The sequence below is a fragment of the Coprococcus intestinalis genome (assembly GCF_023656595.1).
In the GTDB taxonomy this organism is placed as follows: Bacteria; Bacillota; Clostridia; order Lachnospirales; family Lachnospiraceae; genus Coprococcus_A; species Coprococcus_A intestinihominis.
Window position 1 is genome coordinate 1 of sequence record NZ_JAMOKJ010000017.1, and the last position, 57671, is coordinate 57671.

The 57671-nt window shown below is 45.1% G+C and carries 55 protein-coding genes and 1 riboswitch (1 of these 56 running past the window's edge); of the genes, 48 read left to right on the forward strand and 7 right to left on the reverse strand.

Annotation, left to right across the window (positions count from 1 at the left end; all coding sequences use genetic code 11):
• The first annotated feature begins 229 nt into the window (after positions 1–229).
• From NBH03_RS12425 to NBH03_RS12475, 12 genes are all read left to right on the forward strand, one after another.
• Positions 230–622: an MFS transporter gene (locus tag NBH03_RS12425; RefSeq protein WP_250799772.1), complete on the forward strand. Its 393-nt coding sequence runs from the start codon at positions 230–232 to the stop codon at positions 620–622.
• Between the two features lie 19 nt (positions 623–641).
• Entirely contained in the window at positions 642–1403 is a 762-nt protein-coding gene (gene aroD / locus NBH03_RS12430) for a type I 3-dehydroquinate dehydratase (RefSeq protein ID WP_250799773.1), read from the forward strand.
• 260 nt (positions 1404–1663) lie between these two features.
• Entirely contained in the window at positions 1664–2110 is a 447-nt protein-coding gene (locus NBH03_RS12435; protein WP_215632183.1) for a helix-turn-helix domain-containing protein, read from the forward strand.
• Positions 2111–2342: 232 nt separating this feature from the next.
• Positions 2343–4100 (forward strand): ABC transporter ATP-binding protein, encoded by a 1758-nt coding sequence (locus NBH03_RS12440; RefSeq protein ID WP_250799774.1) that lies wholly within the window; start codon positions 2343–2345, stop codon positions 4098–4100.
• Entirely contained in the window at positions 4100–5917 is a 1818-nt protein-coding gene (locus tag NBH03_RS12445) for an ABC transporter ATP-binding protein (RefSeq protein ID WP_250799775.1), read from the forward strand. Before NBH03_RS12440 ends, NBH03_RS12445 begins: the two co-directional genes overlap by 1 nt.
• 27 nt (positions 5918–5944) lie before the next feature.
• Positions 5945–6544, forward strand: coding sequence for a cytidylate kinase-like family protein (locus tag NBH03_RS12450; RefSeq protein ID WP_250799776.1), 600 nt, complete (start codon positions 5945–5947; stop codon positions 6542–6544).
• A 155-nt stretch (positions 6545–6699) separates the two neighbouring features.
• A riboswitch (ZMP/ZTP riboswitch) is annotated at positions 6700–6781 on the forward strand.
• Positions 6782–6880: 99 nt separating this feature from the next.
• Positions 6881–7534, forward strand: coding sequence for a formate/nitrite transporter family protein (locus tag NBH03_RS12455; protein ID WP_503587312.1), 654 nt, complete (start codon positions 6881–6883; stop codon positions 7532–7534).
• Between the two features lie 105 nt (positions 7535–7639).
• Positions 7640–7765: a hypothetical protein gene (locus tag NBH03_RS15905; protein ID WP_256167847.1), complete on the forward strand. Its 126-nt coding sequence runs from the start codon at positions 7640–7642 to the stop codon at positions 7763–7765.
• Between the two features lie 364 nt (positions 7766–8129).
• On the forward strand, positions 8130–8720 hold the full coding sequence (locus NBH03_RS12460; protein WP_250799778.1) for an SOS response-associated peptidase: 591 nt from the start codon (positions 8130–8132) through the stop codon (positions 8718–8720).
• A gap of 34 nt (positions 8721–8754) precedes the next feature.
• On the forward strand, positions 8755–9210 hold the full coding sequence (locus NBH03_RS12465; protein ID WP_250799779.1) for a YaiI/YqxD family protein: 456 nt from the start codon (positions 8755–8757) through the stop codon (positions 9208–9210).
• Positions 9211–9469: 259 nt separating this feature from the next.
• Complete coding sequence (gene argF / locus NBH03_RS12470) at positions 9470–10453, forward strand: ornithine carbamoyltransferase (RefSeq protein WP_015515066.1); 984 nt, start codon at positions 9470–9472, stop codon at positions 10451–10453.
• Positions 10440–11369 (forward strand): MBL fold metallo-hydrolase, encoded by a 930-nt coding sequence (locus NBH03_RS12475; RefSeq protein ID WP_250799780.1) that lies wholly within the window; start codon positions 10440–10442, stop codon positions 11367–11369. The genes argF and NBH03_RS12475 overlap by 14 nt, the downstream gene beginning before the upstream one ends.
• A gap of 132 nt (positions 11370–11501) precedes the next feature.
• Here the strand turns inward: NBH03_RS12475 and NBH03_RS12480 are convergent, their stop codons facing one another.
• Entirely contained in the window at positions 11502–11927 is a 426-nt protein-coding gene (locus tag NBH03_RS12480; RefSeq protein WP_015515068.1) for an aspartate carbamoyltransferase regulatory subunit, read from the reverse strand.
• Between the two features lie 4 nt (positions 11928–11931).
• Complete coding sequence (pyrB, locus tag NBH03_RS12485) at positions 11932–12855, reverse strand: aspartate carbamoyltransferase (protein WP_215690880.1); 924 nt, start codon at positions 12853–12855, stop codon at positions 11932–11934.
• 244 nt (positions 12856–13099) lie between these two features.
• Here pyrB and NBH03_RS12490 point away from each other — a divergent pair, with 244 nt between their 5' ends.
• The 5 genes from NBH03_RS12490 to NBH03_RS12510 all read left to right on the forward strand — a co-directional run bounded on the left by NBH03_RS12490 (position 13100) and on the right by NBH03_RS12510 (position 19223).
• The gene (locus NBH03_RS12490; RefSeq protein WP_250799801.1) at positions 13100–14329 is read left to right on the forward strand and encodes a 6-phosphofructokinase; all 1230 of its coding nucleotides are present in this window, start codon (positions 13100–13102) and stop codon (positions 14327–14329) included.
• 72 nt (positions 14330–14401) lie between these two features.
• A complete protein-coding gene (ade, locus tag NBH03_RS12495; protein WP_250799781.1) occupies positions 14402–16135 on the forward strand; it encodes an adenine deaminase in 1734 nt (577 codons plus the stop codon).
• Positions 16136–16282: 147 nt separating this feature from the next.
• Entirely contained in the window at positions 16283–17338 is a 1056-nt protein-coding gene (locus tag NBH03_RS12500) for an ABC transporter substrate-binding protein (protein ID WP_250799782.1), read from the forward strand.
• A 171-nt stretch (positions 17339–17509) separates the two neighbouring features.
• Positions 17510–18436, forward strand: a complete 927-nt coding sequence (locus NBH03_RS12505; RefSeq protein ID WP_015515072.1) for an ABC transporter permease — start codon at positions 17510–17512, stop codon at positions 18434–18436.
• A complete protein-coding gene (locus tag NBH03_RS12510; RefSeq protein ID WP_015515073.1) occupies positions 18429–19223 on the forward strand; it encodes an ABC transporter ATP-binding protein in 795 nt (264 codons plus the stop codon). The genes NBH03_RS12505 and NBH03_RS12510 overlap by 8 nt, the downstream gene beginning before the upstream one ends.
• 152 nt (positions 19224–19375) lie before the next feature.
• Here the strand turns inward: NBH03_RS12510 and NBH03_RS12515 are convergent, their stop codons facing one another.
• The 3 genes from NBH03_RS12515 to NBH03_RS12525 form a co-directional block, all read right to left on the reverse strand.
• Positions 19376–19756, reverse strand: coding sequence for a RidA family protein (locus NBH03_RS12515; protein ID WP_015515074.1), 381 nt, complete (start codon positions 19754–19756; stop codon positions 19376–19378).
• Positions 19757–20020: 264 nt separating this feature from the next.
• Positions 20021–21118 carry an Ldh family oxidoreductase gene (locus NBH03_RS12520; RefSeq protein WP_015515075.1) on the reverse strand — a complete coding sequence of 366 codons (1098 nt, stop codon included), beginning with the start codon at positions 21116–21118 and terminating at the stop codon, positions 20021–20023.
• A 158-nt stretch (positions 21119–21276) separates the two neighbouring features.
• Positions 21277–22170: a DegV family protein gene (locus NBH03_RS12525; RefSeq protein ID WP_015515076.1), complete on the reverse strand. Its 894-nt coding sequence runs from the start codon at positions 22168–22170 to the stop codon at positions 21277–21279.
• 505 nt (positions 22171–22675) lie between these two features.
• Here NBH03_RS12525 and thiS point away from each other — a divergent pair.
• The 8 genes from thiS to NBH03_RS12560 all read left to right on the forward strand — a co-directional run bounded on the left by thiS (position 22676) and on the right by NBH03_RS12560 (position 28838).
• Positions 22676–22873, forward strand: coding sequence for a sulfur carrier protein ThiS (thiS, locus tag NBH03_RS12530; protein WP_250799783.1), 198 nt, complete (start codon positions 22676–22678; stop codon positions 22871–22873).
• Between the two features lies 1 nt (position 22874).
• On the forward strand, positions 22875–23714 hold the full coding sequence (gene thiF, locus NBH03_RS12535; protein WP_250799784.1) for a thiamine biosynthesis protein ThiF: 840 nt from the start codon (positions 22875–22877) through the stop codon (positions 23712–23714).
• Positions 23715–23902: 188 nt separating this feature from the next.
• A complete protein-coding gene (locus tag NBH03_RS15915) occupies positions 23903–24028 on the forward strand; it encodes a hypothetical protein (protein ID WP_284703461.1) in 126 nt (41 codons plus the stop codon).
• Positions 24018–24791 (forward strand): thiazole synthase, encoded by a 774-nt coding sequence (locus tag NBH03_RS12540; protein WP_117527678.1) that lies wholly within the window; start codon positions 24018–24020, stop codon positions 24789–24791. Before NBH03_RS15915 ends, NBH03_RS12540 begins: the two co-directional genes overlap by 11 nt.
• A 13-nt stretch (positions 24792–24804) precedes the next feature.
• Positions 24805–26061 carry a 2-iminoacetate synthase ThiH gene (gene thiH / locus NBH03_RS12545; protein WP_015515078.1) on the forward strand — a complete coding sequence of 419 codons (1257 nt, stop codon included), beginning with the start codon at positions 24805–24807 and terminating at the stop codon, positions 26059–26061.
• A 16-nt stretch (positions 26062–26077) separates the two neighbouring features.
• Positions 26078–26635 carry a thiamine phosphate synthase gene (locus NBH03_RS12550; RefSeq protein ID WP_242991760.1) on the forward strand — a complete coding sequence of 186 codons (558 nt, stop codon included), beginning with the start codon at positions 26078–26080 and terminating at the stop codon, positions 26633–26635.
• Positions 26636–26844: 209 nt separating this feature from the next.
• Positions 26845–28368, forward strand: a complete 1524-nt coding sequence (locus NBH03_RS12555) for a Y-family DNA polymerase (protein ID WP_250799785.1) — start codon at positions 26845–26847, stop codon at positions 28366–28368.
• Positions 28368–28838 carry a hypothetical protein gene (locus NBH03_RS12560; protein WP_181967469.1) on the forward strand — a complete coding sequence of 157 codons (471 nt, stop codon included), beginning with the start codon at positions 28368–28370 and terminating at the stop codon, positions 28836–28838. Before NBH03_RS12555 ends, NBH03_RS12560 begins: the two co-directional genes overlap by 1 nt.
• Positions 28839–28904: 66 nt before the next feature.
• Here NBH03_RS12560 and NBH03_RS12565 read toward each other — a convergent pair whose 3' ends face one another.
• Entirely contained in the window at positions 28905–29636 is a 732-nt protein-coding gene (locus tag NBH03_RS12565) for an ATP-binding protein (protein ID WP_015515082.1), read from the reverse strand.
• 236 nt (positions 29637–29872) lie between these two features.
• On the opposite strand from NBH03_RS12565, the gene trpS reads away from it, so the two are divergent.
• Complete coding sequence (trpS, locus tag NBH03_RS12570) at positions 29873–30955, forward strand: tryptophan--tRNA ligase (protein ID WP_015515083.1); 1083 nt, start codon at positions 29873–29875, stop codon at positions 30953–30955.
• 131 nt (positions 30956–31086) lie between these two features.
• Here trpS and NBH03_RS12575 read toward each other — a convergent pair whose 3' ends face one another.
• On the reverse strand, positions 31087–32412 hold the full coding sequence (locus NBH03_RS12575) for a hypothetical protein (protein WP_215690869.1): 1326 nt from the start codon (positions 32410–32412) through the stop codon (positions 31087–31089).
• 216 nt (positions 32413–32628) lie between these two features.
• Here NBH03_RS12575 and NBH03_RS12580 point away from each other — a divergent pair, with 216 nt between their 5' ends.
• The 22 genes from NBH03_RS12580 to NBH03_RS12685 all read left to right on the forward strand — a co-directional run.
• Positions 32629–33513, forward strand: a complete 885-nt coding sequence (locus NBH03_RS12580) for a serine O-acetyltransferase (protein WP_250799786.1) — start codon at positions 32629–32631, stop codon at positions 33511–33513.
• A 118-nt stretch (positions 33514–33631) separates the two neighbouring features.
• Entirely contained in the window at positions 33632–34063 is a 432-nt protein-coding gene (locus tag NBH03_RS12585; protein WP_227082042.1) for an RrF2 family transcriptional regulator, read from the forward strand.
• Positions 34064–34151: 88 nt separating this feature from the next.
• Entirely contained in the window at positions 34152–34796 is a 645-nt protein-coding gene (locus NBH03_RS12590) for a type I phosphoribosyltransferase (protein WP_015515090.1), read from the forward strand.
• A 68-nt stretch (positions 34797–34864) separates the two neighbouring features.
• A complete protein-coding gene (gene pyrH / locus NBH03_RS12595) occupies positions 34865–35572 on the forward strand; it encodes a UMP kinase (RefSeq protein WP_117528809.1) in 708 nt (235 codons plus the stop codon).
• 23 nt (positions 35573–35595) lie between these two features.
• Positions 35596–36153 (forward strand): ribosome recycling factor, encoded by a 558-nt coding sequence (gene frr / locus NBH03_RS12600; RefSeq protein ID WP_015515092.1) that lies wholly within the window; start codon positions 35596–35598, stop codon positions 36151–36153.
• 168 nt (positions 36154–36321) lie between these two features.
• Positions 36322–37038 carry an undecaprenyl pyrophosphate synthase gene (gene uppS, locus NBH03_RS12605; protein WP_250799787.1) on the forward strand — a complete coding sequence of 239 codons (717 nt, stop codon included), beginning with the start codon at positions 36322–36324 and terminating at the stop codon, positions 37036–37038.
• Position 37039: 1 nt separating this feature from the next.
• Complete coding sequence (locus NBH03_RS12610; RefSeq protein WP_250799788.1) at positions 37040–37843, forward strand: phosphatidate cytidylyltransferase; 804 nt, start codon at positions 37040–37042, stop codon at positions 37841–37843.
• Between the two features lie 31 nt (positions 37844–37874).
• A complete protein-coding gene (locus NBH03_RS12615) occupies positions 37875–39020 on the forward strand; it encodes a 1-deoxy-D-xylulose-5-phosphate reductoisomerase (protein WP_250799789.1) in 1146 nt (381 codons plus the stop codon).
• Between the two features lies 1 nt (position 39021).
• A complete protein-coding gene (gene rseP, locus NBH03_RS12620) occupies positions 39022–40056 on the forward strand; it encodes an RIP metalloprotease RseP (protein WP_250799790.1) in 1035 nt (344 codons plus the stop codon).
• Positions 40057–40073: 17 nt separating this feature from the next.
• A complete protein-coding gene (gene ispG / locus NBH03_RS12625) occupies positions 40074–41135 on the forward strand; it encodes a flavodoxin-dependent (E)-4-hydroxy-3-methylbut-2-enyl-diphosphate synthase (protein ID WP_015515094.1) in 1062 nt (353 codons plus the stop codon).
• A 14-nt stretch (positions 41136–41149) separates the two neighbouring features.
• The gene (locus NBH03_RS12630; protein WP_331476139.1) at positions 41150–45541 is read left to right on the forward strand and encodes a PolC-type DNA polymerase III; all 4392 of its coding nucleotides are present in this window, start codon (positions 41150–41152) and stop codon (positions 45539–45541) included.
• Between the two features lie 14 nt (positions 45542–45555).
• Positions 45556–47649, forward strand: coding sequence for an LTA synthase family protein (locus NBH03_RS12635; RefSeq protein ID WP_250799791.1), 2094 nt, complete (start codon positions 45556–45558; stop codon positions 47647–47649).
• A gap of 138 nt (positions 47650–47787) precedes the next feature.
• Positions 47788–48252 carry a ribosome maturation factor RimP gene (gene rimP, locus NBH03_RS12640; RefSeq protein ID WP_250799792.1) on the forward strand — a complete coding sequence of 155 codons (465 nt, stop codon included), beginning with the start codon at positions 47788–47790 and terminating at the stop codon, positions 48250–48252.
• Positions 48253–48283: 31 nt separating this feature from the next.
• Complete coding sequence (gene nusA, locus NBH03_RS12645) at positions 48284–49330, forward strand: transcription termination factor NusA (RefSeq protein WP_015515096.1); 1047 nt, start codon at positions 48284–48286, stop codon at positions 49328–49330.
• A 12-nt stretch (positions 49331–49342) separates the two neighbouring features.
• The gene (gene rnpM / locus NBH03_RS12650) at positions 49343–49609 is read left to right on the forward strand and encodes an RNase P modulator RnpM (protein ID WP_015515097.1); all 267 of its coding nucleotides are present in this window, start codon (positions 49343–49345) and stop codon (positions 49607–49609) included.
• Positions 49596–49913, forward strand: a complete 318-nt coding sequence (locus tag NBH03_RS12655; RefSeq protein ID WP_117528802.1) for a L7Ae/L30e/S12e/Gadd45 family ribosomal protein — start codon at positions 49596–49598, stop codon at positions 49911–49913. The genes rnpM and NBH03_RS12655 overlap by 14 nt, the downstream gene beginning before the upstream one ends.
• A 26-nt stretch (positions 49914–49939) precedes the next feature.
• Positions 49940–52753: a translation initiation factor IF-2 gene (infB, locus tag NBH03_RS12660; RefSeq protein WP_250799793.1), complete on the forward strand. Its 2814-nt coding sequence runs from the start codon at positions 49940–49942 to the stop codon at positions 52751–52753.
• Positions 52754–52763: 10 nt separating this feature from the next.
• On the forward strand, positions 52764–53156 hold the full coding sequence (rbfA, locus tag NBH03_RS12665; RefSeq protein ID WP_015515098.1) for a 30S ribosome-binding factor RbfA: 393 nt from the start codon (positions 52764–52766) through the stop codon (positions 53154–53156).
• Entirely contained in the window at positions 53149–54120 is a 972-nt protein-coding gene (locus NBH03_RS12670) for a DHH family phosphoesterase (RefSeq protein WP_250799794.1), read from the forward strand. The genes rbfA and NBH03_RS12670 overlap by 8 nt, the downstream gene beginning before the upstream one ends.
• Complete coding sequence (truB, locus tag NBH03_RS12675) at positions 54105–55025, forward strand: tRNA pseudouridine(55) synthase TruB (protein ID WP_250799795.1); 921 nt, start codon at positions 54105–54107, stop codon at positions 55023–55025. The genes NBH03_RS12670 and truB overlap by 16 nt, the downstream gene beginning before the upstream one ends.
• 14 nt (positions 55026–55039) lie before the next feature.
• A complete protein-coding gene (locus NBH03_RS12680) occupies positions 55040–55972 on the forward strand; it encodes a bifunctional riboflavin kinase/FAD synthetase (protein WP_250799796.1) in 933 nt (310 codons plus the stop codon).
• A 413-nt stretch (positions 55973–56385) separates the two neighbouring features.
• Positions 56386–57671: the 5' portion of a putative DNA modification/repair radical SAM protein gene (locus tag NBH03_RS12685; RefSeq protein WP_250799797.1), read on the forward strand. 64 nt of this gene lie beyond the right edge of the window; only the first 1286 of its 1350 coding nucleotides appear in the window; the start codon lies at positions 56386–56388; its stop codon lies beyond the right edge, outside the window.

The following is a 57671-nucleotide window of genomic DNA, read 5'->3' on the forward strand; positions in this document are numbered from 1 at the left end:
GAGCCATGTTTATATAAAGAATTATAAAGTAAAAATAGGAAGAATTAAATTCCACATTTGAAAGCAGGGTGATTTGCAGGATTAAATTCCACAGAGGGGTGGAATTTAACTTTGCAATTGAGTCCTTTGTCTGATAAGCTGGGAAGAAGAATTTCAGTGTTGATTGGTGCAGCATCCTATGTTATCTTTTTTATAGGCATCGCATTTTCACCGAATATTCAGGTGGCCTATGTGGCAGCAGTCCTTGGCGGAGTTCAAACAGGTCCGTTTCCTGGTGATCTACCCGGCGATTTCCGTTGTCATGTTGGTTCTGGTTTACCTGGTGAAAACACCGATGATCTGCTTCGTGGGAGCATTTGTGATCGGTTATGCAACTGCAGGCGGTGTCCTTCAGATGGCAACAGCAACAGTGAATGATCTGTTCCCGAATATCAAGGGGATCATTACCAGTCTGGTCATGATCGCATCCAGTCTGTGCAACTATACAATTTTAAGTGCGGCAGCGAAAATATCATCCATGCAGGTGATCATGATGAACATTGTTATTACCGTTATCGGCGTGCTGCTGGCAGTTTTTGTCAATGTGAGATACGGAAGTCTTTTAGCGAAGACAGAACAATAAAAAAGAGGAGTCTGAGAGTATGAAAGCAGTAGAAGTTAGAAATATTAAAATCGGCGAAGGTATTCCGAAAATCTGTGTGCCAATCGTCGGTGTGACAAAAGAAGACATTATCAATGAAGCTAAAACATTTGAAAATATTCCGGTAGATGTTGTTGAGTGGCGTGTAGACTGGTTTGAAAATGTTTTTGATATTGAAAAAGTGAAGGATGTGCTGACAGACCTTCGCCAGGTTTTAACAGATACACCGATTCTTTTTACTTTCCGTACATCCAAAGAGGGCGGCGAAAAGGCCATTGAAGCAGCAGATTATGCAAAACTGAACAAGGAAATCGCAGCGACAGGCAATGTGGACCTGGTGGATGTGGAAGCCTTTACAGGGGATGAAGTGGTGAAAGAGATTATTGAAGCAGCCCATGCCTGCGGCGTCAAAGTTGTTGCTTCCAACCATGATTTTGACAAGACACCGGATAAGGATGATATCGTTGGCCGTCTTCGCAAAATGCAGGATCTTGGCGCAGACATTCCAAAGATTGCGGTGATGCCTCAGAGCAAACTGGATGTACTGACACTGCTTTCTGCAACAGAAGAGATGAACAGACTGTATGCGGACAGACCGATCATTACGATGTCTATGGCAGGTACAGGTGTGATCAGCCGTCTTTGCGGTGAAGTATTCGGTTCTGCACTGACATTTGGTGCAGCAGGCAAAGCCTCTGCTCCGGGACAGATGGGTGTGAACGACCTGAATACTGTATTAAATCTGCTTCACAAGAGTCTGTAAGTCTGCTTCACAGCGAATCAACAGGCTGTATTGAACAATTAACAGGCTGCACAGCCGGTTTATGATGTCATTGGGGCGCAGGTTGACAAAGATATTGTCACAGTGTATCTGTCAGATTAAAAATTCTCCCGACAAAAGTTTGAAAAAACCATCGGAAACGGTGTATAATATAACAGATCATAAATACTCACTGCCTTTTAATACAGATCAGACGATGAGTGTATTTTAAATCAGTGAAAATCAGACAGAGGGGAAGTATTATGGAAGAACAGTTAAACATGATGCGCCGCGGCAGACAGTTCAAACAGCTAATGAACAAGAAGATGGACGGCATCATTCGGGAATATGATGTGAAGCGGGTGGAAATCGAGATTCTGCGTTTTCTGGCTATGTCCGGTGAGCGGAATACGGCAGCAGATATTCATCGTTATCTTGATTTGAATAAAGGGCAGATTTCAAAGACCCTGGAACATCTGTGTACCATGCATTATCTGGAGAGCATGCCAGATAAGAAGGACAGGCGTTATATGCATTATATATTGTCAGAGGAGGCAAAAGAGCTGGTGAGGCGCATCAATGCTATATGGGATGATATGCATCAGCAGATCATGTCCGGTATTCAGGCAGAGGATAGAGCGATTTTCAATAAAGTATTAAAGCATGCAATGGCGAATATGGAGAGAATGATTGATGAGGCATCTGTATAATCCGGAAAAGAAAAAATCTAAAAAAAATATAAAAAGCCTTGACATATTCTTTATTCGTACTATAATAGTTTAAAAATAAACGGTTTAATATCAAACAGTTTATGGTGATAAAATACTTCAGCAGCACTGAAGTATTTTTATTCATTTAAATCTGGCACTCTGGTTAGATGAGTGCTGATAATGAATACGTTTTAATAGAAATATGCAATGACATCAAAGGAGAAGTGCAGTAATGATCAAATTATTAAAGAAATTGACAAAGAAAGATATGGCACTGGCTGGACTTGCCTTTCTTTTGATTCTGGCACAGGTTTATCTGAACCTGACCATGCCGGATTATATGTCCGACATGACAGTGCTTGTTCAGACAGAGGGAAGTGCCATGGCAGATATACTTGCAGCGGGAGGCAAGATGCTGCTCTGTGCGGTGGGCTCACTTTTGACGGCAGCCTGTATTGCTGTCTGCGCGGCAAAGATTTCAGCAAATTTTTCAGCCAACCTGCGAGGACAGGTATTTAACAGAGTGCAGTCATTTTCAATGGAAGAGATCGGACGTTTTTCAACATCCAGTCTGATCACACGTTCAACCAATGATATTACCCAGGTTCAGATGGTATTGGTGTTGGGATTGGAAGTTTTTCTGAAGGCACCAGTGACAGCTGTGTGGGCCATCTGTAAGATTGCCGGAAAGAGCTGGCAGTGGACGGCGACAACAGGCATCGCAGTTATTATACTGCTGTGCATTGTCGGAACCTGTGTTATGGTGGCAATGCCGAAGTTCAGAAAGCTGCAGATTCTAACAGATAACATCAACCGGGTGACGCGTGAGAATCTGACAGGGCTTCGTGTTGTCCGTGCCTATAATGCGGAGAATTATCAGGAGACCAAGTTTGAAAAGGCCAATGATGAACTGAAGCGTACACAGCTTTTTGCCAACAGAACCATGACGATTCTGATGCCGGGTATCATGCTTGTCATGAATGGTCTGACACTGGCGGTTTACTGGGTAGGTGCTTATCTGATCAATGATGCGGGTATGCAGGATAAGCTGACATTATTCTCGGATATGATTGTCTTTTCACAGTATGCGATGCAGGTTGTGATGGCTTTCATGATGCTGGTTATGATCTTTGTGCTGGTACCCCGTGCATCCGTTGCTGCAAAGCGTATCAATGAGGTACTGGATACAGAACCGGCCATTGAGGATGGTGCGAAGACAGAAGCCAAGGCGGGTATGACCGGTGAAGTAGAGTTTCGTCATGTCAGCTTCAAATATCCGGATGCAGAGAAGAATGTGCTGGAAGACATTACATTTACAGCTCATAAGGGAGATACGGTGGCTTTCATCGGTTCTACCGGCTGTGGTAAGAGTACGGTTATCAACCTGATTCCGAGATTTTATGATGCAACGGAAGGTGAAGTGCTGGTTGACGGCATGAATGTGAAAGAATATACCCAGGAAGCATTGAGAAACAGAATCGGTTATGTATCCCAGAAGGCGATTCTCTTCTCCGGCACGGTTGCAGGCAATGTGGCTTATGGTGAAAACGGCGGCAAGCCTGAGGACAGAGAAGACATTATCGATGCTGTCCATACAGCTCAGGCGGATGAATTTGTAGAGAAACTGCCGGATACCTATGATGGTTTTGTAGCCCAGGGCGGTTCGAATCTCTCCGGCGGTCAGAAACAGCGTCTTTCTATTGCCAGAGCTATTTGCCGTCATCCGGAGATTATGATCTTCGATGATTCCTTCTCGGCACTGGATTATAAGACCGACCGAATTTTAAGAAAGGCACTGGATGAAAAGTGCGGTGATACAACCCGATTGATCGTTGCACAGAGAATCGGCACTATCCGCGATGCAGACAAGATCATTGTTCTGGATGAAGGCAGGATCGCAGGAATGGGTACCCATGATGAACTGATGAAGAATTGTGAAGTTTATCGTCAGATTGCTTTCTCTCAGCTTTCAAAGGAGGAACTGGCATAATGGAAAATAGAAATAACAGAGGTGGGATGCGGGGCCCTGGCATGGGCAGACGTCCTGCAGAGAAATCAAAAGATTTTAAAGGAACATGGATGAAGATCATCCGTTATTGCAAACGTTATCTGGCAGTGATCGTTGTTGCTCTGATCTGTGCCGTGGCCGGTACGATTCTGACAATCCTCGGTCCGGATAAATTGTCAGATTTGACAAAGGTGATTACAGAGGGCATAGCGACAGGTATTGATATGGAACGTGTCAAGTCCATCGGTCTGACATTGGTGGCTTTTTATGTGGGCAGTGCGATTTTGTCTTTTGGACAGCAGTTCATTATGGCCACGGTCACACAAAATGTGACAAAGCAGCTGCGAAGCGATATTTCGGTCAAGATCAATCGTCTGCCGATGGCCTATTACAATAAGACATCTACAGGTGATGTGCTTTCAAGAGTCACCAATGATGTGGATATGATTTCTCAGTCTATGAACCAGAGTATCGGCAACCTGGTGTCAGCGGTAGCCTTGTTCTTTGGGTCTTTAATCATGATGTTTAAGACCAATGTGATCATGACGCTGACAGCAGTGATCGCAACTATGATCGGTTTCGGACTGATGTCACTGATCACAAGTCATTCACAGAAATATTTCTCAAGGCAGCAGGCAAATCTCGGTGCATTAAATGGTCATATTGAAGAGATTTATTCCGGACATACAGTTGTCAAAGCCTATAACGGTGAAAAAAATGCCAAAAAAGTATTTGATGAACTGAATAATAACCTGAGAGACAGCGCTTTTAAGGCACAGAGCCTTTCCGGTCTGATGCAGCCTTTGATGGCCTTTATCGGCAATTTTGGTTATGTGGCTGTCTGTGTGATGGGTGCTGTGCTGACAATGAAAGGCTATATCGGATTTGAAGTCATTGTTGCATTTATGATGTATATCCGTTTGTTTACCCAGCCCCTTGCGCAGATCGCACAGGCAACTCAGTCCCTGCAGTCTGCGGCAGCAGCCGGTGAGCGTGTATTTGCTTTCCTTGGGGCAGAGGAAATGTCCGATGAAAGCGATAAAACAGAGAAGCTTGGCAAAGCAGAAGGTTATGTGGATTTTGAGCATGTCAAATTCGGCTATGAAGACACAGACAAGATCATTATTCATGATTTTTCAGCCAAGGCAAAACCGGGACAGAAGATCGCGATTGTCGGTCCGACAGGTGCCGGCAAGACGACACTGGTGAATCTGCTGATGCGTTTCCATGAGATCCAGAGCGGCGATATCAAGATCGACGGTATTTCCACCCGGGATATGAAGCGTGAAGAAGTACGTTCCCAGTTCTGTATGGTGCTTCAGGATACATGGCTTTTTGAGGGCACAGTCAGAGAAAACCTGGTGTACAATACAGAGAATGTTTCAGAAGAGAAGATAGAGGCAGCATGTAAAGCCGTAGGCCTGGATCACTTTATCCGAACACTGCCGCATGGCTATGATACGATCCTTAATGATCAGGTGAGTCTGTCACAGGGGCAGAAACAGCAGCTGACCATCGCCAGAGCCATGATTGCGGATAAACCAATGCTGATTCTTGATGAAGCCACAAGTTCCGTGGATACAAGAACTGAGCTTCAGATTCAGAAAGCCATGGATGCGTTGATGCAGAATCGTACATCTTTCGTGATTGCTCATCGTTTGTCCACGATTAAAAATGCCGACCTGATCCTTGTACTGAAGGACGGCGATATTATCGAAAGCGGCAATCATGAGGAACTGCTGGCAAAAGGCGGTTTCTATGCGGATCTGTACAACAGCCAGTTTGATCAGGCGTCATAAGGCAGCATAAGAAGGAAGGCGAGTCGGATGAAGTACCAGTATATAACAATAGAAAGAGAATTTGGCAGCGGCGGCACCAGAATTGGTGAGTTGCTGGCAAAAGAATGCAAAATGCCATGTTACGGCAGAGAAATTCTTGAGTGTGTTGCCAGGAAATATGATATTTCCGTGGAACAGATTGAACAGTATGAGGAGGGCGTGACCAACAGCTTTCTCTATACGGTGTTTGTAATGAGCAAAGCCCAGTCAGGGGATATGAACATGCTTTCGGATGAAGGCAAGGTTTATCTGGCAGAGCAGGCTGCTATTCAAAGTCTGGCACAGAATGGTTCTGCAGTATTTATGGGACACTGTGCCAGTGAAGCTTTAAAAGACCGCAAAGGTGTGGTGAAAGTATTCATTCATGCGGATGATGCTTTCAAGCAGAAGAGAATCCAGGAGGATTACCAGATTTCTCCAAATCGGATGGAGTTTCTCCGCAAGAAATATGACAAAAAGAGAGCCAACTATTACAGAGCCAATACCATGAAGCGATGGGATGATTACCGCAATTATGATATCGTGCTGAATTCCGGAAAATTGGGAATAGAGGGCTGTGTGAAAGTGCTGAAAGGCCTGCTGGTTTAATTGTTATACGGATGATTAATTGGACTATGGCTGGAAATTTCGAAAGAATGCTGAATTTACGGAACTGCCATGTCAATGTAATTAAACATCAATGTCCGTTATGCGTAAAAAGCAGAAAATGACTTGACAACCGGGTGAAGTTTCAGTATGATAAAGTCAGTTTATACGACTGACGGAAGTGGAATTGACCACAGGAAGTATGAATGGATTTGAATGCCGACCGTCTGGGCAGTGATGCTCAGCGGCCGGCTTTTTTTACGCGAGCAACGAGCTAAAGTCCGTGCTTGTAGGCGGAGTGGCATGAAGTCCTGGGGCAGTTGACGATTTCAGTTGAATTTGGTTGACACCGGAGCATTACAGAAATTCAATGAGAATTTGGAGGTACAGAGTATGAGAAAGTATGTGAGATTATTTGCCCTGGCTGTGCTGGCGGGTGCTGCCATCGGAATAGGCGGTATTGTGTTTTTATCTTTGGAAAATAAGATTGTGGGGGCGTTGATGTTTACGGCGGGGCTGTATTCTATCTGTGTGCATGGTCTGAACCTGTTCACGGGTAAAGTCGGCTATGCGGTGGAACAGCCAAAATCCTATATCATTGATCTGGTCATTATCTGGGTGGGTAATCTGGCCGGTGCATGGCTGGCGGCCATGGGGGTGCTTGGCAGTAGGATTAACGGCATTTCCGAAAAGGCTCAGAGTATGTGTCAGATCAAAGTGGATGACAGTCTCATCAGTCTGTTTATCCTTGGTATTTTCTGCGGTGCACTGATGTACATTGCAGTGGAAGGCTATAAACAGACAAAAAATCCATTGATTTTGTTCGTTTGTGTGGCAGGATTCATTCTTTGCGGATTCGAGCATTGCATTGCGGATATGTTCTATGTGTCAGTGGCGCAGATGTGGTCCACAAGAGCATTTCTGTGCGTGGTTGTGATCAGCCTTGGAAATGCAGTGGGCGGGATGCTGATTCCAGCGTGTAAGAAGATATAAGCCGCTATGTAATTTATGAGTGACTGATAAATTAGATAATTACTTTTAACAGAATCACCTTCAGACTATAATGGAGTCATAGTTTGAAGGTGATTTTTGGTTGTCATGGGCGTTTACCTGGCAAAACCGATTGCTGATACCATTGCCGTGTGCACAACGGCATCGATGTTTTATGTTTATTATCGGAAACTGAAAGCAGCAGATTTGGCTGAGAAAGAAAATATTGTATAGATAGAGTCGGAAGTGGTTGAGGAGAAAACAATACAGGAAGAGAAAAGAATTTTAAATGTATTACGGATTTTGGTGGATAAACTAAGGACGTTGTTCAGAATTTGAAATATTTGAGGGGATGAGTCAGGCTTGGGTGAAATAAATTGACTTCATTCTCTGGCTTGCTTATAATATAAATTAAATAACTGACAAAAATAGATGAAGCAGAACGTATAATGGATATGAATTTTAGGTTAAGAGGGAAGTGAGTAAATTGTTAGATCAATTTCTCAATAGAATTGTAAAGCAGATTGAGGAATATAGCGGAAAGAATTGGCTGGATGAATGTGCAGAATAATTAGATTTAGATAAGGAAGTAACCAATATGTGCGGCAGATATTATATTGATACTAATTGGCTGGATGAAATTGGTAATGTGGTACATAGTTTTGACATAGACTGGAAAATCTGTAAAGAACAGTTTCAAGGCGATATCTTGCCAACAAACACAGCACCGATTATAGAGAAAACTGAGCATGGCTTGCAGCTGTCACTTTGTAAATGGGGATTCCCCCTGCAAAAGGGAAAAAATCTGGTCATTAATGCAAGAGCAGAAACAGTTCTGGACAAGCCCTCTTTCAGTAATGGTATTTGGTATCATCGGATTGTGATTCCGGCCAGTGGATTCTATGAATGGAATCGTTTAAGAGAAAAGAACACATTTACCAGATCAGATGCGTCGGTACTATATTTAGCCGGTTTCTGTGACTGGTTTGACAATGAGCGGAGATTTGTGATTCTGACCACTGCGGCGAATGAATCAATGCTCAAAGTCCATGATCGAATGCCGTTGATTTTGGAGAAAGAACAGCTGGAAGATTGGTTTGATAATGAAAAGATGCAGGTCATTCTGCGTCAGGAACCGGTGATGCTGAAGAGACAGGCCGAATATGAGCAGCTGAGTTTATTTTCATAAAATGTTAATTTAGAGGAAAAGGGGCAAAAAAGTAATGCAGATATTTGTTGATGCGGATGCATGCCCGGTGGTTGCTATTGTAGAGAAAGTTGCAAAAATGCATGCAGTGCCGGTAACATTGCTGTGTGATACGAATCACGTATTATCATCTGGTTACAGCAAAGTTATTGTTGTCGGAGCCGGAGCGGATGCGGTGGATTATAAGCTGATCAGTATCTGCCGAAAGGGAGATATTGTTGTATCTCAGGATTATGGTGTGGCAGCAATGGCATTGGGAAAAGGAGCGTATGCCATTCATCAATCCGGTAAATGGTACACCAATGACAACATTGATCAGATGTTGATGGAACGCCATTTGAACAAAAAAGCCAGAAGAAGTACGCATAAGAGCCACATGAAAGGACCAAGGAAGATAACACCAGAGGATGATGAGCGGTTTGCACAGTCCTTTGAGAAAATGGTTTTGATGGCACAGAAAAATGAAGATTGAAGGACATGGACAGCGAATAGCCCGGATAGAAACGATTAATTATGCATATGTATTGCATAAAACATGCCTAAATCAATTAAAATATGTATAATTTTACAAAATCAATGAATAACACTTGCATAATTCAAAAAATGAGTGTATACTTATACACAGTTTCGATTTTGAGCCGTTCTTTGTTAATAGGATGGCTTAGCTGATCAGATAAAATGCGATAAGTTAAAACTAAGAAGTTATACTAGAAAGATAAAGAGGTATTGTTATGGATTTAAAAGGACGTCATTTATTAAAGTTACTTGATTTTACACCGGAAGAGATTTTATATTTAGTTGATCATGCAGATGAATTGAAGGCAAAGAAGAAACAGGGAATTCCGACTTTGAATCACCCTGGAAAGAATATTGCTCTGATTTTTGAGAAGAACAGTACAAGAACAAGATGTTCTTTTGAAGTGGCTGCCAATGATCTTGGTATGCATACCACTTTCCTTGATCCGTCCGCTTCACAGATTGGCAAGAAGGAAAGCATTGCCGACACAGCACGTGTACTTGGACGTATTTATGATGGTATTGAGTACCGTGGTTTTGACCAGTCCATCGTGGATGATTTGGCGAAGTATGCCGGTGTACCGGTCTGGAACGGTCTGACCAATCAGTTCCATCCGACACAGGTGCTGGCTGATATTATGACAATTCGTGAGAAGTTCGGATACCTGAAAGGTATCAAGATGACATACATGGGCGATGCCCGTTACAACATGGGCAATTCCCTGATGGTAGTTTGTGCGAAAATGGGTATGCATTTTACAGCATGTACATGCAAGGAATACTTCCCGGATGCTGATATTGTGGCACAGTGTGAAGCGATTGCCAAGGAGACAGGCGGCAGTATTACACTGACAGAGGATGTAGAAGCAGGTACAAAGGGTGCAGATGTTATCTATACAGATGTCTGGGTATCTATGGGTGAACCGGATGAAGTCTGGGCAAAACGTATCAAAGAATTATCTCCATATCAGGTGAATAAGAAAGTAATGGAGAATGCAGGAGAGAAAGCCATCTTCATGCATTGCCTGCCGGCGTTCCATGATCTTAAGACAACTATCGGCAAGGAGATCGGTGAGAAGTTTGGTATCAGTGAGATGGAAGTGACAGATGAAGTCTTCGAGTCTGCACAGTCTGTTGTTTTTGATGAGGCTGAGAATCGTATGCATACGATCAAAGCAGTTATGGATGCAACATTATAAGATGAAATGGCATGAACTGACGGAAAAAACAGGATATGTATCCATCGGCAATGCCTTTGTTCCGGGATATTTTTTGACAGAGAATGAATTGGTCCTGATTGATTCGGGACCAATTCAATCAAAACGTTTAATGGAGCTGTTGGATGAGCGGCACTGGCGTGTTCGGGCCGTTATTCATACCCATGTACATATTGACCATGTGGCGAATGATTTATTACTGTTGGAAAAGTTCCCGGATATTCTTTTTTATACATCAAAGGATGAAGCCGATGCGATTGCATCGCCTGAAGATATGATGCGCTCAATGGGATTTGATACGGCTGCCCATGCGAAAGAGGCGCAGGCTGTGTATTATCCGGAGAAACTTCATATCATAGGTGTAGACATGAAGCGGCCGGAAATTATGATTGATGGAGAGATCTTTGAATTGATTTCGCTGGAAGGTCATTCAGTGGGCCATGTGGGGGTTGTAACACCGGATGGTATCTGCTGTCTTGGTGATGCCATTGTCTCAGAGGATGTTTTGAACGTTTCGAAGCTTCCTTATATGGCAAATGTACAGAAGTCTCTGGCTTCTATGGAGAAGGTAAGGTCATTGAATTATGAGATCTATGTGATTGCCCATCAGTCCGTTGAGAAGAAAGCCTCCATGGACAAAATTGTCACAGACAATATTGCCAAAGAACACCAGTTGTCCAGAATAGCGCTGGAAGTTCTGACGAGACCGATGACCAGAGAGAAAGTGCTGGCGAAATATATGAAAACACTACATATTAATCAGCGGGAAGGGTTAAGCATGGTGATTATTGCTCACAGTGCTTGGACACGCTATATCGATCTGATGGCTCAGGGCAGAATTGTGTATCGAGAGGGTTTGCTGTTTAGAAAAGATGAATTAGACACAGCGCAAACATAAGATGCGTATATTGGAATGCTGATAGAGAGAGTGACCGGATGATACAAAGATCGGATAAGCAGAAAGATAAAGGACACACTGTCCAAAACGATGATGAATCGATACAGTGTGTCCTTTTATGTTTATGTGCGATTATTTTGTATATTTTTCTTCACAGTACTTACATCTGTAAGTGGCTGTTTCTGGATCTGTCAGAAGGAAAACATTCGGCAGTTCCTGTTCGATGGATGTAATACATCTTGGGTTTTTGCAGTGAATAACATTTGTCAGTTTCTTTGGCAGATGAAGCGTCTTCTTCTCGGAAATCTTGCCGTTGGTGATGATGTTCACGGTAATCTTGTGATTCAGGAAACCGATGACATCGAGATCGATACTGTCAAGGCCGCCTGCAATCTTGATGATATCTTTCTTGCCCATTTTTTTGCTGCTGGCATTCTTGATAATCGCAACCTGGCTGTCCAGTTTGCCGAGATTCAGATACTTGTAGATTTCCATGCTCATACCGGCAGGAATATGGTCTAAAACGATACCGTTGTCTAATCCACTGATATTTAACATATAATTATACCTCCACTTTGATTTCAAGTAATGTCAGGATGAGTGCCATACGGATGTACATACCGTACTGAGCCTGTTTGAAGTAAGCTGCTCTCGGATCGTCATCCACTTCAACAGAAATCTCATTGACACGAGGCAGTGGATGAAGAACCAGCATGTCTTCCTTAGCAAGGGCCATTTTGGCTTTATCAAGGATATAGCAGTCTTTCATACGGATATAATCATCTTCATTGAAGAAGCGTTCACGCTGAACACGTGTCATGTAGAGAATATCCAGTTCGCTAATGGCATCATCAAGACTCTGAACTTCTGTATACGGAATATTCTTCTGCTTCAGCATCTCAAGGATGTATTCAGGTACACGCAGTTCTGGAGGGGAAATGAGGAGAAAACGAATGCCTTCATAGCGGGATAAGGCTTCGATTAAGGAATGAACTGTACGACCAAACTTCAGGTCACCGCAGAGACCAATTGTCAGATTATTCAGATGACCTTTTAAGGAACGAATCGTCAGAAGGTCTGTCATTGTCTGAGTCGGATGCTGATGACCGCCGTCACCGGCATTGATCACAGGAATCTTGGCTTTCATGGATGCAACCATTGGAGCACCTTCTTTTGGATGACGCATTGCACAGATATCTGCGTAGCAGCCGATCATACGGATTGTATCAGAAACACTTTCACCCTTTGAAGCAGAGCTGGAAGCAGCGGAAGAAAATCCCAGAACATGACCGCCCAAGTGATACATGGCACCTTCAAAGCTCAGTCGTGTACGTGTACTTGGTTCATAGAAACAAGTAGCAAGAGTCTTTCCTTCACAGGCATGGGCATATTTGGCAGGATTGTGTTCAATATCTGCGGCTAAGTCCATTAACTGATCCAATTCTTCCACAGAAAAGTCCATTGGGTTTAATAAATGACGTGGCATAAAGTCCCTCCTCAATATATATTAAAAATTAAATTTAGTTATCATACCTATTATACCTGTTTATAGCAGGAAGTCAAATTAAATCTACATAAAATTTACCAGATTTTGTAGAATAATTAGGGGGAGGTGTCAGAAAATTGACAAGGTCAGGTGATAAATGTTATGATACAGAAAAATTAACATGTTATTTATTGTGATTTAAACAGAAAAATTCTATTTATTTTTGGAGGAACAGAAAATGAAGATGATGAAAAATGCAATCGTTGCCCAATCCGGTGGTCCGACAACGGCTATTAATGCCAGTCTTGCAGGTGTGATCAAAGGCTGTCTTGAGAGTCATGAAATTGATGTTCTTTATGGCGCATTAAATGGTGTCGAGGGGCTGATGGATGAACGACTTGTGAATCTTACTGATATTTTTGATCATAATGAAGAGAATCTGAATGTGCTGAAGCTGACACCGGCCATGTATCTTGGTTCTTGCCGCAGAAAATTGAAAGATGTCGATCAGGATTCAAGTGAATATGACATTATTATCAATATTTTCCGCAAATATCATATTCATTATTTCTTCTATATAGGAGGTAATGATTCTATGGATACGGTAGGCAAGATGAGCCGGTATGTGAAGGAACACCAGATGGATGTGAAAGTTATCGGCATTCCGAAGACCATTGATAATGATCTGGTGGTGACTGACCATACGCCGGGATTTGGTTCTGCCGCACGTTATGTGGCAGCATCTGTTCTTGAAATGGCCCATGATACCTATATTTATAATACAAAAAGTGTTCTCATTGCGGAGATTATGGGAAGAGATGCAGGATGGCTGACGGCAGCCAGTGTGCTGGCAAGAAACAGTTACAGCCGGGCACCGCATCTGATCTACCTGCCGGAGCATCCTTTTTCAAAGGAACAGTTTATAGAAGATATCAAAGCGCAGTTTAAGCAGCGAGAGCATATCGTTATTGCTGTTTCAGAGGGACTTCGGGATGCTGATGGGCATTACATCAGTGCAGAAACAGCTGCGGTGGATGCTTTTGGTCATGCCACATTAAGCGGTACCGGCAAATGTCTTGAGGGACTGGTAGCAGAGACATTCGGATGCAAAGTCCGCTCAGTAGAGATTAATGTGCTGCAGAGATGTGCTGCCCACATGGCGTCGGCCACAGATATCGAGGAGAGCTGGCAGCTGGGGTTAAAAGGGGTTGCTCTGGCACTGGAAGGCAAAAGCGGTGAGATGTCCATTGTCTGCAGAATTTCTGATGAACCGTATCAGGTTATTTATGATGGGGCAGATGTGCAGCAGATTGCCAATGCAGAGAAGAAGATCCCGACAGCGTGGATCAATGAAGCGGGCAATGATGTGACAGAGGAGATGGTGCGTTACCTGAGACCGCTGATTCACGGAAGCGTTGCTGTGCCGGAGCAAGACAGTATGCCGCACTATCTGTTTTTGGGAGAAGCGCTTTAAAACATTTTTGGTCAGGGAAGATTTTGGTGTCGATTCACGATACATGATCAATCAATTGCAGGGGGTGTTTGGATGTCATCAAGGGAAAGTTATACCAGTGTGATCAACAGAAAAGCAGCTGCTAAACAGCAGTTGATGAATGTGGCTATGGGCCGGGAGAGAGCAGATCTTGTCTTGAAAAATGCTGTTTATGTCAATGTGTTCACCAATGAACTTTCACAGGGGGATATTGCAGTCAAAAACGGTGTCATTGCAGGAATTGGGCATTATGATGGTGTAGAGGAACTTGATATGCAGGGCAAAATTGTGGCACCGGGGTTGATTGATGCGCATATCCATCTGGAAAGCAGTCTGGTGGCTCCGTCAGAGTTTGTCAAGGCTGTTTTGCCTCATGGCACTGCAACGGTGATCACGGATCCACATGAAATTGCCAATGTTCTGGGAACAGACGGTATTGACTATATGATCCAGGCGACGGAGGGCCTGCCGGTTGAAGTGCGGTTTATGCTGCCGTCCTGTGTTCCGGCAACACCCCTTGATGAATCTGGGGCAAGACTGGATTATCAGGCTATCGATCCTTTTTATGATTATGACAGAGTTCAGGGACTGGCGGAGATGATGAACTATACAGGTGTGATCCAGGGGGATACAGAAGTCCTTCAGAAAATCGCAGCTGCACACAAGTATCATTGCAGGATCGATGGTCATGCGCCGGGACTTTCAGGCAAGGAACTGAATGCTTATGTGGCCTCCGGGGTTTATTCGGATCACGAATGTTCATCCATGGAGGAAGCCCTGGAAAAACTCAGCAGAGGGCAGTATATCATGATCCGTGAGGGAACGGCAGCAAGAAATCTGAGAGCTCTTGCCGGACTTCTGGTGCCGCAGTACTATGAGCATTGTATGTTCTGTACAGATGACAAGCATCCGAATGATCTGCTGCATGTTGGACATATGGATGCCATTATCCGTGAGGCAGTCCAAAAATATAAAGTGGATCCGATCATTGCTATTAAGGCGGCTACCCATCATCCGGCCAGATATTTTCATCTGGCGAGCCGAGGTGCGATTGTGCCGGGATATCAGGCGGATTTTGCTGTGTTTGACAATCTTCAGGATCTGCATGTGGAGATGACAGTGATTAAGGGACATGTGTGGTATCATGACGGACAGCTTGAAGATGTTCCGGTTCCGGAGGTGGATGCATGGCTTTCGGATAAAGCACACCATACATTTAATCTTGACAGATTAACGTCGGATAGTTTTGAGGACCATCGGCCGAGGGGCGTCATCGGCATGGTGCCGGGAGAAATTGTGACAACAGATGCCGGCTATGCGTCGGCGGTTGACATATCGAAGGATATCCTGAAAATTGCTGTCATTGAGCGGCATCGTCATACCGGCCATATCGGCATTGGTTATCTGAAAGGCTATGGACTGAAAAAAGGCGCTGTGGCCACATCGATTTCACATGATTCCCATAATATTATTGTTGTAGGCAGCAACGATGCGGATATGGCTGCTGCCGCTAACCGGATTATTGAGAATAACGGCGGGATCGCTGTCGTGAAGAATGGTCAGATTCTGGGAGAAGTTGTTCTGAAAATTGCCGGGCTTATGAGCGACAAATCGCTGACGGAAGTGAATGATGCCCTTGAGAATGCCAGGAAACAGGCGGCTGTGCTTGGGGTATCGGAAGGTATTGATCCGTTTATGACCCTGTCTTTTATGTCATTGCCGGTGATTCCGAAATTGCGGCTCACAACCCGGGGGATTATTGATGTTGCAAGACAGCAATATATCTGATATCTCTTGAATTTTTCACTTTAAAGCATTAATAGGGTTGATTTTTGAACTTTAAAGTACTATAATGTATGCATGAAGTCTGTATAAATTTGATCGAAATAATTCAATAATACGGACAATGTGTACAATTTGAGGAGGTATATCATTATGAAAAAGATGAAGAAAGTGCTGGCAGTAGCATTATCTTTAGTTATGGCAGGCAGCCTGGCTGCATGCGGCAGCTCATCCACAGAGACAAAGGCACCTGAGACAGGCGCTTCTGAAACAGCAGCAGAATCCACAGCAGAGAGCGGTTCTGAGGCGGCCAGTGAGGTTTCAACAGACGGCAAGGTGTATAACATCGGTATCTGCCAGTTGATTCAGCATGATGCACTGGATGCAGCAACAAAAGGTTTTGAAGATGCATTGACAGAGGTATTTGGTGACAATGTGAAATTTGATGAACAGAATGCTCAGGGTGATTCTGCAACATGTGCAACGATTATCAATGGCTTTGTTTCAAACAATGATGATTTAATTTTGGCGAATGCAACAGCAGCTCTTCAGGCCGCAGCAGCCGGAACAGACACTATCCCGATCCTCGGTACATCTGTTACAGATTACGGCGTAGCCCTTGATATTGATAACTTTGACGGTACAGTCGGCGGCAATATTTCCGGTACAGCAGACCTTGCGCCATTAGATGGTCAGGCTGATATGCTTCATGAGTTATTCCCTGATGCCAAGAAGATTGGTCTGTTATATTGCTCAGCAGAAGCTAACTCTAAGTTCCAGGTTGATACAATCAAGGGATATCTTGAGAAACTTGGTTATACATGTGAATACTATGCATTCTCAGATTCTAACGATCTTTCATCTGTATGTACATCCGCTGCCAATGACAGTGATGTGATTTATGTACCAACAGACAACACAGTTGCCAACAATACAGAGATCGTCAACAACATCTGTACACCGGCAGGCGTTCCGATTGTTGCAGGTGAAGAGGGTATCTGCAAAGGATGTGGTGTTGCAACACTTTCTATCAGCTACTATGATCTTGGTGTAGCAACAGGTAAGATGGCAGCTAAGGTTCTTCAGGGTGAAGATATCTCTACAATGCCAATTGAATATGCACCAACATTTACAAAAGAATACGTTGCAAGCCGCTGCGAAGCATATGGTATTACAGTACCTGATGATTATGTAGCACTTGAGGAATAATCATACATAGGAATATAACAAGATAAATAGGGGCTGCGCACAGTATATAAGAAGCTTTCGGGCGGTATATTCTGCGGCGGCCCCATCTTGTGTGTTATGCATGCGGTATGATCTGGTATCATTGTGAGCATGGATACAGTCAACTAGATAAACAGCAAGGAGGAATCAGCCATGAATATAATGGCATTGATCAGCGCACTGCCGGGTGCAGCTGCCCAGGGACTGATCTGGGGAATTATGGCAATCGGTGTTTATATTACTTTCAGAACACTGGATATTGCCGATTTGACGGTAGATGGCACTATGTGTACAGGCGGTGCTGTCTGCATTATGATGATGATGAATGGACACAACGTATGGGTAGCGATGCTGGCGGCATTTATCGCAGGTATGCTGGCAGGTCTTGCAACAGGCTTTTTCCATACCTTTATGGGAATTCCGGCAATTCTTTCCGGTATTCTGACCCAGCTGGCACTTTGGTCAGTGAACCTGAAGATCATGGGCAAGTCCAACCAGGCACTGAATGTGGATAAGTACAATTTGCTTGTTTCTCTTCGCTACATCAAAGGTGTTCCGATTTTTAAGAATACCATTGTGATCGTTGCGATTATGATTGTTGTACTGATTGCCATTCTCTACTGGTTCTTCGGTACAGAGCTTGGATGTTCAATTCGTGCAACAGGCTGCAACAGCAATATGGCACGGGCTCAGGGAATCAATACGAATTTTAATAAAGTACTTGGCCTGATGATCTCCAATGGCCTTGTAGCACTTTCCAGCGCCCTGCTGGCTCAGTATCAGGGATTTGCGGATATCAATATGGGACGTGGTGCTATCGTTATCGGTCTGGCGGCCGTTATTATCGGCGAAGCGATTTTCGGACGTATTTTCCGCAACTTTGCCCTGACACTGTTAAGCGTCGGTTTTGGTGCTGTTATCTACTATCTGGTTCTTCAGGTTGTTATCTGGCTTGGTGTTGATACAGACCTTTTGAAGATGTTCTCCGCAATTGTTGTTGCAATTTTCCTTGCAATCCCGTATTGGAAGAGCAGATATTTTGCAAAACCGGTAAGAAGAGGAGGCAGCGCAGATGCTTGAGATTAAGAATATTTATAAGACATTTAACGCCGGCACAGTGAATGAGAAGAGAGCCCTTAATGGCCTTTCCCTGAATCTTGAAGACGGTGATTTCGTAACAGTCATCGGCGGCAATGGCGCCGGCAAATCCACCATGCTCAATGCCATCGCAGGTGTATGGCCGGTGGATGAAGGGCAGATCATTATTGATGGTGTGGACGTGACAAAACTTTCCGAACACAAGAGAGCCAAATATCTGGGAAGAGTTTTCCAGGATCCGATGACCGGTACGGCAGCTACCATGGGTATTGAAGAGAACCTGGCATTGGCACAGCGCCGCGGTCAGTCAAGAACGCTGAAGATTGGAATTACCAAGAAAGAGCGTGAAGAATACAAAGAACTGCTGAAGATCCTTGGCCTTGGACTTGAGAATCGTCTGACATCAAAGGTGGGGTTGTTATCCGGTGGTCAGAGACAGGCACTGACTCTTTTGATGGCAACATTGAAAAAACCGAAGCTTTTGCTTCTGGATGAACATACAGCAGCCCTTGATCCGAAGACAGCAGCCAAAGTCCTTGAGACAACGGATATGATCGTTAACAGGGATCATCTGACAACCATCATGATCACCCATAACATGAAAGACGCCATCGCTCACGGCAATCGTTTGATCATGCTTATGGACGGCAAGATCATCCTGGACATCAAAGGCGAAGAGAAAAAGAAACTCACCGTCGAAGATCTGCTGCATCAGTTCGAAAAAGCCAGCGGCGAAGAATTCGCCAACGACAGAGCACTGCTCAGCTAAGCAATGTGGTTGAAAAGAAAATTAAGAAATCTGTGCGATGACGGCTGCTTTTGATACGGCCATGGCACAGACCAACTATAAAAGAAATACCTCCGGAAACAGTGGGCGCTGAGCCCGTTTCCGGAGGTATTTCTTTTATAGTTGGTCGTCAATTAGTCAACAACAGCAATTGCGCCGATTTCAACAAGGGCATCCTTAGGAAGTCTTGCAACTTCTACAGCAGCTCTTGCAGGGCATTTCTCTGTGAAGAATTCTGCGTATACAGCGTTCATGTCAGCAAACATGTTCATATCTTTCATGAAAACATCAACACGAACAACATGATCAAGATCTGTACCTGCTTCAGCAAGGATGTTCTTGATGTTTGTCAGAGACTGACGTGTCTGTTCCTGGATTGTATCGCCTGCGAAAGCGCCTGTAGCAGGATCAACCGGGAGCTGACCGGAAACGTAGATAGCGCCGCCTGCCTTGATAGCCTGTGAATATGGTCCGATCGCTGCTGGTGCATTAGATGTGTGAATTACTTCTTTCATAATAAAAAGCCTCCTTGAAATCATGTAAAAATAATATCTCACGTAATTGCTCATATGTTCATAACGCTGATTGCAGCACATTGATAAAATGGCTTTGAACAATTACTAAAATTTATATATTCATCATACCATAAAACAGACAAAAAGCAAGATAATATCTAAAAAATATTTAGTACAACTAAAAGATTTTTGATACTATCTTGCTTTTATACAGTCATCTGTTTGGTTCAGTCTTCTGATCGGATAAAACGGATGAGAAGAGGCTTATCCGTTATAAATATCTCCGAAGTAGCTGTTAAAATCGGCACCGACATATTCGCTCAGATCCTTCATCTCAGCCAGTGTCTTGACGTCAACATCCAGACCATTCTTCATACGGTCTGCTGTCGCAAGGATTTCCTTTTCACCATGGGTATAGATGCGTTCTTTGCCGTCTGCCTTTGGAGATTCGCGCAGTTCTGTCAGGAAATCGGACAGGTGCTGTTTGATGGCTTCGGCATCTCCGAATGCAGCAGGATCAATGGCAATAAAACCATGGCATGTGCCGCCCTTGCCGTTCTGGATACTGTGGTTGGATGTCAGCCCCATAGAAAGGATGGAGCAGAAGATTTCGCAGAGCATGGCATAACCATAACCTTTGTGGCTGCCTGTCAGTTCTTCTGCGCCGCCCAGAGGCATAATACCGCCGCCGGCTTTCTTGTCGATGTTGGTAAGAACTTCTGCAGCGTTTGTGCAAGGATGGCCGTTGGCATCCAGACCCCAGCAGTCAGGAATTGGCTTCTCGGCTTTTCGGTACATCTCGAACTTACCGCGGGTGACGACACTTGTAGATGCATCGAAGAAGAACGGATATGGTTCAGCCGGCATGGAAATAGCAATTGGGTTTGTGCCCAGCATGGCTTTCTTGCCGAATGTCGGAACAACGATGGCTTCTGAGTTTGTAAAGGCCATACCAATGAGCCCCTGATCGCAGGCCATCTTGGCATAATAACCGGCGATACCGAAGTGGTTGGAATCTCTGACGGTGACAATAGCCATACCGATCTCTTTGGCTTTCTTAATAGCCAGATCCATGGCAAAATGACCAATCAACTGTCCCATACCATCATGACCGTCTACGACGGCTGAAACAGGTGTTTCAAAAACGATTTCAGGTTTGGCGTGAACTTTGATCATGCCGCTGGCAATACCTTTGTGGTAGCGGACAAGTCGTTGCGCGCCATGGGATTCAATCCCGTAAACATCTGAGAGTAATAAAACATCGGAAATAATACGGCTTTCTTCTTTTGTGAAACCGAATCTCTGGAAAACATCCATACAGAATGCATCCATTACATCATACTGAATTTTAACGTGTGCCATATCCGGACCTCCTAAATGATTTTTATCAATTTAAAACGTTAGTTATAAAAAGTTTAGCATAAATCCAACGATTTCTCAATGGATAAAGCGTATCTATTTCAGTAATTTTAAAATCATTTAAAAGTTTGTTGATGGAACTTGAAGTGAGAGGCGTTTGGCTAGCAGGATTTCTCGCACAGTCCAAAACCAATCGGATGAGGGCCTGTATGCACGCCGATGGTGGCACCAATCTGTCCGATTTCGACCGTTGGTTCAAAGCCCGGCCATTTCTTCTTCATGTGTTCAATCACATCTTTGCGGAGATCTTCGCCTTCTTTGATGTTGTAGCCGTAACCAACCATATAAATATAACGGTCCGGATCATTACCGTTTTCTTCGATGTGAGCAAATAACTTCTCCATGGCCTTTTTGCGGGACTGAACACGGCCTCTGGCAAGGCCGGATGGAAAGAGTTCGCCTTGGGTCATAAGGATCATTGGACGTAGATTCAGAATATTGGCGGAGATGCCTGCCAACTTGCCGACACGTCCGCCGTGAACAAGGTAATCCATATTTTCAACAGTAAAGAAAATACGGCATGTGTCTTTGATTTCATCGGCGCGTTTGATCAGGGCATCATAATCGGCACCGGAGCGTTGGAAACGTACGATTTCCTGAATCATCAGACCCTGCATCAGGGTGGCAAGGGTTGTATCCATGATTGTTACACGGATACCCGGATAATTTTCCTGAATCATGTTGCCTGCATTGCGGGCGGAATTATAGGAACCACTGAATTTGGCACTTAAGGTAAAGCAGATGATATCAATGCCCTGTTTGGCATATTTTTCAAAAACATCATAATAATCCTGAACTGTCGGCAGCGAGGTCTTTGGGAAAATCTTTGGATTATCCACCATAAACTGATAAAAATCACGGACATCCAGTTCTTCGATCTCTTTTAAATAATGTTCGCCGTCCATGGTCACATAATAAGGCACAACATCCACGCCGAATCTGGTGGCACGTTCACTGCCCATATCCCACGAACCGTCTGTAATAATCTGGTACATAAAAAATCTCCTAAAATCTTGCGAAATCCATTTAGGCTTTATGAAATATATAAAATTATTCGTTCATAAGCAGGCACACTCGCGTTGTCACTTCTTGGCAGCGGTACATAAGGTGAGAATTTCGCATGTAATTTATTTTCATCAAATATAAAAAAGTTATTTATTCAGAGAGTATTATAACGCGAAGCAATATTTTTATCAAAATGAAATGAGAAAATAGGCTACAGTTTCGGGATTTTGTATAGTAAATTTTGGGGTTGACAGATGGTTAAAAAACGTTATAATTAAGTCAGAGTGCAAAAGTTCATTTGGTTTATGACTGTTATGTGAATGGTTATGAATTTTGATGTTTAGCCGCATGAAGGGGTACACCACCACGGGTGTAGTTCTTTGTGCGGCTTTTTTTACGCGGGTAATGAGCCAAAGTTCATGCTTGCATGGAACCTTAGCAAATACTGAGAACGTCAAAATTGGTGCACGTTTGTGACGAGGGGAGGGGTTCGTAGTGATTAAGGTCAATGGTGAAATGCTGGAAATTGCAGAGGGTACAACGGTTGCAGCTTTTTTAAAGGAACACGGGTACCCGGACAAGATGACTGCGGTTGAGTGCAATGGCGCAATTATTCCGAGAAGTATATGGGAAGAAGCCATTTTGAAGGATGGCGATACAGTTGAGGTTGTCCGATTTGTAGGAGGCGGTTGATGTGGCAGAGATTATTTTAAACGGGCAATCTGTGAAGACAGAAGCGGCAGATATGGAAGATTTGAAGCGACAGACGTATGCTTCGGAAGGCCTGTCAGAGGATATTCAGAGACATTGTGTATGGATTGTTGAAGGCTTTCAGACGGATGAGAATCTGTCTTTGAAGGACGGAATGACCATCAATTGGATACAGAAAGGCAAGATGCCGGATCGTGAAGAGATGGAGAGTATGCTCTGTGCAAGACATACGCCCCATGTCTATGAAAAGGCGAAGAAGGCAAGGGTGGCAATCGCAGGTCTTGGTGGCCTGGGGTCGAATATTGCAATCATGCTGGCAAGAACCGGTATCGGTCATCTGCATCTGATTGATTTTGACATTGTGGAGCCGAGCAATCTGAACCGTCAGCAGTATATGGTGGAACATCTGGGCATGTACAAGACAGAAGCTTTAAAGGATGAACTGCAGCGAATGAATCCGTATATCGAGGTACAGATTGACACAGCGCGTATTACGGAAGAAAATTGCCGGGATTTTTTTAAAAATGACGACATCATCTGTGAGGCCTTTGATAAGCCAGATGTGAAAGCAATGCTGACAGAACAGATTCTATGTTATTATCCGGAGAAGACATTGATCTGCGGTTCCGGAATGGCAGGCTATGGCTCATCTAACACAATCAAGACGCGCAAGATCAATGATCATTTTTATATTTGCGGGGATGGCGTCAGCGGCGCCATGCCGGGCAGAGGACTGATGGCGCCGAGAGTGACCATCTGTGCGGCACACGAAGCCAATATGGTTCTGCGCTGCGTCCTTGGTCTGGATGCCGATGAGATATAGAAGGATACGGCCGGTACAGTCGAATGAAGATAAGATATAGAAATATAAAAATCCAATTGTTAGGTACCTTATATAATTAGAAAATTAGTTAGGTACCTAACAACTGAAAAAATAAAAAACAATTGCAATCAATTGTCAATGGAAATAGTGACAGAGAACAGCTGAGCTTTAGAAAAGCGAAAGCAAAAGTGAAAGTAAAAGCAGAAGTAAAAGTAAGAGCAAAAGTAAATGCAGAAGCGAAAATAAAAGCAGAAGTAAAAATAAAAGCAGAAGCAAAAATAAAAATGAAAGTAGGGAACAACTATGCAGAATAAAGATACATGGACATTGGGAGGTCATACATTTACGTCAAGATTTATTCTCGGTTCAGGCAAATACAACCTGAATCTGATCCGTGCAGCTGTAGAAGATGCCGGCGCAGAGATTATTACACTGGCACTTCGTCGTGTCAATACTCGTAAAGAAGAGAATATTCTGGATTATATTCCGGAAGGGGTTACACTGCTGCCGAACACTTCCGGTGCGCGAAATGCCGAAGAGGCTGTTCGTTTGGCAAGACTGGCACGTGAAATGGGATGCGGTGATTTTGTCAAAGTAGAAATCATGCATGATTCCAAATACCTTCTGCCGGATAATTATGAAACAATTAAGGCTACAGAGATTCTGGCTAAGGAAGGTTTCATTGTTATGCCTTATATGTATCCGGACCTGAATGCAGCCAGAGATATGGTGAATGCCGGTGCGGCCTGCATTATGCCGTTGGCTTCTCCAATCGGTTCCAACAAGGGCCTTGCAACAAAGGAATTTATTCAGATCCTGATCGATGAAATTGATCTTCCGATTATTGTGGATGCCGGTATCGGTCGTCCGTCACAGGCATGTGAAGCCATGGAAATGGGCGCAGCAGCGATCATGGCCAATACAGCTATTGCAACTGCAGGCGATATCCCGGCTATGGCTGGCGCTTTCAAGAACGCCATCGCAGCAGGTCGTGCCGCTTATCTTTCAGGTCTTGGACGTGTCCTTCACAGAGGCGCCTCTGCATCTGATCCTCTGACAGGATTTTTACATGACTAAGGGGGCGCTTGAAATGGGAAATGAAGAATACATCATTCAGTGGGATGATATGACTCCTGAAGCAAAGGCAAAAAAAGAACGATTGGAACAGGATCCTTCTTTCAGAACAGACCATATGGCTTATATGGAAGGCATGGATCAGATTTCAACAGATATCAGGGATAAGGTCATGAGCCAGGTGGAGAGCTATGATGAGAAAGTGTATACAGCTGCGGATGTGCAGGCTGCACTGGCTCATGACGTCTGTTCCATCGAGGATTTCAAGGCACTGCTTTCACCGGCGGCACAGCCATTTCTGGAACAGATGGCAGAAAAAGCTGCTGTGGAGCGCCGCAACCATTTCGGAAACAGTGTGTATCTTTTCACACCGCTTTATATTGCCAATTACTGTGAAAATTATTGCGTTTACTGTGGTTTTAACTGTTATAACCATATTCACCGCAAGAAATTGAACATGCAGGAAATCGAGCATGAAATGAAAGTCATTGCAGATTCCGGTATTGAGGAAATCCTGATGCTGACAGGCGAGAGCAGACATATGAGTGATGTGAAATACATCGGTGAGGCCTGCAAACTGGCCAGCAAGTATTTCAGAAATGTAGGTCTTGAGATTTATCCGGTCAATGTGGATGAATATAAGTACCTTCATGAATGCGGTGCGGATTATATCACTGTTTTCCAGGAAACCTATAACCCGGACAAATACGAAACGCTGCATCTGATGGGCCATAAGCGTGTATGGCCGTATCGTTTTGAAGCTCAGGAAAGAGCTTTAATGGGCGGTATGCGCGGTGTCGGATTCTCAGCTTTACTGGGGCTGGATGATTTCAGAAAGGATGCCCTGGCAACAGCGCTGCATGTATATTATCTGCAGCGAAAATATCCGCATGCTGAGATGTCTTTGTCCTGCCCGAGACTGCGTCCGATCATTAATAATGACAAGATCAATCCGAAGGATGTCCATGAGACACAGTTGTGTCAGATTCTCTGTGCGTATCGTATTTTCCTGCCATATGCGGGTATTACAGTCTCTTCAAGAGAGGTGGCAAGATTCCGTGATCACATCATCCGTTTTGCGGCAACCAAAATTTCAGCAGGTGTCAGCACCGGTATCGGTGACCATGAGGAAAAATATACCGGCAAGGAGAATGAAGCTGAGAGCGGTGATGAGCAGTTTGAAATTGCGGATAACCGCAGCCTTCAGGAAATCTATGATGCCATCAAGGATCAGGGGCTTCAGCCTGTGCTGAATGAATACATCTATGTCTAGCCGCAGTTATGCTCATATGATGGCAGTAACAAATCGCCATCTATGTGACAGAGATTTTCTGGAACAGATAGAATTTCTGGCATCCACAGATATCGATGCCATCATTCTTCGAGAAAAAGATATGACACCAGATGAATATGAGCATCTGGCAAAGGATGTGCTGATGATATGTCATGAGCATCATAAGAAATGTATTCTGCATTCATTTGCGGAAGTGGCTGCAAAGCTGAATTGTGAGAATATCCACCTGCCGCTGCCTGTTTTGATGGAGCTGTCGGAAAAAGATGCGTTAGAGGGCTTTAAGCATATCGGTACATCTGTACACTCTGTGGAAGATGCTTTGGCAGCTGAAAAGGCAGGAGCTACCTGTCTGACAGCCGGGCACATTTTTGATACTGACTGCAAAAAAGGATTGCCGGGAAGAGGACTGACATTTCTTGAAAATGTCTGTCACAGGACGAAGCTTCCGGTTTATGCCATCGGCGGCATTACACCGGAAAATCTGGAAGTGGTGAGACATGCAGGGGCTGTTGGCGGATGTATGATGTCATTGTCTATGAAGATCAGAGAATAGAAGTTAGTTGTATCGTGCCATTGATTATCTGGGGTGTCATATGGCTAAAAAACAAGGCTGCCGTTTTCATGATAAAATACATGAAGCGGCAGCTTTCTTTCTGCCCTTATATTGTTATTTGTTTGGTGAAATGGTAAAATCAGAATAAGATTGAAGTATAAAGGTCGGTGAATTTAAGCAAACCATCCGGGGGAAAGGAGGCAGCAGTCATGCAGAAAAAAACATATATCGCCATTGATCTGAAATCTTTTTATGCATCTGTGGAGTGCGTTGAGCGTGGCAAGGATCCAATGACAACATGCCTGGTGGTGGCTGATCCCAGTCGAACAGAGAAGACAATCTGTCTGGCAGTGTCTCCGGCACTGAAAGCTTACGGTATTTCGGGAAGAGCGCGATTGTTTGAGGTGGTACAGAGAGTCAGAGAAGTGAATGCCGCCCGTCGCAGACAGGCTTCGGGGTATGAACTGACAGGCAGCAGCAGTGATGCCAATGTACTCAAATATTCTTCCAACATGGCACTGGATTATATTATTGCGCCGCCTCAGATGGCCCACTATATGGAAGTCTCCACGCAGATTTATCAGGTGTATCTGAAATATTTTGCGCCGGAGGATATGCATGTCTATTCAATAGATGAGGTGATGATCGATGCCACGCAGTATCTGGCGCTTTATCAGATGACGGCCAGAGAACTGGCCATGAAAGTCATTCTTGATGTTCTGGTGACAACAGGAATCACGGCTACCGCGGGAATCGGTACGAATCTTTATCTGTGTAAGGTGGCCATGGATATTGGGGCTAAGCATACAAAGGCGGATGTTAATGGCGTGCGGATTGCGGAACTGAATGAGCGGAGTTATCGGGAGATGCTCTGGAACCACCGTCCTTTGACGGATTTCTGGCGCGTGGGACGGGGCTATGCCAGAAAGCTGGAGGAAGTGGGCATTTATACCATGGGAGATATTGCCAGATGTTCCATGGGCGGACCGGATGATTATTACAATGAAGATTTGCTGTATCGTCTTTTTGGTGTGAATGCGGAACTTTTGATCGATCACGCCTGGGGATGGGAACCTTGTACCATGGCGGCGATCAAGGCCTATAAACCGAGAAGCAGTAGCCTTGGCTCCGGTCAGGTGCTACAGTGTCCATATGTATTTGACCAGGCACGGTTGGTGGTCCGGGAGATGACAGATATGCTTGTCCTTGATCTGGTAGAGAAGCGACTGATGACGGACCAGCTTGTACTGACCGTGGGATATGATATTGATAATCTGACAAATCCTGAAATTGCAAAAGCATACAGAGGTGCGGTGACAACCGATCGTTATGGCAGAAAAATGCCGAAACATGCCCATGGGACGGTCAACTTAAAAGGAGCCTCTTCTTCCTCAAAAGTGATCCTGGAGGCGGTGATGGATCTTTTTGACCGGATTGTTAATCCGAAGCTGCTTGTCCGGAGGATTTATGTCACAGCGAATCATGTGGCGGATGAAAAGACAGTTTCCATGAAAACGGAATTTGAGCAGATGAATCTGTTCGTGGATTATGCGGCACGTGAAGCTGAACAAAAGGCAGAATCGGAACGGCTGGCCAGAGAACGCAAATTGCAAGAGGCATCATTGGCCATCAAGAAGAAATTTGGCAAAAATGCTATTTTAAAAGGCATGAATCTGGAAGAAGGGGCAACAGCCAGACAGAGAAACAGTCAGATTGGAGGCCATAAGGCGTGATGGATGCAGAAATGAAAGGATATCGAACAGGCATCAATGACGGAAAAGAGCGAAGCAGCGGGCCGGATTGGCTGCGGTATGCAGATATCATTGATAAACAGCATCATGTTTCCAAGAAGCACCCGCCCATGTCCATGGAAGACCGGGCGGCGCAGTTTTCACCTTTTGCGGCGTTGACGGGTTATGAAGCAGCGGTGAAGGAAACCGCCAGACTGACGGATGACAGGGAGGAATTGGACGAGGATGAAAAAACACGGCTGAATGCACAGCTGCAGAAGATTTCGGCGCGCCTACAGGAACAGCCTGAGGTGATGGTGACGTATTTTGCTCCGGATGAAAGAAAAACAGGCGGTGCAAGGCAGACTTACAGAGGAAGACTAAGGAAAATTGACAGGAACAGAAAAATGTTGATAATGGTCGATCAAACAGAGCTGCCAATAGAAAATCTGCTGAATATAGAGTGCGAATGAGCAGGTGTCGGTGTTTACTATAGGCATGAACGGAGAATGATGGAATCCGGGGCATCGTTTGAACAGCTATACTTCCTGGGTTTGCACAATCTGTCCATCAGGAGAAATGATAACAATCTTTAATGGAATATTTTTGCCGCTGGCCTGGATAGCTTTCTGAACAGCCATAGCCATGCCGCCGCAGCAAGGAACTGTCATGCGGGTCAGGGTAATACGCTTGATATCATTATAGGTGAAAATTTGTGTCAGCTTCTCACTGTAGTCTACGGCATCAAGTTTTGGACAGCCTACAAGGGTGATATGGTCTTTGATGAATGCCTGATGGAAATTGCCGTAAGCGTAAGCAGTACAATCTGCGGCAATGAGCAGATCACAGCCGTTGAAATAAGGCGCATTCGGTGCGACAAGTTTAATCTGAACCGGCCACTGGGAAAGCTGACTTTCAGGAACAGCAGGTGCAGAAGTGGAAGATACGGTATCTGCCTGCGGCTTCTCAGTGTGTTCATGACCGAAGAATGCAGCAGCAGAACCCGGACATCCGCCTGCAGCAGCATGTTTCCTGGCAGCAAGATGCTTTTGAACGGCTTCATGGTCATAAGCTGCGGCTTCTCGTTCTTCAAAATGAATAGCATCTGCCGGACAGGCTGGGAGACAATCACCCAGGCCGTCACAGTAGTCTTCGCGGAGAAGCACTGCTTTGCCGTCTCTCAGGCCAATGGCACCTTCGTGACAGGCGTTGACGCAAAGGGCACAGCCGGTACATTTTTCTGTATCAATGGTAATAATTCTGCGAATCATAAAAAACCTCCTTAAAAAACCTAATTGACTAGGATGAATTTATTGTAATTCGCTTTGAAGTAAAAGTCTGTTGGTTTTACAACAAAATAGTTTAATGTTTTGGCACATTTTGGATGAGGTTTTGGGGGATGCGTGATGGGATTGATGAGGGCTGCATGGAACAGTATGTTTGTTCTTGATGATATTTGTTTTTTGTGGTACACTACAAGGAGTTAGTATGTCCAGGAGGAATGAAGATGAGCAAAGTTATTTTGACCGGTGACAGACCGACAGGACGTCTGCATGTGGGCCATTATGTAGGTTCACTGAAGCGTCGTGTGGAGCTGCAGAATTCCGGAGAATATGATAAAGTTTTTATTATGATCGCAGATGCACAGGCTTTGACGGATAATGCAGATAATCCGGAGAAGGTCCGCCAGAATGTGATCGAGGTGGCACTGGATTATATGGCCTGCGGTCTGGATCCGGCTAAATCCACGCTGTTTATTCAGTCACAGATTGCTGAATTATGTGAGTTATCTTTTTACTATATGAATCTTGTCACTGTTTCGAGACTCCAGAGAAACCCTACGGTGAAGTCAGAGATTCAGATGCGTAATTTTGAGACAAGTATTCCGGTTGGTTTTTTTACGTATCCGATCAGTCAGGCTGCGGATATCACGGCATTTAAGGCCACAACAGTTCCTGTTGGTGAAGACCAGAGCCCGATGATCGAGCAGACCAGAGAGATTGTACACAAGTTCAATTCTGTTTATGGAGAGACACTGGTGGAACCGAAGATTTTATTGCCGGACAATGAAGCTTGCCTTCGACTGCCGGGTATTGACGGTAAGGCGAAGATGAGCAAGTCTCTGGGCAATTGTATTTATCTTGCAGAAGATCCGAAGGATATCAAGAAGAAGGTTATGAGCATGTTCACAGACCCGAACCATATCCGTATTGAGGATCCGGGTTCACTGGAAGGCAATACAGTCTTTACTTATCTGGATGCGTTCTGCAATGACCAGCATTTTGAAGAATATCTGCCGGATTACAAGAATCTGGATGAACTGAAGGAACATTATCAGCGCGGCGGTCTCGGCGATGTGAAGGTGAAGAAGTTCCTGAACAACGTGCTTCAGGAAGAACTGGAACCGATCAGAAAGCGTCGTGAGGAACTTCAGAAGGATATTCCATATGTCTATGAAGTGCTGAAGAAAGGCAGTGAAGTTGCCAGAGAAACAGCTGCTCAGACGTTGCATGAAGTCAGAGATGCCATGAAGATCAACTACTTTGATGACATGGAGCTGATCCGTTCACAGGCGAAGAAATACGAATAACAGAGAACAACACGCTGATCAGAGAAAGCGTGCGCCCTCGTAAAACAACAAAACGGCTCCCCGGGGCGTTTTTTCAGTGCAGGTGCTGAAGAACGCCCCAGGGAGCCTGTTATATACTTACAGGGCCACACCTACTTAGAGAAAATCGGACACCGGCAGTTATCTGCTGTCGTACCTTCACTGGAAGCCGATGCCGGTGTGCAGGCCGGGATGCGCCCAATAGATGTGTTGTCGCAGCGACGGTTTCGCAGCTCCGGCAATGGATTTTCTTTGATTTCAAAGCGATAGTCACAGCCTTTTCTGCGTATGCGAGCGTCGATGGTGACATGGCTGGCGACTTCACATAACGGGTCGTTCATGACGTGCTGGTAGAAGAAGAACGGATCATTTTCAGAGAGACGTCCGAGAGGAACAACGTCTTCCTCTTTTTGCGTATTGCCGGTTGTTGTAGCAATGATGTGACGAATATAATCGATATTTGGACCGAGAACAAGGATATCCGGGAAGTCACCGCAGCCGCCGATGACTTGCTGCCAGCTCTTGTTTTCATATTTCTCAAGCAATTCTTTGGCTTTGTGCAGATGAGAGATTTCCTGCATGAGGCATTCTTCCCATATCTTTCGGATGTACAGATCACACTCCGTCATCATACAGGAATAATACAGGTAACATTCGGTATATTCATGCATCAGTAGATCTTCCAGCCATGTGGCGGATGGGTCTTTTAAGCTTTCGTACTGGGAAACATGCTCTTCCTCGATCATGCCGATTTCCTGATACAGTCGTCTTCCAAGGTCGGAACGGGAATAAAACGGTGCAATATTCATATAATAATTCATCGTCTGCTGCTCGGCGGCAGTGATGATATTAATACCGAGTTTTGTTTTCAGGGAAGCTGTCTGGTTGTCAATGGAACGGAAAATGCTGTCTGTCGGATAGCGGTGGTGGGCGATGGTCGGTCGGGCCGGTGTCATCTCGGTATAGCGACCCACCAGTTTTTCAGGGCAGGTACCATATTCATAATCCAACAGGTTGGCATAGCGGTACAAATGGTCAAAATCTTCCAGCAGGGCAAAATCCAGGGCTGTTTTGACATTGCAGTCATTTTCACGTCTTGCCAGAAAGGCAGTCAGATCAACAGCCAGCTGTTCATAGGTAATGGTATGCTCAAGAACGGTTTCGTTTTTAGGCTTCAGACAACTGATCCGTTTTTGCTGCATCTGCTCTATGCGGCGGATCATAGCCAGTTCGCGCCGAAGATCATTATCCTGACAGTGACGGCTGAATTGATGGCCGAACCACTGGGCTTCGAATTCGGTGCCGTTCATGAGGACAATGCGGACCTTGGTGTAAGGATGGACGGTGCCGAGATGATAGGGTTTCGGATAAAGTTTATCCCAGTCCATAAAAAGCTGGTCTAAAGGCATCGGTTTTTCTTCAAAAGGATTAAAACGCATGATAAAAAACTCCGAAAGTCTTTGATTTATTCTATGACTTTTGGAGCAAAGGGTGTCATTATATAGTCAAGCTTTTTCTTGACTTTGCGCACGTTTTGAATTATAATTTCATATAATTCAACTAGGAAATGCTGAATATTATGGGGCTGACCAAGCTTGAACTTAAGCAGGATACGGGTCAGTATATGGATTTTAGAGAGATAGGAGATGACGGGGATGATCAGAGAGACAATTCAGAATGTGGTGGCGAATATTACAGAGACTTGCATGATCGAGGATGTGTATGTGACAGATGAGGAGAGTATTCATCTGCCGAGTCGTGGGGCGATTATTGGTATTATCAAGGATTTAAGACGTGTTGTTTTCCCTGGGTATTTCGGGGATGAGAATATATCCAGCACCATGCCGGGATATTTCCTTGGCAATATGCTGACGCATATTTATGAAGAATTGAAAGCGCAGATTGAGATTGCGTTTTTGTATGATGATAAGGGAAAAAGCAGCAGTGCAGAGGTGACGGAGAAGGCAAGAGAGATCTGCGAACGTTTTATCAGCCGTCTGCCGTATATCCAGAAGATGCTGCTGATGGATGTACAGGCTGGTTTTGACGGGGATCCTGCTGCAAAGAGCAAAGAGGATATTATTTTCTCTTATCCGGGATTATTTGCTATCTATGTTTACAGAATTGCCCATGAACTGTATGTTCAGAATGTACCTTTTATACCGCGTATTATGACAGAATATGCCCATGGCAAGACTGGGATCGATATCAACTCCGGTGCCACTATCGGGCGCTATTTCTTTATCGACCACGGTACAGGTATTGTTATCGGTGAGACAACAGAAATCGGTGATTATGTCAAGCTGTATCAGGGCGTGACACTGGGAGCATTGTCCACGAGGAAGGGACAGCAGCTGGCCGGAACCAAACGTCATCCGACCATTGGGGATCATGTGACGATCTATGCGAATTCCACGATCCTTGGAGGCGAGACAGTGATTGGATGCGACTCTATTATCGGGGGCAACTCATTTATTACAGAAAGTGTACCGGCGCATACGAGAGTCAGTATTAAGAGTCCGGAACTGACATTAAGTTAAGAAAGACATAAGTGAAGAGAGATGTCAGGTCAGAGAACAAAGGAAATGAAAAAATAAGCCGGCTGTATAGAAAATAGGGGCTTAGTTAAGTGAAGAAGATGAAAGGAAGAAAGAATAAATGAAGATTTCAACCAGAGGAAGATACGCATTGCGTATGATGCTGGATATAGCGACAAACGATCACGGGGAGCCGGTCCGAATTAAAGATATTGCTGCAAGACAGGATATCTCCGTGAAGTATTTGGAGCAGATTGTGTCGGTGTTGACGAAGGCAGGCTATGTTAAAAGTATTAGGGGCCCGCAGGGCGGCTATCGCCTGGCAAGACTGCCAAAAGATTACACAGTGGGGATGATTCTCCGGTTGACAGAAGGCGATCTTTCCCCTGTGTCATGTACCGATAACAATTATGACTGTCCGAAAATGCATGATTGTGTTACAATTCGTATATGGAAGGAATTGGATGAGGCAATCAATTCAGTCATTGACAAGTATACACTTGAGGATCTTTTAGACTGGCAGGATGCCAAGGGCAATGATTACGTTATTTAAGTCCATCCGCATAGAAGCATAACAGAAGCTGGCAAGTCTGCAGGAATTTTATGGGGATAAGGAAATCTGCAGAGAAGGGGGTCTATGTATGAGAGAATGTTTAACTGATCTGAGATCGGCGCGTAATCCGAAGGCACGTATTAAGATTCTGGAGGGTCATTTTGCAACGGTTAATTCCCATATCAATACGTATATTGATATGTCGACAGTTAAGTGCAGACACAACAACGGAAGAGAAACAGCAAGAGTGCTGGCCAATCATTTTCAGAACAATACGATGATCGATACGATTGTATGTCTGGACGGAACAGAGCTGATCGGTGCTTTTATGGCAGAGTTTCTCGCAGATACCGGGATTATGTCCATTAACAGTGGCAAGAATATCTCGATTATTACACCGGATGTGAATGCCTATGGACAGCTTGTTTTCATGGACAGTACATTGCGAATGATCAAGCATATGCAGGTGCTTGTATTGGCAGCATCTGTGACAACCGGACAGACCATTACAAGGGCGGCTGAGGCCGTTTCTTATTACGGCGGAACGGTAAGAGGTGTGGCTGCTATTTTCAGTAACGTGGAACAGACAGCGGAGGGGATGGAGATCTTCTCCATTTTCCAGAAGGAAGATTTGCCGGATTATCAGGCTTATTTACCGTCGGAATGCCCGATGTGCCGTAAGAAGATGCCTATCGATGCCATTGTCAACAGTTTCGGCTACTCAAAACTGTAAGAAAAGGACTGGTCAAATATACAGTTTTATGGTAGATTATAAGGTGAACGGAGGACATCGGTATGATGATGAACGATTTAAAGAGAATTTTATTAAAATTAAGCGGCGAAGCGCTGGCCGGAGACAAGGATTTTGGCTTTGATGAGGCAACTTGTCTGAAGGTTGCCGAACAGGTGAAACAGATTACAGATAAGGGAACGCAGGTTGCGATTGTGATCGGCGGCGGCAATTTCTGGCGCGGACGCAACAGCAGCAAGATTATAGAGCGTACGAAGTCTGACCAGATCGGTATGCTGGGTACAGTTATGAACTGTATTTATGTGTCTGAGATTTTCCGTACATTGGGAATGCAGACAGAAGTGTATACACCATTTATGTGCGGCGCTTTTACGAAGCTTTTTTCCAAGGATGCAGCTGTTGCTGATCTGAATGCAGGCAAGGTCGTTTTCTTTGCCGGCGGCACAGGTCATCCGTATTTTTCAACGGATACAGGTACAACGCTTCGTGCCATTGAGATTGAGGCGGATGCGATTTTACTTGCCAAGGCTGTGGACGGTGTTTATGACAGTGATCCGAAGACGAACCCGAATGCGAAGAAGTATGACAGCGTCAGCATTCAGCAGGTTGTAGATGAGAGACTGCAGGTGGTTGACCTGACAGCAACGATCATGTGCATGGAGAACAAGATGCCGATGGTGGTATTTGGCCTGAATGAAGAGAACAGCATTGTGAAGACATTATACGGAGAGTTTACAGGTACTTACGTGACTGTATAAGGATATTAGGAGGAACTATATTTATGAGTAATGAGAAGTTACAGCCATATGAGACAAAGATGCAGAAGTCATTGGATGCACTGGAACGCGAATATACAACCATTCGTGCTGGCCGTGCCAATCCGCATATTTTGGATAAACTGAAGGTGGATTATTATGGTACACCGACACCACTTCAGCAGGTGGGCAATGTCACAGTGCCTGAAGCACGTGTACTGATGATCCAGCCATGGGAGAGCAAGCTGATCAAGGATATCGAGAAAGCCATTCTTGCTTCTGATATTGGTATCACACCAACGAACGACGGCAAGTCTATCCGTCTTGTATTCCCTGAACTGACAGAGGAACGCCGTAAGGAACTGGCGAAGGATGTGAAGAAGAAGGGGGATGCAGCGAAGACTGCAGTCCGCAATATCCGTCGTGACGGCAATGATGCTTTCAAGAAGAGCAACAAAGCCAAAGAGATTTCTGAAGATGAATATGCAGAATTACAGGAGAAGCTTCAGAAGATCACTGACAAGTATGTGGCTATGGTTGACAAGGCTGTAGAGGCAAAGACAAAAGAGATCATGACAGTCTAACAGGCGTGTCTTGACAAATACTGTTATAAAGTAATTGGGTGGGGCTGCTGCAAAATCTGTATATTTTACGGAGGATGCAACAGCCTCGTACATATCTGTTAATAGATGATTGATGACAGCTGGGCCAGTACGAGACGGTTACAGTTGATGAATAAATGGGAGTATAATATGGAGAGAATCATAGATGGGGAAACCCTTAATGTGCCGGAGCACGTAGCCATTATTCTGGATGGCAACGGCCGCTGGGCGAAGAAACGTTTCATGCCAAGAAATTACGGTCATATGCAGGGCGCGAAGACAGTTGAGAAAATGTGTGAAGTTGCCAGAGATCTCGGCATCAAGTACTTTACAGTGTATGCTTTTTCGACGGAGAACTGGAAGCGGCCTCAGTCTGAAGTGGATGCTCTGATGAAGCTTTTGAGAAAGTATATGGTCGATTCCCTTGAGAGAACAGCGAAGAATAATATGCGCGTCCGGGTAATTGGTGACAAGACCGGGTTAAGTGAAGATATTCAGAAGTCCATTGCGGATGTGGAAACAGCTTCTGCGGGCAATACGGGACTGAACTTTACGATTGCCATTAATTACGGCAGCCGTGATGAGATGATCCGTGCCATGAAGAAGATGCTGGCAGACGGGCATACGAATCCGGATGAGATGTCAGAAGCATTGTTTGAGCACTATCTGGATACGGCCGGCATGCCGGATCCGGATCTGGTGATCCGTACAAGCGGCGAGCAGCGTGTTTCCAATTTCCTGCTCTGGCAGATGGCGTATTCTGAGTTTTATTTTACACCGGTTCTTTGGCCGGATTATAACAAAGAGACAATGATTGAAGCCATTCGTGCCTATTCAAAACGTGACAGAAGATTTGGTGGTGTTTAAATTGTTTATTACAAGACTGATCAGTGGTGTGATTGTACTGGCTATTGCCGTGGCGGCAATGCTCCGTGGCGGCAATATTTTATTTGCCTTTGTGGCATTGATCTCTATGATTGGCCTGTTTGAATTATACAGAGCTTCAGGTATTGAGAAGAAGGGACCGGCTATAGCGGGCTATATTGGAGCCCTTTTGTATGAAATGCTTTTGTGGGCGGCTGTACCGGAAGGAGAACTGATGGCAGCAGCAGTGGGAACACTGCTGATCATGGCTGTTTATGTTTTTAGCTTTCCGAAGTACAAGGTCAATGAGATTTTTTGTGCAGTGGCAGGACTTGCTTATGTGGTTGTGCTGATGTCATTTATTTACAAGGTGCGTATGCTGAATGACGGATTATATATTATTCCGTTGATTTTCATCTGTGCATGGGGCAATGATACATGTGCCTACTGTGTTGGCATGCTTATTGGCAAGCACAAGATGTTCCCGAGACTCAGTCCGAAGAAAAGTGTCGAAGGCTTTATAGGCGGTATTGCAGGTGCTGTGCTACTGGGACTGATTTACGGACGTATTTTTGGAACACACCTGATTTCACTGAGTGTGCCGATGCGTGACTGTGCGATTATCGCAGGTGTGGGCGCGCTGATTGCTGTTGTAGGTGATCTGGCAGCATCCGCCATTAAACGTGATACAGGCATCAAGGACTACGGCCGTCTGATACCGGGACACGGCGGCATTCTGGACCGCTTTGATAGTATCTTATTTACAGCACCGGTTGTGTATATACTGGCGGTATGTCTGGGCGCATAACTGTCCTGAATTGAGAAAGGAAGATCATTTTTTGAAGAAGATTGCAATATTGGGGTCTACAGGCTCCATAGGAACACAGACACTGGATGTTATTTCACAGCATCCGCAGGATTTGAGCGTTGCTGCTTTGGCAGCAGGGTCGAATATTATCCTTCTTGAACAGCAGATTAGACAGTACCATCCGCTGATCGCAGCTGTTTGGGATGCGAAGAAGGCGGCAGAATTGAAGATTGCCGTATCGGATCTTGATGTGAAGATTGTTTCTGGTATGGAAGGAATGATAGAGGCTGTGACACTACCGGAGGCAGATATTGTTGTGACAGCTGTTGTGGGGATGATCGGTATCCGTCCGACTATGGAAGCTATCAAAGCCGGCAAAGATATCGCACTGGCCAACAAAGAGACGTTAGTTACGGCAGGCCATCTGATTATGCAGATGGCAAAGGATTATCATGTGCAGATCCTGCCGGTAGACAGTGAACATTCAGCGATTTTCCAGTCCTTAAAGGGGGAACATGCATCAGGCATCAGAAGAATCCTTCTGACAGCTTCCGGCGGCCCTTTCAGAGGAAAAACCCTGGATGAACTTGCAGATGTCCAGGTGGAGGATGCCCTGAAGCATCCAAACTGGTCTATGGGACACAAGATTACCATTGATTCAGCGACCATGGTGAACAAAGGGCTGGAAGTGATTGAGGCTAAGTGGCTTTTCGGTGTAGACCTTGATCAGATCCAGGTAGTTGTTCATCCGCAGAGCGTGATCCATTCTGCGGTGGAATTCCAGGATCATGCAGTGATTGCCCAGCTCGGCACACCGGATATGCGTCTGCCAATCCAGTATGCACTGTTTTATCCCGAGAGAAAGCCGCTTCAGTCAGAAGCCCTGGATCTGTTCAAACTGCATACAATGACCTTTGAAGAACCGGATCTTGGAACATTCAGAGGACTGGCACTGGCTTATGAAGCAGCACGCAGAGGCGGCAGCATGCCGACAGCATTGAATGCGGCTAATGAGAAGGCTGTGGCCATGTTCCTTGACAGAAAGATTCGCTTTCTTGATATTCCCGAGATTATTTCAGAGTGTATGGCAGCCCATCAGTGGATTGATCATCCGTCTCTTGAAGATATACTTGAGACTGAACAGTGGACCTATCGTTATATAGAAAGCAGGTGGTAGATTGAAGCTGATCGTGGCACTTCTTGTATTTGGCATCATTGTCATATTCCACGAGTTCGGACATTTTATAGTTGCAAAGAAGAACGGTATTGTTGTTGAAGAGTTTGCCGTGGGCATGGGACCGAAGTTTTTTGGTGTCCGCCGCGGTGAGACAGAATATACATTAAGGCTGCTGCCCCTTGGCGGTGCCTGCATGATGCTTGGTGAGGATACAGCAGAGGAAGTGATTCCTGGGTCATTCAATTCGAAGTCTGTGTGGGCCAGAATGGCTGTTGTAGCAGCGGGACCGGTTTTTAACTTTATCATGGCTTTTGTCTGTGCTGTGATCATTATCGGTATGAATGGTTATATATCAGGTGAGATCCTTCAGGTGGAGGATGGATCACCGGCCATGGAAGCTGGCCTTGAAGCGGGAGACATCATTACAAAAGCGGACAGAACATCTGTGCATACATTTTCTGATTTCAGAATGCATATTGCACTGAATCAGGGACGGAAATGTACGATCACCTACATCAGAGACGGTGAGAAGCATCAGACTACGGTGACGCCGGAGATGACCGATGATGGTGTATACCGCATTGGTATTGTGGGCGGTGTTCAGGAGAAGCCGAAGTTCGGCGGACTTCTTATCAGCAGTTTCTATGAAGTGAAGTCCAATATTGATCTGGTGATCAAGAGCCTTGAGATGATGATCCAGGGACAGGTATCAAGAAGCGATGTGGCGGGGCCTGTAGGTATGTTTCAGGTGATCGGCGACAGCTATGAATCTGCGGCAAAGTACGGCCTTCGAAGTGTGATACTAACCATTGCAGATATGATTCTTTTGCTGTCAGCCAATCTTGGCGTGATGAATCTGCTGCCGATTCCTGCACTGGATGGCGGACGTCTTGTCTTTCTTATTGTGGAAGCCCTCAGAGGCAAGCCGGTACCGAGAGACAAAGAGGGGTTTGTGCATATGATCGGCTTTGTGATTCTTATGGGAATCATGGTGCTTGTCATGTTCAATGATTTTGCGAGAATTTTTGGTTTTTAGACATTAAAGGAGCAGTTATGTTTGATAGAACAAAAGCAAAGGTGATTCGCATAGGCGATCGCTGCATCGGAGGCGATTATCCGATTGCGATCCAGTCTATGTGTAATACAAAAACGGAAGATGTAAAGGCAACTGTTGCCCAGATCCTGGCCCTTGAAGCGGCCGGATGCGAGATCATCCGTGTGGCAGTGCCGACCATGGAGGCGGCAGAGGCCATCACGGAGATCAAGAAGCAGATTCATATTCCGCTGGTGGCAGACATTCATTTTGACTATCGTCTGGCTATTGCGGCCATTGAACACGGGGTTGACAAAATCCGTATCAATCCGGGCAATATCGGCAGTGTGGATCGCGTGAAGGCGGTTGTAGATAAGGCAAAGGCTTACCATGTGCCGATCCGCGTGGGTGTCAACAGCGGTTCTCTTGAGAAGGATCTGATCGCCAAATACGGCGGTCATGTAACGGCGGAAGGCATTGTGGAAAGTGCTCTGGATAAGGTGCATCTGATTGAAGATCTGGGTTATGACCAGATGGTCATCAGTATTAAGTCTTCAGATGTTATGATGTGTGTGAAAGCCCATGAACTCATTGCCGCAAAGACGGATTATCCGCTGCATGTGGGCATTACAGAGTCCGGAACCCTGATCTCCGGCAATATCAAATCAGCCGTCGGTCTCGGTATTATGCTGAATGAGGGAGTTGGTCACACTATCCGCGTTTCCCTGACCGGGGATCCTCTGGAAGAGATCAAGTCAGCCAAACTCATTTTAAAGACACTGGGACTTCGAAAAGGCGGTATTGAAGTTGTATCCTGCCCGACATGTGGCCGTACAAGAATTGATCTGATCGGCCTTGCCAACAAAGTGGAGAACCTTGTTCAGAATTACGATCTGGATATCAAAGTGGCTGTCATGGGGTGCGTTGTCAACGGACCGGGAGAGGCCAGAGAGGCTGATATCGGCGTCGCAGGCGGCATCGGTGAAGGCCTGCTGATCAAGAAAGGTGAAATTGTGAAGAAGGTGCCGGAAGACCAGCTTCTGGCTGTTTTGAAAGATGAGCTTGATCACTGGAACAAATAGAAGGATTTGATTAAGTGAAAAAATTTCTGAATATATTACCTGATTTAAAGCTCAGTCATGAAATGACTGAGCTGTTTGAAACTGTGGAATGTGAAAAGGTGGCGGCCAGCAGAGATCATTCGCGCATCAAGATCTATATTCACAGTGATCGTTTGATTGCCCATAAGGCCATCCGGGAGACGGAGCGGGCTATTCGTAGCCAGATGTTTAAGGACCAGGTAGATGTATGCCTGGTTGAAAAATACCACCTGTCCCGGCAGTATACGCCGGCGAGATTGCTGGAGGCGTATACTGGAAGTCTGATCGATGAACTGGAAGAAGAGGGAGAACTTTCTGCCAATCTTTTCAGAAAGGCAGAGAAAACATTTCTGGAACCTTTTGTTCTGGAGCTGAAGGTGGAAGAAAACTGCATTGCGCAAGTGAAAATGGAGAAGTTGAAGCATAAGCTGGAACATATTTTTTCAGAGCGCTTTGATATGCCTCTTGGGATCGTCCTCGGATGGCTGCCGAAGAAAAAGAGTAAGTATGCGGTTTATGCTGATTCTGCCATGAAGGAAGAAATCGCACAGATTGTACAGACCTATGAGCAGGCAAAAGAAGACCAGAAAGAGGTCGAAAAGCAGGAGGTCCAGCAGAGGGAAAAGCCTGCTTTCAAGAAGAATTATGTGAAACAGCGGCTTCCGGAAGATAAAGATATTTTTTATGGACGCAATTTTGAAGGTGAAGAAACAGAGATTCATGAGATTATCGATGAGATGGGCGAAGTGGTTGTCCGGGGAAAGATCATTCAGCTGGAGACCCGGGAGATCCGTAACGAGAAGACCATCGTGATGTTTGCCGTAACGGATTTTACCGATACCATTAAAGCAAAGGTGTTCACCAAGAATGAACGTCTGCCGGAGCTTCTGGACAAGTTAAAGGAAGGGGCTTTCATCAAAATGAAGGCCGTTGCCATGATGGACCAGTTTGAGCATGATATTGCCCTTGGTTCTGTATCCGGTATTAAGACCATTCCGGATTTCACGGAGAAACGCATGGATCACAGCCCGGTTAAACGTGTGGAGCTGCATTGCCATACCACCATGAGCGATATGGATGGTGTAACGGATGTGAAGAAGCTTCTGAAGACGGCTATGGGATGGGGACATCAGGCCATGGCCATTACAGATCATGGCGTTGTTCAGGCTTTCCCGGATGCCAATCACTGTGTAGAGGGCAAGGACTTTAAGGTCATTTACGGCATGGAAGGGTATTTGGTGGATGATATCAAAAATATTGTCACGGACTCCAGAGGGCAGAGCCTGGATTCTACGTTTGTCGTTTTTGATATTGAGACAACGGGATTCAGTGCGGTGAATGACCGTATCATCGAAATCGGTGCCGTCAAGGTGGAAAATGGCATGATCACGGAGAAGTTCAGTGAATTTGTCAATCCGGAAAGGCCAATTCCTTTTGAAATCGAGAAACTGACGAGCATCAATGACAGAATGGTGGAAGATGCCCCGAATATTTCGGTGATCCTGCCGAAATTCATGGATTTCTGCGGGGGCTCTGTCCTGGTGGCTCACAATGCGGATTTTGATACGGGATTTATCCGTCACAATTGTGAGGTTCTGGGGCTGCCCTATGATTACACCTATGTGGATACACTGGGGATTGCCAGAAGCTTTCTGGAAGGTCTGAAGAATTACAAGCTGGATACCGTAGTTGAAGCCATGGGATGTACTCTGGCCAATCATCATCGTGCTGTGGATGATGCCGGAGCGACAGCGGATGTTTTTGTGCGCTTTCTGGAACGGTTTAAGAAAAAGAATATCAGGGATCTGGATGAGCTGAATACATACAGTGCCATGTCTGTGGATGCCATTAAGAAATTAAAAACTTACCATATTATTCTTCTGGCTAAGAATGAGATCGGCCGTATTAATCTGTATCGTCTTGTGTCATTGTCTCATCTGGATTATTATGCAAGACGTCCGCGAATACCAAAGAGTGTTCTTGCAAAATACCGGGAGGGACTTATTATCGGGTCTGCCTGTGAAGCAGGAGAGCTTTTCAGGGCTGTTGTAGATGAACGTCCGGAAGAAGAAATCGCGAGAATTGTCGAATTTTATGATTACCTGGAGATTCAGCCCACCGGCAACAATGAATTTATGATCCGTGATCCGAAAATGACGAAGGTCAGCACGGTCGCTGATCTGCAGGATCTGAACAGGAAGATTGTGGAGCTGGGAGAGAAATTCAACAAGCCTGTCTGCGCCACCTGCGATGTGCATTTTCTGAATCCGGAAGATGAAGTATACCGAAGGATCATCATGTCAAATAAGGGATTTGGCGATGCGGATCTGCAGCCGCCGTTGTACCTTCGGACCACAGAGGAGATGTTGGAGGAGTTTCAGTACCTGGGAGCTGAGAAAGCAGAAGAGGTGGTTGTGACCAATACCAACAGGATTGCGGATATGATTGACAGAATTTCTCCGGTCCGGCCGGATAAATGTCCGCCGGTCATTGAGAATTCGGCAGGCATCCTGCGAGATATCTGTTACAATCGTGCCCATGAGCTTTACGGGGAGGATTTGCCGGATATCGTGACGGAGCGACTGGAAAGAGAACTGAATTCTATCATTGGTAATGGTTTTGCGGTTATGTATATCATTGCGCAGAAACTGGTGTGGAAATCCGTTGCAGACGGCTATCTGGTAGGATCCAGAGGTTCTGTCGGTTCATCTTTCGTTGCCTATATGGCCGGTATTACAGAGGTTAATTCCCTGCAGGCCCATTATCTGTGCCCGAAATGTCACTATGTGGATTTTGATTCGGACTATGTCAAAAGTTTTTCGGGTCGTTCCGGCTGTGATATGGAAGACAGGGTCTGCCCGGTATGCGGAGAACCGCTGATGAAGGAGGGGCATGATATTCCTTTCGAAACCTTCCTTGGATTCAAGGGCAACAAAGAGCCGGATATTGACTTGAACTTCTCCGGTGATTATCAGAGTAAGGCTCATGCTTATACGGAGGTTATCTTCGGTAAAGGCAAGACTTTCCGTGCGGGAACCGTTGGTACATTGGCAGATAAGACGGCTTACGGTTATGCCATGCATTATTACGAAGAGCATGAACAGCATAAACGTTCCTGCGAGCTGGACCGGATTTCCAGCGGATGCGTCGGTGTCAGACGTACAACCGGTCAGCATCCCGGCGGTATTATTGTTGTGCCACATGGTGAAGAGATTTATTCCTTCACACCGGTTCAGCATCCGGCCAATGACCAGACAACCAAGATTATTACAACCCATTTCGATTATCATTCCATTGACCATAACCTTTTGAAACTGGATATTCTTGGACATGATGATCCGACCATGATCCGTATGCTGGAAGATATTACCGGCGTGGACGCCACGAAAATACGACTGGATGATCCGGAAGTATTATCGTTGTTTCATGGTCTTGAGGCGCTCCATATTAAACCGGAGGACATCGGCGGTACCGACCTGGGTTCTCTTGGTATTCCTGAGTTCGGTACGGAATTCGTTATGCAGATGCTCCGTGATACAAAACCGAAAGCATTTTCGGATCTGGTGCGTATTTCAGGTCTGTCCCATGGTACGGATGTATGGCTGGGCAATGCACAGACGCTGATCCAGGAGGGAAAAGCCCAGATTTCCACAGCCATCTGTACACGAGATGATATTATGATCTATCTGATCGACAAAGGGGTTGAATCCGAACAGTCTTTCAAGATTATGGAAAGTGTCCGTAAAGGGAAGGGCCTGACACCGGATTATGAGAAAGTCATGAAAGAACATGATGTGCCGGACTGGTATCTCTGGTCCTGCAAAAAGATCAAATATATGTTCCCGAAAGCCCATGCGGTGGCTTATGTTATGATGGGTATCCGTATTGCCTGGTTTAAGATCCATGAACCGCTGGCCTATTATGCAGCCTTTTTCACCATTCGCGCAACGGCTTTTGATTATGGTCTGATGTGTCAGGGTAAAGCGGCTATTGATAATCATATCAAAGCTTATAAAGCAAACCCGAATCTTTCCAAGAAAGAGCAGGATACTCTGCGTGATATGAAGATCGTACAGGAATTCTATGCAAGAGGTTTTGAATTTCTGAAAATCGATCTGTATCAATCGGATGCCATCAAATTCCAGGTTGTAGAGGGCAAATTACTGCCGCCGTTTTCTGTCATTGAAGGCATGGGCGGTATTGCTGCGGAAGCATTGGCTGTGGCAGCCCACGCTGAGACTGAGCGCGGTGAGAAATTTCTGTCGAAGGACGATATTCGTCAGAAGGCAAAAGTCAGTCAGACGGTACTTGATACAATGGCTGAGCTGGGGCTCCTCGGAGGACTTCCGGAGAGCAATCAGTTGTCAATTTTTGATTTTGGTTTTTAGGAGGAAAGATTGACTTGAAGAACAAAAAACACAAGAAGAGAATCTATACAAAATCAGAACGGTCCTCCTCTGCAAAAGAATATTTAGCAATTATCGGTCAACAGCTGAAACGGCCGATTGAAAAACAGGACAGGTGGATTGATAAGAAATCTGCCATATTGGCTGTGGTATACGGCGTTGTGATGGCGGGGCTGGCGGTGTACTCCATGCAGACGGCTGAGAAAAGCCAGGAATGGCTGTGGCTGGCGGTTGTATTTATCGCTGCAGCCATTGTTGTGAATCTGTTTCGATTCCGATATTCAGCTTTGATCGAGATACTTTTAACAGCCTTTGCACCGGCAGCTGTTTTTATGCTTGTGGAAAGTTATACCCACTTGCTTAGTCAGATGTGGGAAGGCCCTGTTATTCTGAACCTTATCATGTATTATCTGTTTTTTGGCGTGCTGCTGTTTATAACCGGAAGAACAGGAATGTCCATCCTTATTGGTTCGATGCTGCTTGGTGCAGCGGGCCTGGCCAATTATTTTGTCCTGATGTTCCGATCATCGCCGATTCTGCCATGGGATCTTTTCTCAGTGGGTGTGGCAGCGACAGTGGCTGATAACTTTGAATATAAATTATCCGTAAGAGCATGCAACGTGATCCTGCTGATCCTGCTGCTCTGGTCATTGTGTCTGAAAATGCGGCTGAAGTTTAAGATGTCGAAGTTCCGCGGTGCCGGTATTGCTGTCATGTGCGCAGCATTCATGGGATTTTGCAGTTATGTTCAGACGGATGCGGCCATCAAAACATTTGATATGGATACAACCCTGTTTACGCCGACGGTTTATTATCGCAATAACGGATTGGCGCTGAGTTTTATCGTGAATCTCCGTTATCTGAAGATTGACAAGCCGGAGGGTTATTCACAGGAAGAACTGGCCAAAATCCAGGATGAGATATCCTCCGGGAACAGTGACAGCAATGTCAGTGCAGACAACATTGATCTGACGAAGAAGCCGAATATAATTGTTATTATGAATGAAGCATTTTCTGATCTGTCGGTGCTGGGGGATTATACAACGAATACAGAAGTGATGCCATTTATCAGTTCTCTTTCGGAGAACACCCAGAAGGGATGGATGTATTCTTCTGTTAAGGGCGGCAACACAGCCAATACAGAGTTTGAGTTTCTGACCGGACTCAGTATGTATTTTCTGCCCACAGGCAGTATCCCTTATCAACAGTATATCAAGTCGGAAGTGCCGTCACTGGCCAGTCAGCTGTCCTCTGTCGGTTATACATCTGTGTCCATGCATCCTTATTATCCAAAGGGGTGGAACAGAGATACGGTGTATGATGACCTGGGATTTGAAGAGAAATATTTTAAAGATGATTTTTCAAACCCTGAGATATTACGAACCTATATCAGTGACTGGACCACGTATCAGAAGATTATCAGTCGTTATGAAGAGAAGTCTTCTGACGAGAGGCTATTTGTGTTTGATGTGACGATGCAGAATCATGGCAGCTATGTCAAACGCTACAGCAATTTTATCCCGGATGTCAGTGTTGTGGGAGGCAGCGGCACTTATCTGAAGGCTACAGAACAGTATCTGTCATTGATCAAGCGTTCCGATGAAGCTTTCAAACAGTTGGTGGAATACTTTGAAAAGCAGTCAGAACCGACGATCATTATGATGTTTGGCGATCATCAGCCGGCAGATTACATTACCAATGTGGTAGACACCGGCAAAAAAACGGGCAGCAATGATGCGTTTGTCACTTCCATTGGAACAGGCAGTGACCGAAAGGAAAGATATATTGTGCCGTTTGTCATGTGGGCCAATTATGACATCAATGAAAGTCAGGGGGAAGAGACAAGTGCCAACTATCTGGCTGTACGTCTTTTGAAGGCAGCAGGGCTGCCGTTGACGGATTTTCAGAGTTATCTGTCTGATCTGCAGCAGAATGTTCCGTTTATCTCTGCACATGCATTGAAGGAAAATACAGGAACAGACTGTGGTGAAGAAGAAGCGGAAGCACTGCTGAAAAATTATAAGAAACTTTTATATAATGATCTGTTTGATACAAAACATCGGCTGCAGGCGTTTTATTCTTATGAATAATCGTCAAGTTGGCTATTGCCAAATAATCAAACTGGTGTTACAATGATTAAGATAGTATATTAACTTTAGCAAAGAGTGGGCGCAAGTCCACTCTTTGTACGTGTTAAGGAATCTTAATTCGGGAAGGAAGTGAGTTACATGGCAAAGAAAGATTATGAAAGCAGGACTGAGGCAATGCTCGTGCCGATCGTCGAGGCGAAAGGATTTGAACTTGTCGATGTAGAATGGGTGAAAGAAGGTGCCAACTGGTATCTGCGTGCCTATATTGACAAGGAGAACGGGATTACAGTAGATGACTGCGAAGAAGTCAGCCGGGCGCTCAGTGATTTACTGGATGAAGAGGACTTTATTTCGGAAAACTATATTCTGGAAGTCAGTTCACCGGGTCTTGATCGTCCTCTGAAGAAAGAGAAGGATTTTGCGAGAAGCATCGGCAAGGATGTTGAAGTGAAATTGTTCAAAGCAATTAATAAAGAAAAGGAATTCGTCGGTATTTTGAAAGCATACGATGAAGATACGGTGACACTGGAAATGGAAGATGAAACCGAGATGCAGTTTAAACGTTCCGATATTGCGCGCATCCGGCTTGCATTCTTCTTCTGATAGAACAGACATAGAGGAGGAATTTAAAAAAATGAATGAAGGTAAAGAGTTAATCAAGGCATTGGACGATATAGAAAAAGAGAAAGGCATCAGCAAAGATATTCTGCTTGAAGCTATTGAGAATTCTCTTGTCGCTGCCTGCAAGAATGAGTACGGCAAAGCAGATAACATCCGTGTGACTATGAATCGTGAGACAGGTGAAGTCAAAGTTTTTGCAGATAAGACAGTTGTAGAAGAAGTGGAAGATCCTGAAATGGAGATCAGTGTTGCGGATGCAAGACTCAAGAACAAGTTCTATGATCCGGGCGATATTGTTCATGTGGAGATCGTACCGAAGAATTTCGGACGTATTGCAGCACAGAAGGCAAAACAGGTCGTTGTCCAGAAGATTCGTGAAGAAGAAAGAAAGTCTTTATATAATGAATATTATGGTCGCGAGAAAGACATCGTAACAGGTGTTGTACAGAGATATAACGGCAAGAATATCAGTGTGAACCTGGGTAAGGTTGATGCGGTTCTGACAGAGAATGAACAGGTGAAGGGCGAAGTATTCAAGCCGACAGACCGTATCAAGCTCTATATTGTAGAAGTAAAGAATACAACAAAGGGACCGAAGGTCACTGTATCACGTACACATCCTGAATTGGTGAAGAGACTTTTTGAAGCAGAAGTAACAGAAGTCAGAGACGGTACAGTTGAGATCAAGAGCATTGCAAGAGAAGCAGGTTCCAGAACAAAGATCGCAGTCAGCTCCAACAATCCAAACGTTGATCCTGTCGGTGCATGTGTCGGTATGAATGGTGCCCGTGTCAATGCCATTGTTGATGAGCTTCGCGGTGAGAAGATCGATATCATCAACTGGAGCGAGGATCCTGCCGTTCTCATCGAGAATGCATTAAGCCCTGCAAAGGTTGTCTCTGTTGATGTGGATCCTGAAGAGAAGAGCGCAGCTGTTGTTGTTCCTGATTATCAGCTGTCACTGGCTATCGGCAAGGAAGGCCAGAATGCAAGACTGGCAGCTAAACTGACAGGCTACAAGATCGATATCAAGAGTGAATCCCAGGCTTACGGTTACTAAAAGGTGACGGCCATGAAGAAGATTCCTATGAGACAGTGTATCGGCTGTCAGGAAATGAAGAGCAAGAAAGAAATGATCCGTGTCATTAAAACGCCGGAAGATGAGATATGTATTGATGCAACAGGGCGCAAAAACGGACGCGGTGCCTATATTTGTCCGAAAAGTGAATGTCTGCAGAAAGCCATTAAGAACAGAGGCCTGGAACGTTCACTGAAGATGCAGATACCGAAGGAAGTTTACGGACAGCTGGAAGAGGAGATGAAGAATATTGACAGATAAAGCTTTATCAATGATCGGACTGGCGACAAAGGCAGGCAAGATCGCCAGCGGTGAGTTTGCAGTAGAATCTGCAGTCAGAAAGGGCAAGGCATGTCTTGTCATTATTGCATCGGATGCATCTGACAATACGAAGAAATCATTTAATGATATGGGTGCTTATTATCATGTGCCTGTATACATTTATGGAACAAAAGAAAGTCTCGGAACACATACGGGACGTGGATACAGGGCTTCACTGGCAGTACTTGATGCCGGTTTCGGAAAGTCCATCAGGAAACTTATTGATACAGGAATCAATCAGTGATTCCGCCATTTTAACGGAGGTAGCCTATGTCAAAAATCAGAGTACATGAATTGGCAAAGGAATTAAATAAAAGCAGCAAAGATGTCATCTATGCATTAAAGGGACATGGTGTGGATGTAGAGAGCCATATGAGCACCATTTCATCAGAGAATGCAGATAAGATTAGAAAGTTCTTTACACAGTCGGCAGCAAAACCGGCTCAGAAGCAGGAAACAAAGCCGGCTCAGGACAATAGAAACGCAGCACCACGCCGCAATAACAATGTCCAGGGGGGTATGGACAGCCGCGGTAATTACAGCACACCATCAAGAGACAATGGCAGCCGCGACGGCCAGAACAGAGGTTATAACCGCGATGGTCAGAATAGAAACGGCGGTCGTGACGGTCAGAACAGAAGCTTTAACCGCGACGGCAATGGCCAGAACAGAAGCTTTAACCGTGATGGCAACGGTCAGAACAGAAGCTTTAACCGCGATGGCAACGGTCAGAACAGAAGCTTTAACCGCGACGGCAACGGCCAGAACAGAAGCTTTAACCGCGACGGCAACGGCCAGAACAGAAGCTTTAACCGCGACGGCAACGGCCAGAACAGAAGCTTTAACCGCGATGGCAACGGTCAGAACAGAAGCTTTAACCGCGACGGCAACGGCCAGAACAGAAGCTTCAATCGCGACGGCAACGGTCAGAACAGAAGCTTTAACCGCGACGGCAACGGTCAGAACAGAAGCTTTAACCGCGACGGCAACGGCCAGAACAGAAGCTTCAATCGCGACGGCAATGGCCAGAACAGAAACGGCAGCCGTGACAACAGAGGTCAGGGTGGTAGAAACGGCGGCCGTGACGGCAAGTTCAATCTTGACAGTGCCATCAACAAAGAAGTTGTTATGACAAAGGATACAACAAGAGAAAACCGCAGAAACTACAAGGACAACAAAGATCGTGACAACCGCCGTGATGATAGAGATTTTGAAGGAAGAAATACATCCAGAAACGGCAAGAACAATAATAAGAACAACAATAACAATAAAAACACAATGCGTAAGAAGCCTGTCAATGCACAGCCAAAGCCGGAACCGGTTGTAGAGAAGGTAACAAGCATTGAACTGCCTGAGACAGTAACAATCAAAGAATTGGCAGATAAGATGAAGATTCCGGCAGCTCAGATCATCAAGAAGCTTTTCCTTGAAGGTAAGATGCTTAATGTGAACTCAGACATCACATATGATGAGGCAGAAGAAATTGCACTTGAATATGATATTCTCTGTGAACATGAAGTTGTTGTGGATGTTATCGAAGAGATGCTGAAGGAAGAGGAAGAAAATGAAGAAGATCTTCAGCCAAGACCACCGGTTGTCTGCGTTATGGGTCACGTTGACCATGGTAAGACATCTATCCTTGATGCTATCCGTAAGACAAGTGTTACATCCGGAGAAGCCGGCGGTATTACACAGCACATTGGTGCCTATGTTGTTGAAGTCAGTGGTCAGAAGATCACATTCCTGGATACACCTGGACATGAAGCTTTCACAGCCATGCGTTTAAGAGGTGCACAGTCTACAGATATCGCAATCCTTGTTGTTGCAGCTGATGATGGTGTTATGCCTCAGACAATTGAAGCCATTAACCATGCCAAAGCAGCAGAAATCGATATTATTGTTGCAATCAACAAGATTGATAAGCCGAGTGCCAATATTGACCGTGTTAAACAGGAACTGACAGAATATGGTCTGATTGCAGAGGACTGGGGCGGTACAACCATTATGGTACCTGTTTCCGCACATACAGGTGAAGGTCTTCAGGATCTGCTGGATATGATCCTTCTGGATGCTGAAGTGAAAGAATTAAAGGCGAACCCTAATAGAAAGGGTCGTGGCCTGATTCTTGAAGCACAGCTGGATAAGGGCCGTGGTCCTGTGGCAACCGTGCTGGTTCAGAAAGGTACACTGAATGTTGGTGATAATGTAACTGTTGGTACTGCATTTGGTAAGATCAGAGCAATGATTGATGATAAGGGGCGCCGTGTAAAGAAAGCCGGTCCGTCTACACCTGTAGAGATTCTTGGTTTGAATGAAGTGCCTCAGGCTGGTGAAGTCTTCATTGCAACAGATACTGAAAAAGAAGCCCGTACAATGGCTGAGACATTTATCGCCACAAAACGTGAGAAGATGCTGGCTGATACAAAATCCAAATTATCTCTGGATGGTCTGTTTGATCAGATCCAGGCAGGTCAGATCAAAGATCTGAATATCATTGTCAAAGCCGATGTTCAGGGTTCTGTAGAAGCTGTGAAACAGAGTCTTGCAAAACTTTCCAATGATGAAGTGGCTGTCAAGGTTATTCACGGCGGTGTTGGTGCCATCAATGAATCTGATGTTACATTGGCTTCTGCATCCAATGCGATCATTATCGGTTTCAATGTTCGTCCGGACAATCAGGCGAAGATTATTGCAGAACAGGAAAAAGTCGATCTGCGTCTGTACAGAGTCATCTACAATGCCATTGAAGATATCGAAGCTGCTATGAAGGGTATGCTTGAACCGACATTCGAAGAGAAGATCATCGGCCATGCAGAAGTGCGTCAGACATATAAGGTATCCGGTGTCGGCACCATCATCGGCGGTTATGTTCAGGATGGTAAGATCGTTCGTAACTGCAAGGTACGTCTCTTAAGAGATAATGTTGTTATTCATGAAGGTGATCTTGCATCTCTGAAGCGTTTCAAAGATGACGTGAAAGAAGTTAATTCCGGCTATGAATGCGGTATGTCCTTTGAGAAATATAACGATATTAAGGAAGGCGATCAGATTGAAGCTTTCGTTATGGAAGAAGTGCCGAGATAGGAGTATATAGATGAGAAAGAACAGTATAAAGAATACGCGTATCAATGGTGAGGTTCAGAAGGAACTGAGCCGTATTATCTCCCGTGAGATTAAAGATCCGCGTATCAGTCCGATGACCAGCGTTGTTGCTGTGGAAGTAGCACCGGATCTGAAACAGTGCAAAGCTTATATCAGCGTGCTGGGCGATAAAGATGCACAGGATGCAACACTGGCAGGACTTAAAAGTGCCATTGGTTTTATCCGCCGTGAGCTTGCACGGACTGTGAACTTAAGAAATACACCTGAAATTCATTTTGTTTTGGATCAGTCGATCGAATACGGCGTCAATATGTCAAAACTGATTGACGATGTTGTTCGTTCAGATGAAGGAAAAGAACATGAAGGAGAAGAGGACAATGAATAATATTCTGTCCTGCCTGGAAGGGGTCCGAACAGTCATTATTGCCGGTCATACAAGACCGGATGGTGACTGCGTCGGCGCCTGTATGGGCCTCTGGCATTATCTCAGGGATAATTATCCTGAGATTGAGGCAGATGTCAGACTGGAACCGGTTCCGGAAAGCTATAAAGTGATTGCCGGTGTTGAGCAGATTATTGGCAGCTATGAAGATGATAAGGTCTATGATTTATTTATTGCACTGGATGCCAGTGACAAAGGGCGTCTTGCCGGAGCGCAGAAATATTTTGATACGGCAAAACACAGGATCTGTATTGACCATCATATCAGCAATCCGGGCTATGCCGATGAGAATATGATCGTGTCGGATGCCAGTTCAACCTGCGAAGTACTGACAGGGCTGATGGCAATGGAGGCTATTTCTTATGATGCAGCAGTGGCATTGTATATTGGTATTATTTGTGACACCGGTGTGTTCAAATACAGCAATACAAGTCATCATACAATGGATATGGCCGGCTGCCTGATGGAAAAAGGCATTCCGTATTCAGATCTCATTGATGATGTTTTTTACCGCAAAAGTTATAAGCAGAATAAAATTTTGGGCTATGCCCTGCAGAAATGTCGACCTGTTCTTGACAATCGAATGATCGTGTGTGTGCTTGAAAAACCGGAGCTGGACCGTTTGGGTGCAGGACATGGTGATCTGGAAGGTATTATCGATCAGCTGCGTCTGACAAGGGACATTGAGGTGGCACTGCTTGCATCAGCCTCCGACACAGAGGCAAACACTTATAAATTCAGTATGAGATCCAATCATTTCGTGGATGTTGCAGCGGTTGCAGGCAAATTTGGCGGCGGCGGCCATGTGCGCGCAGCGGGATTTTCAGCAGTGGGCGATATCAATGAAATTTATCATACAGCAGAAGCATTAATAAAGGAGCAGCTGGATACATGTACGATGGAATGATTAATGTTTGCAAGGAAAAAGGTTTTACATCCCATGATGTTGTAGCAAAACTCAGGGGAATCCTTCATCAGAAGAAAATCGGCCATACGGGTACGCTGGATCCGGATGCAACAGGGGTTCTGCCGGTCTGTCTCGGCAAAGGAACAAAGCTCTGTGATATGATCACAGACCGGGACAAGACTTATCGCGCGGTGATGATGCTTGGTAGAACTACCGATACACAAGATATTTCCGGACAGATTCTTACTGAAAAGGCTGTGAATGTCGATGAGCGTGAGGTCAGAGATGTAGCGGTTTCTTTTGTTGGTGATTATATGCAGATACCGCCGATGTATTCTGCTATTAAGGTAGATGGCAAAAAGTTATATGAGCTGGCCAGGGCCGGTCAGGAAGTTGAACGAAAGGCCAGACATGTGGTGATTAATGCCCTGAATATCACAGAAATACAGCTGCCTTATGTCACAATGGAGGTCTCATGTTCCAAAGGCACGTATATTCGTACACTGTGTCAGGATATTGGCGAGAAACTGGGCTGTGGTGCCTGCATGACGGAACTTGTCCGTTTAAAAGTGGGGGCATTTGATATTGCACATGCATGGACACTTGCTCAGATTCAGGAAATGGCTGCCTGCGGTGAAGAAGAAGTGCGCAGACATATTGTGCCTGTCGAAGAAATGCTTTCGGATTATCCGGAATTCAAAACGACAGATGCATTTTCGGATAAAATGCTTGCCAACGGCAACTGGCTGCCAAGGGAACAGGTTGCAACCTCCGGCGGTGATGCGTCCGCTGTACTCAAAGACGGAATGCAGGTGCGCATGTACAGCAGCACAGGTAATTTTACGGCGATTTATCAGTATGTGGCCGTCAAAAACAGCTTAAAAAATATAAAAATGTTTGTATAGAGGTAGCATTGGTCATGATTTATTTTAGAGGAACAAAGGATATCCATCTTGATCACACCGTGGTTGCCCTTGGAAAATTCGACGGACTGCATAGGGGACATCAGCTTTTGATCAATAAATTAAAAGAATATGGCAAAAAGGGTTTTCAGACCGTTGTCTTTACTTTTGACTTTCATCCGATGAGTCTGCTGACCGGAAAGAAACAGTCGCTGATTTATACAAAAGAAGAGCGGCTTCGCATTGTGGAAGAAATGGGGATCGATGTATTGATCGAGTATCCCTTTACCCAGGAGACAGCGCATATGATGCCTGAAGATTTTGTGCGGGATGTACTTGTGAGAGATATCGGTGCAAAGGTGATTGTCGTTGGAGATGATTTCCATTTCGGATACCAGAGAAGTGGTGATGTCTCGTTTTTGAAAAAGCATGCGGCAGCGTATGGTTATGTTGTTGATAACTGTGAAAAACTGTGTGTACACGGCGAAGAGATCAGCTCAACAATGATTAGAGGCTATATTGCAGAGGGCAGAATGGAGACGGTCACAGAACTTCTCGGACGTCCGTATGAGATTAATGGAAAAGTTATTCCGGGAAAAGCCAATGGAAGAAAAGTTGATATGCGGACAGCCAATCTGGCGCCAGATGACATTAAACTGCTGCCGCCGGAAGGTGTATATGCATCGGTTGTTCAGATTGAAGGTATGGAAGGAAAGTACTATGCGCTGACGAATATCGGTCGCAATCCGACAGTTGGAGATCATAATGAACTTCGTATAGAAACCCATGTTGTTGAGTTTTCAGGCGATTTATATGATCGGATGATCACTGTGCGCATTTATCAGAGACTGCGGGATGAACACAAATTTGCCAGTCTGGAAGAAGTGAAGGTACAGGTCATGAAGGATCAGGAAAAGGCCATGGCCTATTTTAAAGAACATCATATCTGATGAAGGTGTATAAAGGACGCTCAGGGGAGTCTTCAAAAAAAGAACTGAAACAGAATTCTGCGTTAAGGACAGAAGTGTTTCGGTTCTTTTTTATTTTGTAACTGTTCAGAGACAAGCAAATTTCAAAAAACAGGTATAAAATGCTTGCATTTTTAAGAATGTTTTTGAAATTTTATTTGGCGGATACGCCACACCGACGAAATGCGTAGCATTTTGGAGGTTGTCTCTGAACAGTTACTTTATTTTTATATAGCATATAAAGACATGCCATACATTCAGAGTCAGGCGATTGAAGTAAAAGAAAGCACTCAGGAAAATAAAACCAAACATATTTTCGAAAACATATGTTTACAAATGCGAACATATGTGCTAAAATGAATGGGAACATATGTTTTTTGAAAGGGCGGTAGGACATGGAGACGATATGGGACAGTCATCTGAATGAGAAACTGCGTATTTTGGCTGATGCAGCCAAGTACGATGCGGCCTGCACTTCTTCCGGCGTGGACAGGAAGAATGGCAGCATGGGAACAGGCAATGCAGTGGCTTGTGGTATCTGTCATAGTTTTTCTGCAGACGGAAGATGCATTTCTCTGCTGAAGATCCTGTTAACTAATGACTGCTGCTATGACTGTGTTTATTGTGTCAACAGAGTCGGTAATGATACAGAGCGGGCGACATTTAGCCCGGACGAGGTATGTACATTGACCATGGGTTTTTATCGTAGAAACTATATAGAAGGTCTGTTCCTCAGTTCGGCCGTTTACAGGAATCCGTCTTATACGATGGAGCTGATCTATGAGACAGTTCTGCGGCTGCGCACAGTGTATCATTTTCATGGCTATATCCATGTGAAAGCGATTCCGGGAGCTGATCCTCAACTCATCCAGCAGACAGGCTTTCTGGTGGACAGGATGAGTTGTAATCTGGAACTGCCGACAGCAGAGGGGCTGCGGAGCCTGGCTCCGAATAAGCCCCGCAGACAGCTTTTGAAGCCTATGCGGCAGATTCAACAGCAGATTACTGTTTCGAAGCACGAAGTGGCGCTGTACCGGCATGCACAGCCCTTTGTGCCGGCAGGACAGAGTACCCAGATGATTATAGGAGCAACAGGGGAGTCGGATTATCAGATTATGAGTGTATCAGAGGCGCTTTATGGCAGATTTAAGATGAAACGAGTTTTCTATTCCGCGTATGTGGGTGTGAATGAGGATAGTCGATTACCGGCGGTGGGGACGCTGCCGCCGCTTTTGAGGGAACATCGTCTGTATCAGGCAGACTGGCTGATACGGTTTTATGGTTTTAAGGCAGCAGAACTTCTGAGTAAGAGACAGCCGAATTTCAATCTGCTGCTAGATCCAAAGTGCGATTGGGCGGTCAGACATCTGGAGGCTTTTCCTGTGGAGGTGATGACGGCGGATTATTATCAGCTGCTGAGAGTGCCGGGGCTTGGTGTGAACAGCGCCAGGAGGATCTGTCGTGCCAGGAGGTATGGCGGGCTGCGATTTGAGGATCTGAAGAAGATGGGGGTTGTACTGAAGCGGGCGATGTACTTTATTACTTGTCAGGGAAGAGTTTATATGCCTTTCAGAATGGATGAACGGTTCATTACAACGAATCTTCTTGGATTAAAGGAGCGTCTGCCGGAGAATGTTGTTCGCTCCGGGGATACATTCAGACAGTTGGATCTGTTTGATGA

Excerpts from the sequence above, each read along its gene's own strand:
- NBH03_RS12425 (WP_250799772.1), top strand. The coding sequence starts at position 230 with ATGTGGCAGCAGTCCTTGGCGGAGTTCAAACAGGTCCGTTTCCTGGTG.
- NBH03_RS12500 (WP_250799782.1), top strand. The coding sequence starts at position 16,283 with ATGAAAAAGATGAAGAAAGTGCTGGCAGTAGCATTATCTTTAGTTATG.
- NBH03_RS12680 (WP_250799796.1), top strand. The coding sequence starts at position 55,040 with ATGATTTATTTTAGAGGAACAAAGGATATCCATCTTGATCACACCGTG.
- nusA (WP_015515096.1), top strand. The coding sequence starts at position 48,284 with ATGAATGAAGGTAAAGAGTTAATCAAGGCATTGGACGATATAGAAAAA.
- aroD (WP_250799773.1), top strand. The coding sequence starts at position 642 with ATGAAAGCAGTAGAAGTTAGAAATATTAAAATCGGCGAAGGTATTCCG.
- NBH03_RS12450 (WP_250799776.1), top strand. The coding sequence starts at position 5,945 with ATGAAGTACCAGTATATAACAATAGAAAGAGAATTTGGCAGCGGCGGC.
- frr (WP_015515092.1), top strand. The coding sequence starts at position 35,596 with ATGAGTAATGAGAAGTTACAGCCATATGAGACAAAGATGCAGAAGTCA.
- rnpM (WP_015515097.1), top strand. The coding sequence starts at position 49,343 with ATGAAGAAGATTCCTATGAGACAGTGTATCGGCTGTCAGGAAATGAAG.
- rbfA (WP_015515098.1), top strand. The coding sequence starts at position 52,764 with ATGAGAAAGAACAGTATAAAGAATACGCGTATCAATGGTGAGGTTCAG.
- trpS (WP_015515083.1), top strand. The coding sequence starts at position 29,873 with ATGAGCAAAGTTATTTTGACCGGTGACAGACCGACAGGACGTCTGCAT.
- NBH03_RS12555 (WP_250799785.1), top strand. The coding sequence starts at position 26,845 with ATGCAGAAAAAAACATATATCGCCATTGATCTGAAATCTTTTTATGCA.
- ispG (WP_015515094.1), top strand. The coding sequence starts at position 40,074 with ATGTTTGATAGAACAAAAGCAAAGGTGATTCGCATAGGCGATCGCTGC.
- NBH03_RS15905 (WP_256167847.1), top strand. The coding sequence starts at position 7,640 with ATGGGCGTTTACCTGGCAAAACCGATTGCTGATACCATTGCCGTGTGC.
- NBH03_RS12510 (WP_015515073.1), top strand. The coding sequence starts at position 18,429 with ATGCTTGAGATTAAGAATATTTATAAGACATTTAACGCCGGCACAGTG.
- NBH03_RS12560 (WP_181967469.1), top strand. The coding sequence starts at position 28,368 with ATGGATGCAGAAATGAAAGGATATCGAACAGGCATCAATGACGGAAAA.
- NBH03_RS12590 (WP_015515090.1), top strand. The coding sequence starts at position 34,152 with ATGAGAGAATGTTTAACTGATCTGAGATCGGCGCGTAATCCGAAGGCA.
- NBH03_RS12585 (WP_227082042.1), top strand. The coding sequence starts at position 33,632 with ATGAAGATTTCAACCAGAGGAAGATACGCATTGCGTATGATGCTGGAT.
- pyrB (WP_215690880.1), bottom strand. The coding sequence starts at position 12,855 with ATGCCACGTCATTTATTAAACCCAATGGACTTTTCTGTGGAAGAATTG.
- NBH03_RS12465 (WP_250799779.1), top strand. The coding sequence starts at position 8,755 with ATGCAGATATTTGTTGATGCGGATGCATGCCCGGTGGTTGCTATTGTA.
- thiH (WP_015515078.1), top strand. The coding sequence starts at position 24,805 with ATGGGAAATGAAGAATACATCATTCAGTGGGATGATATGACTCCTGAA.
- NBH03_RS12490 (WP_250799801.1), top strand. The coding sequence starts at position 13,100 with ATGATGAAAAATGCAATCGTTGCCCAATCCGGTGGTCCGACAACGGCT.
- NBH03_RS12540 (WP_117527678.1), top strand. The coding sequence starts at position 24,018 with ATGCAGAATAAAGATACATGGACATTGGGAGGTCATACATTTACGTCA.
- NBH03_RS12515 (WP_015515074.1), bottom strand. The coding sequence starts at position 19,756 with ATGAAAGAAGTAATTCACACATCTAATGCACCAGCAGCGATCGGACCA.
- NBH03_RS12435 (WP_215632183.1), top strand. The coding sequence starts at position 1,664 with ATGGAAGAACAGTTAAACATGATGCGCCGCGGCAGACAGTTCAAACAG.
- NBH03_RS12565 (WP_015515082.1), bottom strand. The coding sequence starts at position 29,636 with ATGATTCGCAGAATTATTACCATTGATACAGAAAAATGTACCGGCTGT.
- NBH03_RS12550 (WP_242991760.1), top strand. The coding sequence starts at position 26,078 with ATGATGGCAGTAACAAATCGCCATCTATGTGACAGAGATTTTCTGGAA.
- pyrH (WP_117528809.1), top strand. The coding sequence starts at position 34,865 with ATGAACGATTTAAAGAGAATTTTATTAAAATTAAGCGGCGAAGCGCTG.
- ade (WP_250799781.1), top strand. The coding sequence starts at position 14,402 with ATGTCATCAAGGGAAAGTTATACCAGTGTGATCAACAGAAAAGCAGCT.
- NBH03_RS12525 (WP_015515076.1), bottom strand. The coding sequence starts at position 22,170 with ATGTACCAGATTATTACAGACGGTTCGTGGGATATGGGCAGTGAACGT.
- NBH03_RS12440 (WP_250799774.1), top strand. The coding sequence starts at position 2,343 with ATGATCAAATTATTAAAGAAATTGACAAAGAAAGATATGGCACTGGCT.
- rimP (WP_250799792.1), top strand. The coding sequence starts at position 47,788 with ATGGCAAAGAAAGATTATGAAAGCAGGACTGAGGCAATGCTCGTGCCG.
- NBH03_RS12505 (WP_015515072.1), top strand. The coding sequence starts at position 17,510 with ATGAATATAATGGCATTGATCAGCGCACTGCCGGGTGCAGCTGCCCAG.
- NBH03_RS12580 (WP_250799786.1), top strand. The coding sequence starts at position 32,629 with ATGATCAGAGAGACAATTCAGAATGTGGTGGCGAATATTACAGAGACT.
- NBH03_RS12460 (WP_250799778.1), top strand. The coding sequence starts at position 8,130 with ATGTGCGGCAGATATTATATTGATACTAATTGGCTGGATGAAATTGGT.
- NBH03_RS12575 (WP_215690869.1), bottom strand. The coding sequence starts at position 32,412 with ATGCGTTTTAATCCTTTTGAAGAAAAACCGATGCCTTTAGACCAGCTT.
- argF (WP_015515066.1), top strand. The coding sequence starts at position 9,470 with ATGGATTTAAAAGGACGTCATTTATTAAAGTTACTTGATTTTACACCG.
- truB (WP_250799795.1), top strand. The coding sequence starts at position 54,105 with ATGTACGATGGAATGATTAATGTTTGCAAGGAAAAAGGTTTTACATCC.
- infB (WP_250799793.1), top strand. The coding sequence starts at position 49,940 with ATGTCAAAAATCAGAGTACATGAATTGGCAAAGGAATTAAATAAAAGC.
- NBH03_RS12445 (WP_250799775.1), top strand. The coding sequence starts at position 4,100 with ATGGAAAATAGAAATAACAGAGGTGGGATGCGGGGCCCTGGCATGGGC.
- NBH03_RS12670 (WP_250799794.1), top strand. The coding sequence starts at position 53,149 with ATGAATAATATTCTGTCCTGCCTGGAAGGGGTCCGAACAGTCATTATT.
- NBH03_RS12520 (WP_015515075.1), bottom strand. The coding sequence starts at position 21,118 with ATGGCACACGTTAAAATTCAGTATGATGTAATGGATGCATTCTGTATG.
- NBH03_RS12475 (WP_250799780.1), top strand. The coding sequence starts at position 10,440 with ATGCAACATTATAAGATGAAATGGCATGAACTGACGGAAAAAACAGGA.
- uppS (WP_250799787.1), top strand. The coding sequence starts at position 36,322 with ATGGAGAGAATCATAGATGGGGAAACCCTTAATGTGCCGGAGCACGTA.
- NBH03_RS12480 (WP_015515068.1), bottom strand. The coding sequence starts at position 11,927 with ATGTTAAATATCAGTGGATTAGACAACGGTATCGTTTTAGACCATATT.